Annotated in this window: 50 protein-coding genes and 1 pseudogene; 27 read left to right on the top strand and 24 right to left on the bottom strand. The window is 70.4% G+C overall.

Features of this window, described 5'->3' with window-relative positions; all coding sequences use genetic code 11:
• The 6 genes from D7X74_RS06490 to D7X74_RS06515 all read right to left on the bottom strand — a co-directional run.
• The coding region (locus D7X74_RS06490; RefSeq protein ID WP_233601999.1) for an ATP/GTP-binding protein at positions 1-605 on the bottom strand (605 nt) is incomplete at its 3' end.
• Positions 602-1,765 (bottom strand): anhydro-N-acetylmuramic acid kinase, encoded by a 1,164-nt coding sequence (locus D7X74_RS06495; protein WP_120532046.1) that lies wholly within the window; start codon positions 1,763-1,765, stop codon positions 602-604. The genes D7X74_RS06495 and D7X74_RS06490, both read right to left, overlap by 4 nt.
• 65 nt (positions 1,766-1,830) lie before the next feature.
• Positions 1,831-2,793 carry an N-acetylmuramic acid 6-phosphate etherase gene (gene murQ, locus D7X74_RS06500; protein WP_120532047.1) on the bottom strand — a complete coding sequence of 321 codons (963 nt, stop codon included), beginning with the start codon at positions 2,791-2,793 and terminating at the stop codon, positions 1,831-1,833.
• 17 nt (positions 2,794-2,810) lie between these two features.
• On the bottom strand, positions 2,811-3,002 hold the full coding sequence (gene rpmB / locus D7X74_RS06505; protein ID WP_120532048.1) for a 50S ribosomal protein L28: 192 nt from the start codon (positions 3,000-3,002) through the stop codon (positions 2,811-2,813).
• A gap of 105 nt (positions 3,003-3,107) precedes the next feature.
• On the bottom strand, positions 3,108-4,628 hold the full coding sequence (locus D7X74_RS06510; protein WP_120532049.1) for an NAD(P)-binding protein: 1,521 nt from the start codon (positions 4,626-4,628) through the stop codon (positions 3,108-3,110).
• An 86-nt stretch (positions 4,629-4,714) separates the two neighbouring features.
• Complete coding sequence (locus tag D7X74_RS06515; RefSeq protein WP_120532050.1) at positions 4,715-5,404, bottom strand: HAD family phosphatase; 690 nt, start codon at positions 5,402-5,404, stop codon at positions 4,715-4,717.
• 83 nt (positions 5,405-5,487) lie between these two features.
• On the opposite strand from D7X74_RS06515, the gene D7X74_RS06520 reads away from it, so the two are divergent.
• The gene (locus tag D7X74_RS06520; protein WP_120532051.1) at positions 5,488-6,561 is read left to right on the top strand and encodes an enoyl-CoA hydratase/isomerase family protein; all 1,074 of its coding nucleotides are present in this window, start codon (positions 5,488-5,490) and stop codon (positions 6,559-6,561) included.
• Positions 6,562-6,590: 29 nt separating this feature from the next.
• On the opposite strand, the gene D7X74_RS06525 is transcribed toward D7X74_RS06520, so the two are convergent.
• The 3 genes from D7X74_RS06525 to purM are packed head-to-tail and all read right to left on the bottom strand — an operon-like array spanning position 6,591 to position 8,817.
• The gene (locus tag D7X74_RS06525; RefSeq protein WP_233602000.1) at positions 6,591-7,121 is read right to left on the bottom strand and encodes a DUF523 domain-containing protein; all 531 of its coding nucleotides are present in this window, start codon (positions 7,119-7,121) and stop codon (positions 6,591-6,593) included.
• Entirely contained in the window at positions 7,118-7,783 is a 666-nt protein-coding gene (purN, locus tag D7X74_RS06530; RefSeq protein WP_120532052.1) for a phosphoribosylglycinamide formyltransferase, read from the bottom strand. The genes D7X74_RS06525 and purN overlap by 4 nt, the downstream gene beginning before the upstream one ends.
• A complete protein-coding gene (gene purM, locus D7X74_RS06535) occupies positions 7,780-8,817 on the bottom strand; it encodes a phosphoribosylformylglycinamidine cyclo-ligase (RefSeq protein WP_120532053.1) in 1,038 nt (345 codons plus the stop codon). Before purM ends, purN begins: the two co-directional genes overlap by 4 nt.
• A 174-nt stretch (positions 8,818-8,991) precedes the next feature.
• Between purM and D7X74_RS06540 the strand changes: the two genes are divergently transcribed.
• The 10 genes from D7X74_RS06540 (at position 8,992) to D7X74_RS06585 (ending at position 20,339) form a co-directional block, all read left to right on the top strand.
• Positions 8,992-9,642, top strand: coding sequence for a Crp/Fnr family transcriptional regulator (locus D7X74_RS06540; RefSeq protein WP_120532054.1), 651 nt, complete (start codon positions 8,992-8,994; stop codon positions 9,640-9,642).
• 1 nt (position 9,643) lies between these two features.
• Positions 9,644-10,399, top strand: coding sequence for an MBL fold metallo-hydrolase (locus tag D7X74_RS06545; RefSeq protein WP_120532055.1), 756 nt, complete (start codon positions 9,644-9,646; stop codon positions 10,397-10,399).
• A 68-nt stretch (positions 10,400-10,467) separates the two neighbouring features.
• Positions 10,468-11,319 (top strand): acetyl-CoA carboxylase, carboxyltransferase subunit beta, encoded by an 852-nt coding sequence (accD, locus tag D7X74_RS06550; protein ID WP_120532056.1) that lies wholly within the window; start codon positions 10,468-10,470, stop codon positions 11,317-11,319.
• 19 nt (positions 11,320-11,338) lie between these two features.
• Complete coding sequence (locus D7X74_RS06555) at positions 11,339-12,652, top strand: folylpolyglutamate synthase/dihydrofolate synthase family protein (protein WP_199741780.1); 1,314 nt, start codon at positions 11,339-11,341, stop codon at positions 12,650-12,652.
• Positions 12,653-12,661: 9 nt separating this feature from the next.
• Positions 12,662-13,933 (top strand): alpha/beta fold hydrolase, encoded by a 1,272-nt coding sequence (locus D7X74_RS06560; RefSeq protein WP_120532057.1) that lies wholly within the window; start codon positions 12,662-12,664, stop codon positions 13,931-13,933.
• A 92-nt stretch (positions 13,934-14,025) separates the two neighbouring features.
• Positions 14,026-15,522 carry an AMIN domain-containing protein gene (locus D7X74_RS06565; protein WP_120532058.1) on the top strand — a complete coding sequence of 499 codons (1,497 nt, stop codon included), beginning with the start codon at positions 14,026-14,028 and terminating at the stop codon, positions 15,520-15,522.
• 51 nt (positions 15,523-15,573) lie between these two features.
• Positions 15,574-18,264: an LPS-assembly protein LptD gene (locus D7X74_RS06570; RefSeq protein ID WP_120532059.1), complete on the top strand. Its 2,691-nt coding sequence runs from the start codon at positions 15,574-15,576 to the stop codon at positions 18,262-18,264.
• Positions 18,265-18,328: 64 nt separating this feature from the next.
• A complete protein-coding gene (locus tag D7X74_RS06575; RefSeq protein WP_014398120.1) occupies positions 18,329-18,679 on the top strand; it encodes a helix-turn-helix domain-containing protein in 351 nt (116 codons plus the stop codon).
• Positions 18,680-18,828: 149 nt separating this feature from the next.
• Complete coding sequence (locus D7X74_RS06580) at positions 18,829-19,608, top strand: TetR/AcrR family transcriptional regulator (RefSeq protein ID WP_120532060.1); 780 nt, start codon at positions 18,829-18,831, stop codon at positions 19,606-19,608.
• Entirely contained in the window at positions 19,557-20,339 is a 783-nt protein-coding gene (locus tag D7X74_RS06585; RefSeq protein WP_120532061.1) for an enoyl-CoA hydratase/isomerase family protein, read from the top strand. The genes D7X74_RS06580 and D7X74_RS06585 overlap by 52 nt, the downstream gene beginning before the upstream one ends.
• Positions 20,340-20,346: 7 nt before the next feature.
• Here D7X74_RS06585 and D7X74_RS06590 read toward each other — a convergent pair whose 3' ends face one another.
• Positions 20,347-21,435: a peptidoglycan DD-metalloendopeptidase family protein gene (locus D7X74_RS06590; protein WP_370450719.1), complete on the bottom strand. Its 1,089-nt coding sequence runs from the start codon at positions 21,433-21,435 to the stop codon at positions 20,347-20,349.
• A gap of 314 nt (positions 21,436-21,749) precedes the next feature.
• Here D7X74_RS06590 and D7X74_RS06595 point away from each other — a divergent pair, with 314 nt between their 5' ends.
• The 8 genes from D7X74_RS06595 (at position 21,750) to D7X74_RS06630 (ending at position 26,157) form a co-directional block, all read left to right on the top strand.
• Positions 21,750-22,250, top strand: a complete 501-nt coding sequence (locus tag D7X74_RS06595) for a hypothetical protein (RefSeq protein ID WP_120532062.1) — start codon at positions 21,750-21,752, stop codon at positions 22,248-22,250.
• Positions 22,251-22,275: 25 nt separating this feature from the next.
• A complete protein-coding gene (locus D7X74_RS06600; RefSeq protein WP_120532063.1) occupies positions 22,276-23,040 on the top strand; it encodes an endonuclease/exonuclease/phosphatase family protein in 765 nt (254 codons plus the stop codon).
• Between the two features lie 175 nt (positions 23,041-23,215).
• A complete protein-coding gene (locus D7X74_RS06605; RefSeq protein WP_120532064.1) occupies positions 23,216-23,689 on the top strand; it encodes a phage holin family protein in 474 nt (157 codons plus the stop codon).
• On the top strand, positions 23,679-23,888 hold the full coding sequence (locus tag D7X74_RS06610; protein ID WP_120532065.1) for a DUF3618 domain-containing protein: 210 nt from the start codon (positions 23,679-23,681) through the stop codon (positions 23,886-23,888). The genes D7X74_RS06605 and D7X74_RS06610 overlap by 11 nt, the downstream gene beginning before the upstream one ends.
• A gap of 72 nt (positions 23,889-23,960) precedes the next feature.
• Positions 23,961-24,158 carry a hypothetical protein gene (locus D7X74_RS06615; RefSeq protein ID WP_120532066.1) on the top strand — a complete coding sequence of 66 codons (198 nt, stop codon included), beginning with the start codon at positions 23,961-23,963 and terminating at the stop codon, positions 24,156-24,158.
• A 35-nt stretch (positions 24,159-24,193) separates the two neighbouring features.
• Positions 24,194-24,577 carry a hypothetical protein gene (locus D7X74_RS06620; RefSeq protein ID WP_120532067.1) on the top strand — a complete coding sequence of 128 codons (384 nt, stop codon included), beginning with the start codon at positions 24,194-24,196 and terminating at the stop codon, positions 24,575-24,577.
• Between the two features lie 60 nt (positions 24,578-24,637).
• Positions 24,638-24,946, top strand: coding sequence for a YtxH domain-containing protein (locus D7X74_RS06625; protein ID WP_120532068.1), 309 nt, complete (start codon positions 24,638-24,640; stop codon positions 24,944-24,946).
• Positions 24,947-25,248: 302 nt separating this feature from the next.
• Positions 25,249-26,157, top strand: coding sequence for a hypothetical protein (locus D7X74_RS06630; RefSeq protein ID WP_120532089.1), 909 nt, complete (start codon positions 25,249-25,251; stop codon positions 26,155-26,157).
• A gap of 8 nt (positions 26,158-26,165) precedes the next feature.
• Here D7X74_RS06630 and D7X74_RS06635 read toward each other — a convergent pair whose 3' ends face one another.
• Entirely contained in the window at positions 26,166-27,032 is an 867-nt protein-coding gene (locus D7X74_RS06635; protein WP_199732719.1) for a hypothetical protein, read from the bottom strand.
• A 107-nt stretch (positions 27,033-27,139) separates the two neighbouring features.
• Between D7X74_RS06635 and D7X74_RS06640 the strand changes: the two genes are divergently transcribed.
• Positions 27,140-29,746 carry an adenylate/guanylate cyclase domain-containing protein gene (locus D7X74_RS06640; protein WP_233595408.1) on the top strand — a complete coding sequence of 869 codons (2,607 nt, stop codon included), beginning with the start codon at positions 27,140-27,142 and terminating at the stop codon, positions 29,744-29,746.
• Here D7X74_RS06640 and D7X74_RS06645 read toward each other — a convergent pair.
• From D7X74_RS06645 to D7X74_RS06675, 7 genes are all read right to left on the bottom strand, one after another.
• Positions 29,743-30,105, bottom strand: coding sequence for a ferredoxin (locus tag D7X74_RS06645; protein WP_120532069.1), 363 nt, complete (start codon positions 30,103-30,105; stop codon positions 29,743-29,745). The genes D7X74_RS06640 and D7X74_RS06645 overlap by 4 nt on opposite strands.
• Positions 30,106-30,279: 174 nt before the next feature.
• Positions 30,280-31,056 carry an NADH-quinone oxidoreductase subunit I gene (locus D7X74_RS06650; RefSeq protein ID WP_120532070.1) on the bottom strand — a complete coding sequence of 259 codons (777 nt, stop codon included), beginning with the start codon at positions 31,054-31,056 and terminating at the stop codon, positions 30,280-30,282.
• Between the two features lie 48 nt (positions 31,057-31,104).
• Positions 31,105-32,550: a complex I subunit 1 family protein gene (locus tag D7X74_RS06655; RefSeq protein ID WP_120532071.1), complete on the bottom strand. Its 1,446-nt coding sequence runs from the start codon at positions 32,548-32,550 to the stop codon at positions 31,105-31,107.
• Positions 32,551-32,552: 2 nt separating this feature from the next.
• Positions 32,553-34,445: a 2Fe-2S iron-sulfur cluster-binding protein gene (locus D7X74_RS06660; RefSeq protein WP_120532072.1), complete on the bottom strand. Its 1,893-nt coding sequence runs from the start codon at positions 34,443-34,445 to the stop codon at positions 32,553-32,555.
• Positions 34,442-35,701, bottom strand: a complete 1,260-nt coding sequence (gene nuoD / locus D7X74_RS06665) for an NADH dehydrogenase (quinone) subunit D (RefSeq protein ID WP_120532073.1) — start codon at positions 35,699-35,701, stop codon at positions 34,442-34,444. Before nuoD ends, D7X74_RS06660 begins: the two co-directional genes overlap by 4 nt.
• An 11-nt stretch (positions 35,702-35,712) precedes the next feature.
• Positions 35,713-36,231: an NADH-quinone oxidoreductase subunit C gene (locus D7X74_RS06670; RefSeq protein WP_120532092.1), complete on the bottom strand. Its 519-nt coding sequence runs from the start codon at positions 36,229-36,231 to the stop codon at positions 35,713-35,715.
• A 170-nt stretch (positions 36,232-36,401) separates the two neighbouring features.
• Complete coding sequence (locus D7X74_RS06675; RefSeq protein WP_233595407.1) at positions 36,402-37,715, bottom strand: adenylate/guanylate cyclase domain-containing protein; 1,314 nt, start codon at positions 37,713-37,715, stop codon at positions 36,402-36,404.
• Between the two features lie 113 nt (positions 37,716-37,828).
• Between D7X74_RS06675 and D7X74_RS06680 the strand changes: the two genes are divergently transcribed.
• Together D7X74_RS06680 and D7X74_RS06685 are read left to right on the top strand one after the other, a co-directional pair.
• Entirely contained in the window at positions 37,829-40,072 is a 2,244-nt protein-coding gene (locus D7X74_RS06680) for a sulfatase-like hydrolase/transferase (RefSeq protein ID WP_120532074.1), read from the top strand.
• Positions 40,062-40,430, top strand: a complete 369-nt coding sequence (locus D7X74_RS06685; protein WP_233595406.1) for a PaaI family thioesterase — start codon at positions 40,062-40,064, stop codon at positions 40,428-40,430. Before D7X74_RS06680 ends, D7X74_RS06685 begins: the two co-directional genes overlap by 11 nt.
• 83 nt (positions 40,431-40,513) lie before the next feature.
• Here D7X74_RS06685 and D7X74_RS06690 read toward each other — a convergent pair whose 3' ends face one another.
• A complete protein-coding gene (locus D7X74_RS06690) occupies positions 40,514-41,077 on the bottom strand; it encodes an NADH-quinone oxidoreductase subunit B (RefSeq protein ID WP_120532076.1) in 564 nt (187 codons plus the stop codon).
• 6 nt (positions 41,078-41,083) lie between these two features.
• Complete coding sequence (locus D7X74_RS06695) at positions 41,084-41,452, bottom strand: NADH-quinone oxidoreductase subunit A (RefSeq protein WP_120532077.1); 369 nt, start codon at positions 41,450-41,452, stop codon at positions 41,084-41,086.
• A gap of 242 nt (positions 41,453-41,694) precedes the next feature.
• Here D7X74_RS06695 and D7X74_RS06700 point away from each other — a divergent pair, with 242 nt between their 5' ends.
• Positions 41,695-43,242 carry a methyl-accepting chemotaxis protein gene (locus D7X74_RS06700; protein WP_120532078.1) on the top strand — a complete coding sequence of 516 codons (1,548 nt, stop codon included), beginning with the start codon at positions 41,695-41,697 and terminating at the stop codon, positions 43,240-43,242.
• Between the two features lie 14 nt (positions 43,243-43,256).
• Here the strand turns inward: D7X74_RS06700 and D7X74_RS06705 are convergent, their stop codons facing one another.
• Positions 43,257-44,084: a PHP domain-containing protein gene (locus tag D7X74_RS06705; protein ID WP_120532079.1), complete on the bottom strand. Its 828-nt coding sequence runs from the start codon at positions 44,082-44,084 to the stop codon at positions 43,257-43,259.
• A gap of 197 nt (positions 44,085-44,281) precedes the next feature.
• Between D7X74_RS06705 and D7X74_RS06710 the strand changes: the two genes are divergently transcribed.
• The 3 genes from D7X74_RS06710 to D7X74_RS06720 all read left to right on the top strand — a co-directional run bounded on the left by D7X74_RS06710 (position 44,282) and on the right by D7X74_RS06720 (position 46,652).
• Positions 44,282-45,505 carry a deoxyhypusine synthase family protein gene (locus D7X74_RS06710; protein ID WP_120532080.1) on the top strand — a complete coding sequence of 408 codons (1,224 nt, stop codon included), beginning with the start codon at positions 44,282-44,284 and terminating at the stop codon, positions 45,503-45,505.
• Between the two features lie 47 nt (positions 45,506-45,552).
• Positions 45,553-45,990: an OsmC family protein gene (locus tag D7X74_RS06715; RefSeq protein ID WP_120532081.1), complete on the top strand. Its 438-nt coding sequence runs from the start codon at positions 45,553-45,555 to the stop codon at positions 45,988-45,990.
• Positions 45,991-46,124: 134 nt separating this feature from the next.
• On the top strand, positions 46,125-46,652 hold the full coding sequence (locus D7X74_RS06720) for a hypothetical protein (RefSeq protein WP_120532082.1): 528 nt from the start codon (positions 46,125-46,127) through the stop codon (positions 46,650-46,652).
• 12 nt (positions 46,653-46,664) lie between these two features.
• Here the strand turns inward: D7X74_RS06720 and speA are convergent, their stop codons facing one another.
• The gene (speA, locus tag D7X74_RS06725) at positions 46,665-48,674 is read right to left on the bottom strand and encodes a biosynthetic arginine decarboxylase (protein WP_120532083.1); all 2,010 of its coding nucleotides are present in this window, start codon (positions 48,672-48,674) and stop codon (positions 46,665-46,667) included.
• A 236-nt stretch (positions 48,675-48,910) separates the two neighbouring features.
• Between speA and clpX the strand changes: the two genes are divergently transcribed.
• A complete protein-coding gene (gene clpX / locus D7X74_RS06730; RefSeq protein WP_120532084.1) occupies positions 48,911-49,984 on the top strand; it encodes an ATP-dependent Clp protease ATP-binding subunit ClpX in 1,074 nt (357 codons plus the stop codon).
• On the opposite strand, the gene D7X74_RS06735 is transcribed toward clpX, so the two are convergent.
• Complete coding sequence (locus tag D7X74_RS06735) at positions 49,974-50,735, bottom strand: CvpA family protein (protein ID WP_120532085.1); 762 nt, start codon at positions 50,733-50,735, stop codon at positions 49,974-49,976. The two genes, clpX and D7X74_RS06735, sit on opposite strands and share 11 nt — an antisense overlap.
• Positions 50,736-50,762: 27 nt before the next feature.
• Positions 50,763-51,054 (bottom strand): annotated as a pseudogene (locus D7X74_RS06740) (molecular chaperone DnaJ); the annotation flags it as partial.

Here is a 51,054-nt window from a genome sequence, read left to right on the forward strand (position 1 = left end):
GGGCGGGGCGGCGGGACGATGCGCTTGGCGCGCAGGTCCTTGATGACCAGGCGGGTGATGGTCTTCAGCGTGTCCAGCACGCCGCGGCCGTTGGTGGCGGCCGTCTCGAAGTCGGGGACGCCGCGCGGGTTGAGCTCCCGGCGCAGCTCCTCCACGGAGAGGGTGCCCTCCAGGTCGCGCTTGTTCCACTGCATCACCAGCGGGAAGCGCTCCAGGCGGATGCCGTTCTCCAGGAGGTTCTCCTCCAGGTTGGCCAGCGACTCGCGGTTGGCGTCCATGGCCTCCGCCTGCGAGTCCGCCACGAACACCACGCCGTCGGCGCCCTGGAGCACCAGCTTGCGGGTGGCGTTGTAGAAGACCTGGCCGGGCACGGTGTAGAGGGCGAGCCGCACGGAGCAGTCGCCCACGCGCTCCACCTTCACCGGCAGGAAGTCGAAGAAGAGCGTCCGGTCGCCTTCGGTGGCGATGGACATCATCTCGCCACGGTGCGCCGGGCGGACGGTCTCGTAGATCTTCCGCAGGGTCGTCGTCTTCCCGGACAGGCCCGGGCCGTAGAAGACGATCTTCGCCGCCACTTCGCGGGCCATCAGGTTCACGCTGCTCACGGTGTCAGCTTACCTAGAACGACTCGGCGCCTCGCGCCAGTTGCGGGGCAAACATTCGCGGGCGTCCCCGCCCGGTGCTCGGCCGCGAGCAGGGCGAAGAGGGCCGCTTCCTTGGCTTCCTCGGGGAAGCCGAGCACGTCCAGCCGCTCCAGGGGCACCGGGGCCAGCCGCGCCCGCAGGTCCTCCATCAGCGCCGGATTCCGCGTCCCTCCACCGGAGACGTACACCGCTTCCAGGCGCGGAAAGCGGGGGAACACCCAGGTCTCGAAGGCCCTCGCGGTGGCCTCCACGGTGAAGGCCCTCGCGGTGGCCATCAGGTCGTGGGGGCGCTCCGGTGCCGCCGCCCAGAGGCGCTCCACCAGGGGCTCCCCGAAGCCCTCGCGGCCGGCGCTGCGGGGCGGAGGCCGCGCGAGGAACGGATGGGCGAGCAATTCCTCCAGGAGCGCGGGGAGCACCTGTCCGCGCGATGACAGGCTCCCGTCGCGGTCGCACCCGAGCCGTCCGTCCGTCATCCGGCGCGCCAGGCCGTCCAGCACCATGTTGGCGGGCCCGGTGTCGAACGCGAGGGTGTCCTCCATGCGTGCTCCCACCACGCTCAGGTTGCCGATGCCGCCCAGGTTGAGGAACGCGCGCGTGGCGTCCGGCCGCTCACGGTTGCGGAAGACGGCCCAGTCCAGGTAGGGCACGAGCGGCGCGCCCTGGCCGCCCACGGCCATGTCCCGGGTGCGGAAGTCGCTGACGACGGGCAGGCCGGTTCTCTCGGCGATGACGTCCGCCTCGCCAATCTGGAGCGTGGAGGGCGTGGGGGACAGGTCCGACGGCAGGTGGGCCATCGTCTGGCCATGCGAGCCGACGACGTGCACGTCCCCGGGGGCCACGCCCGCGCGCGCGATGGCGGCGAGCACGGCTTCGGCGAACTGTTCGCCCAATTCGAAGTTGAGCGCGCACAGGCTCCGGGCGTCCTGGGGGCCCAGCACCCGCGCGATGAGGTCCGGCGCGAAGGGGCGTGAGACGTGGGCCAGCAACTGGAGCTTCACGTCCGCGCCGGTGCCCTCCACCCGGCACAGCGCGGCCTCCGCCGCGTCCACGCTGGTGCCGGACAGCACGCCCACGCACAGCCGGGGCGGCAGGAACGCGGAGGTCGGTGGGGCGGGGCGCATGCCCTGAAGTCTAAAGCCCTGCTCCCACGCTCGCCGGACCCCAGCCCCCCGGGTCCCCCCGGTGTTCAGGACCGACGGCGCCGGAGGCCTTTTCCGTTCGCCTTGGACACGGCCGTCCGTCCGGGCACGGGAGGGGCAAGCGCTCGCAGGCCTCCGTCCTCCAACCTGCGCCGCGCCTGGGCGGGCGGGAGCCCGGTGAAGTGCATGGCCAGCGCCAGCTTCACGCTGTCCCCCGCCGCCGCGAGCAGGGCCTGGGCCCGCGCCGGAGGCAGGTCCGTCAGCTCCGCCACCATGCGCGCCGCGCGGGCCTTGAGCTTCACGTTCGTGGGGCGCACGTCCACCATGCGCCCCCGGTACACCTTGCCCAGCGCCACGAAGGCCGCCGTGGTGAGCGCGTTCAGCACCAGCTTCGTCGCCGTGCCCGCCTTGAGCCGCGTGGAGCCCGCCACCACCTCCGGCCCCGTGCGCGCCAGCACCACCGTGTCCGCCCGCATGGGCCTGCCGGGTGGGTTGCAGCACACCAGCACCGTGTGCGCCCCCCGGCGGCGGGCCTCGTCCAGCGCGCCCCGGACGTAGGGCGTGGACGCGCTCGCGGAGATGCCGCACACCACGTCGCGCGCCGTCGCCCGGAAGGTGCGCACCGCCCGGGCTCCCGCCTCGACGTCGTCCTCGGCGCCCTCCACGGCGCGCGTCAGGGCCCGCTTCCCACCGGCGATGGCCGCCTGGACGCAGGTGGCCGGCACGCCGAAGGTGGGGGGACACTCGCTGGCATCGAGCACGCCAAGCCGTCCGCTGGTGCCGGCGCCCACGTAGAGCAGCCTGCCACCGACGCGCAACGCTTCCGCCACGGTCCGGGCCGCCGCCGAGATGGCCGGCAGGGCCTCGCGCACCGAGCGAAGGGCGATCAGGTCTTCTTGATGCAACCGTCGGACGACCGCCTCGACAGGGAGGAGGTCCAGATCATCCGCGCGGGGGTGGAGCCGTTCGGTGGGCGGAAGCGCTGCTTTTGGGGCGCGCGTCGTGCCCACCGGAAGGACCCCGGACTTCAGGCGGCCTTGGTCACCTTGCCCGCCTTGATGCAGCGGGTGCAGGCCAGAACGCGTTCGATGCGGCCCTCGACGTTCGCCCGCAGCTTCTGCAGGTTCGGCAGGGTCCGCTTCTTGGTCTTGTTGTTCGCGTGGCTGACGTTGTTACCCACCAGCGGACGCTTCCCACAGAGGTCGCACTTCCACGCCATGACTGCTAACTCCTTGAAAACTGGGGCGTTCTACAGCAGCCCATAAAAGAGCGGCGGACCCTACCAGAAACAGTCCGAAAATCCAGCCGGATCCGTGAGGGAAACCTATCCCTTGAGGGGATCCTTCTTCTTCAGCATCTCCTGCACCAGCTTCGCGGCCCGCATTCCGGCCAGGAGTTCACCCTCCAGGCCCAGGCCGGGCAGCACCTCGCGGCCCGCCAGAATCACGTTCTTCGCGGGCGTGCGCTGCTTCAACCCCGTGACGCCCAGGAAGGCTTCCGCTTCGAAGCTGTAGAGGGGGTGGGGCATGAGGCGGCTGCCGCGCACTCCCCCGGCGTCCAGGTAGGGGGCCGACCGCAGCGCGCGGTGCTGCTTCGTGAAGGGCATCAGCCGGTCCAGGTGGTCGTCGATCTTCGACGCCAGGGCCTGGAGGTGCTCCTCGCCCAGCTCGCGCGCGGAGGCCGGGACGAAGGCGCCCGCGCACACCACGCGCACGCCCTCCACGTCCCGGGTGTTGCCCGCGGTGGTGGTGCGCGCCGGGTGCTGCTGCACGAGCATGGGGCCCAGCTCCGGGTCCTGGGTGTCCACCAGCACCAGTTCGCCCATGCCGCGCGGGAGCGCCGACTCCGGCACCACCCAGTTCACGCTGAAGAGCAGGGACTTGGTGTTGGACTGGTCCAGGTGCTCCAGCAGGCCCCGGTGGTGCTTCTTGTCCGTCACCAGTCGGCGGAGGGCCCCGGAGTCCGTGGCCGTCACCAGGCAGGAGGCCCGGTAGAGCGTGTCCGAGCGCACCAGCTTCACGCCCGCGAACTTGCTGCCGTCGAACGCCAGCTCCTCGACGATGAAGCCCGCCGGGTTGTCGCGGCCCAGCACGTCCCCGCCCAGCTCCGCGAGCCGCCGGGTGAGGACGTCGCGCAGGGCGTCCATGCCGCCGGGGTAGGTGGAGGGCGCGGCGAGCACCTGGGACAGGGCCCGGGTGAGCGTCAGGGGCGCGGAGGGCTTCTCCAGGTGCACCACGAAGGGCAGCAGGCCGCGCACCAGGGACAGCGCGGGGTCCTCGCTCGCGAGCCGGGGCGTGGCCTCCAGGCCCGGGTGCTCCTTGATGAGCCCCTTGAGCTTCCAGCCGTCGAAGAAGCCGTCGGGGGGCAGCTGGGGGCCCGTCTTGAAGAAGGCGTCGGTGGCCTCGTGCTGGGCGGCGCTGCCGGCCAGCGCGCCCTGGATGCCTTCGCCGGCCTCGCCGAACTCGCGCGTCAGCTCCGAGCGGCGGCGCGCGGCGTCCGTGGTCAGGTCCACCCGGTTCTTCGGCAGCACCAGCTGGAGCTCGGGCGTGTGGGGGCGCATCGCCCGGCCGATGACGGTGGACAGCCCCAGCTCGGTGAGGGCCTCCTCCACCGCGGGCATCGCCTTGAGGGGCGGCGCGACGAAGGGGGCGTAGGGCAGCACGAAGCCGTCGTGCTCGTAGCCGGGGCCCATGCCGTCGTGCTCCACCAGCAACACGCGGTGGTTGCGCTTCGCCAGGAGCGCGGCGGCGAGCGCGCCTCCGACCTGGCTGCCCAGCACGATGACGTCGTACACGTGCCGGGACGGGCCCGAGGGGAGCTTGAGTTTGGCGGCGGACGTCGACATGGCTGTCGAACACTACACAACGTCACCGCGTCTGGCGCCCTTTTGGCGCGTTGGTTTCGGTCCGGGGGGCGGGTCCGGACGGCCCGTCAGGGACGCGCGGAGAACAGCCGCGCCAGCAGCTCCGGGGGCAGCGTGTCGAAGTCCGTGGCGGTGTAGTGGGCGCCGGCCTTCTTCAGGAGCTCGGCGGTGGTGGTGGTGGTGATGCCCACGGTGACCATGCCGGCGGCGCGCGCGGACAGCACGCCATTGATGGCGTCCTCGAAGGCCACGCACGCTTCCGGGGGCACCTTCAGCGCCTGGGCCGCCGCCAGGAAGATGTCCGGCGCGGGCTTGCCCCGGGTCACCTGTTCCGCGCCCACGACGGTCGCGAAGAGCGACCGCACGCCGAGCCCGTCCAGCACCAGCTCGCGGTTGCCCTGCGGCGCGGCGGTGGCCACGGCCATGGGCAGGCGCGCGTCGCGCAGCCGGTGGAGGAAGCCTTCGGCGCCCCGGTGCAGCGCGAGGTAGGGCCGGTAGATGGCGCGGTAATGGGACTCCTTCTCCTCCGCGAGCGCATCCAGCTCCGCGACGGACAGCGTGCGCCCCAGGAGCTCCGGGAAGATCTCCTCGTTCTTCTTCCCCGCGAACTCGTTCTGGAACCGTTCGGCGGTCAGGTTCTCCAGCCCGAGCTTCCGGGCAAGCGTCACCCACGCCCGGTTGTGGAAGTCCATGTTGTCGACAAGCGTGCCGTCCATGTCGAAGACGGCGGCGCGCAGGGGGGCGGCTGCGGAAGTCATTTGCTTCCCATACCGTTTTCCGTCGGCTTGTCACCCCTGAATCTCCCCATGTGTGCATGGCCGGGCCTGATATCCCCGGAGGCATGAGCGAGGACGTGCTGCTGGAGACCCGGGGGGCCGTGGGCCTTGTCACCCTCAACCGCCCGAAGGCGCTCAATGCGCTCTCGCTGGAGATGTGCCGGGCGCTGCACCCCCGACTGGATGCCTGGGCGGCGGATCCGGCCGTGAAGGCGGTGGTCATTCGCGGCGCGGGAGGCAAGGCGTTCTGCGCGGGAGGGGACGTGCGCGCGGTGGCCGGGTCGGTTGGCCGCACGGAGGGGGGCGGGTCCCTGTCGAGCGAGTTCTTCCTCGCGGAGTACGCGCTCAACCACCGCATCCACCATTTCCCGAAGCCCTTCATCGCGCTGGTGGACGGCATCTGCATGGGCGGGGGGCTGGGGCTGTCGGTGCACGGCGGGTTCCGGGTGGTCACGGAGAAGCTGGTGCTCGCGATGCCGGAGACGGGCATCGGCATCTTCCCGGACGTGGGCGGTGGCTGGTTCCTGCCGCGCTTCCCGGGCGAGGCGGGCACGTACCTGGGGCTGACGGGCGCGCGGTGTGACGCGGCGGACGCGGTGTGGCTGGGGTACGCGACGCACCGGGTGGAGGCTTCGCGCCTGGAGGAGATCCTGGGCGCGCTGGTGGCCGCGGACTGGAGCGGACTGGCGCACCATGTGGCGGCGCACGTGCTCGCGGGCTTCATCGCGGAGCCGGGGACGTCGTCGCTGGAGGCCCGGGCGGAGGCCATCCACCGGTGCTTCCAGGGGAACCGGGTGGAGGACATCCTCGCGGCGCTGGAGCGGGAGGGGTCGACGTGGGCGGAGGAGACGCGGGCCACGCTGCTGCGCATGTCGCCCACGAGCTTGAAGGTGACGCTGCGGCAGCTTCGTGAAGGACGCGGTCGGGACTACGACACGATGGCGCGCGTGGAGTACCGGCTGAGCCAGGCGCTGACCGCGCGGCCGGACTTCCGGGAGGGGATTCGCGCCGTGCTGGTGGACAAGGATCAGAAGCCGCGCTGGAGCCCGGCCACGCTCGCGGAGGTGACGGACGCGGAGGTGGAGGCGTGCTTCGCGCCGCGACCCGGGGACGAGCTGGTGCTGCCGTCGTTGGACTGAGCCGTGAAGCGGAGTTGCACGAGGGAGGGCTACAGGTCCTCGTCGCTCACGACGGTGCGTCCGTCCGCGCGCAGCAGCGCGGTCGTGATGCCTTCACCCGGACGCAGCACGCCGGTGTCGTAGACGCGCTGGCTGCCGCATGAAGGGCTCTTCTCCTTCAGCAGCGCCACCGGGACCTCGAACCGCCGCGCGGCATCCAGCGCGAGTCGTGCGCCGTCCTGGAATGCCTCGGTACGGTCCTCACGGGTCTCCCGCGTGAGGGCCCGTGCACGGCCTGCCCAGACGTCCACGCCGGTGCCTCCGGACAGGTCCACGGGAGGGCGGGGGATGCCCATGCCCGCGGCGGCTTCCGGACAGATGGGCACCACGGACTTTCCATCCAGCGCCGCGAGCACGCGCTCCGAGCGCTGCGAGCGCCCGTCATACCGACACGCCTCACCCAGCAGGCACGCGCTCACCAGGACCACGGGCGCATCGCGCAGGGCCTGCCGTCGCGCATCTCGGGCGGAAGCTTCGGAGGAAGGACTCCGCGCCCCGTCCGGCTCCGTCACCACCGTCACTTCGGGGCACCCGGACTGCGCAGGGCCATCCCATCTCCCGTGACGATCGCGTCCACGCGCGTGCGCATCCCATCCAGGGTCACCGCGCCCGTCACCGCCAGCCGCACGGCGAGCGGATACAGCCGGTGCTCCTCCGCGAGGATGCGCGCGCTCAGGCTGGCTTCGTCATCCTGCGGGAGCACCGGCACCGCCGCCTGCGCGATGATGGGCCCGGTGTCCGTGCCCGCGTCCACGTAGTGCACCGTGCACCCGGCCACCTTCACCCCTCGCTCCAGCGCCTGGCGCTGCGCATGCAACCCCGGGAACGCGGGCAGCAGGGAAGGGTGGATGTTCAGCACGTGCCCCGGGAAGTGCTTCAGGAAGTCCGCGCTCACCAGCCGCATGAACCCCGCGAGGCACACCCACTCCACGCCCGCGTCGGCCAGCACGCCGAGCACCGCCGCCTCGAAGTCCGCCTTGGACGCGAAGCCCTTGTGGTCCACCACCTCCGCGCGCACGCCCACCTTGCGCGCGCGCTCCAACCCGTAGGCGGTGGGCATGTTGGACACCACGCACGCCACCTCGGCCGGGAAGTCCGCCTGCCCGGCCGCGTCGAGCAGCGCCTGCAGGTTGCTCCCGCCACCGCTGATGAGCACCCCCAGCCGCGCCCGCTTCGCGCTCATGGGTCGATGACCGCCGTGGCCTCGCCCTGGCCCGCTTCCACCCGGCCCACCTCGGACGCTTCCACGCCCCGGCCGCGCAGCACCTCCAGCGCCTGGGCCACGTCCTCCTTCGCCACCACGACGATGAGGCCCAGGCCCATGTTGAACGTGCTGAACATCTCATCGCGCGCGACGTTGCCCGTCTTCGCGATGAGGTCGAAGATGGCCGGCTTCTTCCACGCCGACTCGTTCAGCACCGCGCGCGTCCCGTCCGGCAGGCACCGGGGCAGGTTGCCCGGGATGCCGCTGCCGGTGATGTGCGCCATGCCCTTCACCTTCACCGCCTGGCACAGCGCGAGCGCGTCCTTCACGTAGATGCGCGTGGGCTCCAGCAGCGCGTCGCCCAGCGGGCGGTCCAACCCCTGCGGTGTCACGTCCAGCGGCAGCTTCGCGTCGTCCAGCAGCACCTTGCGCGCCAGCGAGTAGCCGTTGCTGTGCAGCCCCGACGACGTCAGGCCGATGAGCGCATCCCCCGGCTTCACCGTCTTGCCGTCGATGATGGCCGAGCGCTCCACCACGCCCACGCAGAAGCCCGCGACGTCGTACTCGCCGCGCGCGTAGAAGCCCGGCATCTCCGCCGTCTCTCCGCCCAGCAGCGCGCACCCCGCCTGCTCGCAGCCAAGCGCGATGCCCTTCACCACCTCCGCCGCCGCGTCCACCTCCAGCTTGCCGGTGGCGAAGTAGTCCAGGAAGAAGAGCGGCTCCGCGCCGCAGGTGAGGATGTCGTTCACCGACATGGCGACCAGGTCGATGCCCACCGTGTCATGGCGCCCCGCGAGGAAGGCCACCTTGAGCTTGGTGCCCACGCCGTCGGTGCCCGCCACCAGCACCGGCGCCTGGTACTTGCCGGGCGGCAGGGCGAACAGTCCGCCGAACCCACCCACCCCGGCCAACACCTCGGGGCGCGTGGTGCGCGCGGCATGGGGCTTGATTCGTTCGACGAACGCGTCGCCGGCCTCGATGTCTACGCCGCTCTGCTTATAGGTCGTTCCCACGGGCCGGCCTTGTACCCCTCCCAGGGGGTCCTGTCTCGGGCCTCGGCGTCCCCGTGTCGGGTTTGCGGCGGCGACCGCGCCCCCCGGCATGAAGACCGTCCTGCCTCGCCACCGCGCGATATCGCTCTGGGATATTTGACCGGTGGGGTGGGGGCTGATTGACTCGCGGGCCAGATGGGCGCCGAGGAAACCCTCTTTCAAAGATTTGGCAAGGAGTTCCCCAAGGGCACCGAGCTCTTCCGTGAGGGAGAGATCGGCAAGGAGATGTTCGTCATCCAGTCGGGGAAGATCGCCATCTCCAAGCGCGTGCGCGACGTGGAGAAGGTCCTGGCCGTCCTGGGACCGGGCGAATTCTTCGGTGAGATGGCCATCATCTCCAACAAGCCCCGGAACGCCTCCGCCATCGTCCATGACGACGCGAAGCTGCTCGTCATCGATCCGAAAACCTTCGAGGCGATGATCCGCGGCAACGCGGAGATCGCCGTCAGGATGATCAAGAAGCTGGCCGAGCGCCTGTCGGAGGCGGACGCCCAGATTGAAAACCTGCTCCACGGGGACCCCGCCAGCCGCGTGGTCCATCAGATCCTCCAGGCCTGCCAGGCGCGGGGCCGGCAGCAGGAGGAGGGCGTGGAGATCGACTTCGCGGTGCGGGAGATGCCCCGGCAGATCGGCGTGGGCGAGCCCGCCGTTCGCAGCATGTTGGATCGCATGGAGCGCGCGGGGCTCATCGAGCGCAGCGGTGACAGACTGACCGTGTATGACACGGCCCGGCTGCATGACTTCCTCAACTACCTCGAGATGAAGTGGAAGTTCGGAGACCTCTAGCGTGAAGCTGCAAGTCCTCGGGTGCCACGGCGGCGAGCTTCCCACGTGCAGGAGCACCTGCTTCCTCGTGGACGACGTGCTCGCGCTCGACGCGGGAGCACTCACCGGGACGCTGTCGCTGGAGCAGCTCTGCAAGGTCGACGACATCCTCGTCGGCCACAGCCACTTCGACCACGTGAAGGACCTGCCGCTGCTCGCCGACCTGGTCATCGGCCGGCGCGACAAGCCCGTCACCATCCATGCCTCCCGCGAGTGCGCCAGGGCGCTGCGCGAGAACATGTTCAACAACGCCCTGTGGCCGGACTTCACCCGCATCCCCACGCGCCACAAGCCCGTGCTGGCCATCAAGACCTTCCGCGCCGGCAGCACCTTCCAGGTGGGCCCCTACACCGTGAGGAGCGTGCCGGTGAGCCACCCGGTGGAGTCCTGCGCCTTCATCATCTCCGACGGGAAGTCCTCCCTCGCGATGAGCGGCGACACCGGCCCCACCGACAAGCTGTGGAAGGCGCTCAACGCCACGAAGAACTTGAAGGCGCTGCTGCTGGAAGCCAGCTTCCCCAACAGCCTCCAGGCCCTGGCGGACATCTCCGGCCACCTGACGCCGGCCACCGTGGGCTCGGAGCTGCGCAAGTTCGACCGCAACGGCGCCCAGGTGATGCTCTACCACCTGAAGCCCGCCTTCATCCCCCAGCTCAAGAAGGAGCTGGCCCCACTGCCGGTGAACGTCCTGGAGCTGGGGGAGACCTTCCAGTTCTAGCCGTGCCGCGGCGCGCCGTACGGGGGTATTGACGGCTGTCGGCGGGCGGACTAACCCCTGGCGCCCACATGGCCTGGTTCTCCAAGAAGCCCCGCATCGCCGTCGACCCCGAGCCTGTCGCCGAGCCCCAGCCCTCCCGCATGCAGGGCCTGTGGGCCAAGTGCGAGAGCTGCGACGAGATCATCTACCGTCAGGAGCTGGAGAAGAACTGGATGGTGTGTCCGCACTGCGACCACCACCACGCCTGGACGGCGCGCTCGCGGCTGGCGGCCACGTTGGATCCGGACTCCTTCGAGGAGTTCGACAAGGAGCTGGAGCCGTTGGATCCGCTCGGGTTCAGCGACACCAAGAAGTACAAGGACCGGCTGAAGTCCACGCGCAAGAACCTGGATGAGAACGACGCGTTCATCTCCGGCGTGGGCCGCATCGAGGGCCATCAGGTCTCCGTGGGCTGCTTCCTCTTCGAATTCATGGGCGGCTCCATGGGCTCGGTGGTGGGGGAGAAGGTGACGCGCGTGTTCGAGCGCGCGTACGAGCTCAAGTGCCCCGCGCTGGTGTTCTCCGCGTCCGGCGGCGCGCGCATGCAGGAGGGCATCTTCTCCCTGATGCAGATGGCGAAGACGTCCGCGGCCATCGCGCGCTTCCGCAACAGCGGCAAGCCGTACGTGTCGGTGATGCTCAACCCCACCACCGGCGGCGTGGCCGCGTCCTTCTCCTGGCTGGGCGACGTCATCCTCGCGGAGCCGCACGCCCTCATCGGCTTCGCGGGCCCGCGCGTCATCGAGCAGACCATCCGCCAGAAGCTCCCGGAGGGCTTCCAGCGCTCGGAGTTCCTGCTGGACCACGGGATGATCGACGCCATCATCCACCGCAAGGACCTGCGCATGAAGCTGGGCCAGCTCCTGGGCCTGCTGGGGTAGGGCCGTCCCGCCCTCCGCCATGGACGCGCCCCGCACCCCCGAGGAGGCCCTGCGCTTCTTCCAGGCGCTCAACCCCTCCGGCATCAAGCTGGGCCTGGAGCGGGTGAAGGACGCGCTCGCGGCGCTGGACCACCCGGAGCGCGACTACCCGGCGCTGCACGTCGCCGGCACCAACGGCAAGGGCAGCACCTGCGCCTTCGTGGCGCGCGCGCTCGAAGCCTCAGGCCACCGGGTGGGGCTCTACACGTCGCCGCACCTCGTGCGCGTCAACGAGCGCATCCGCGTGGCGGGCGAGGACATCCCGGACGACGTCTTCGGGCAGCGCATCCTGGAGGTGCTGGAGCGCTACCCCTCCGCGCTTGCGGACCCGATGACGTACTTCGAGTTCGGCACCGTGGTCGCCCTCTGGCACTTCTCGCGGGAGCGCGTGGACGTGGCCGTGCTGGAGACCGGCCTCGGTGGACGGCTTGACGCCACCAGCGCCGCGAACCCCGTCGTCACCTGCGTCACCCCCGTGTCCTTCGACCACATGGAGTACCTGGGCCACACGCTCCGGGACATCGCTGGGGAGAAAGCGGGCATCTTCAAGCCCGGCGTGCCGGTGGTGCTCTCCCGGCAGGACCCGGAGGCGATGGACGCGCTCCTGCGCCGGGCGGAACAGCTGGGGGTGCCGGTCCGTGTGGAGGGCCGCGACTTCGGCCTGGAGGTCCACGATGACGGCAGGCTGGCGTACCGGGGGCTCGGCTGGTCGCTGGGTGACCTGACGCTCGCCCTGCGCGGGCCCTACCAGCGGCAGAACGCGGCGGTGGCCCTGGCCTGCCTGGAGACCCTCCAGGCGCGGGGCGTGGCCGTGACGCCCCAGGCCGCCCGGGTGGGGCTGGCCACCGCGCGCTGGCCCGGACGTCTGGAGGAGGTGGCCTCCCATCCCCCGGTGGTGGTGGACGGCGCCCACAACCCGGCGGGGGTGGCGGTGCTGCTGGAGGCCCTGGATGCCCTCTACGCGGGGCGTCCCCTGCACCTGGTGTTCGGGGTGGTGGCGGACAAGGACCGGGGCCCGATGATGCGGGCCCTGTTGCCGCGGGCGACCTCCGTGCACCTCACCCCGCTGGACACGCCGCGCTCGCTGGCGCCGGAGCGATACACCGACGAAGCGCGCGCCTTGTGTTCACGCGTCGTCGCCCATGCCTCCCTGGAGGATGCCCTCGCGGGGGCCCGGGTCGATGCGGACGGCAGCCCGGAAGGATGGGTCCTTTGTACAGGTTCATTGTTCCTGGTCGGCGCCGTGAAGCGATTGGTCGCAGGAAACCTTGGCGCGATGCAGCAGCGGCAGTAACTTTGAGACATGCGCCTGCCGGACTGGAGATCGGCCCTACCGGGTCCTCCGATGCCCACCGTCGATGAAGTCGACTTCCGGGCGCTGTACTCAAAGACGAACTACGTGGTGGAGACGGCGGACGGATGGTCGCTTGTCATCACGCGATACCGGCCGGTGAAACAGGCGTTCGCGCAGCCGCTGTTCGGTGAGCCGCTGTTGCTCGTGCACGGCTTCTCCCAGAACCGGCACACGTGGACGAGCGGCCAGTTCGTCAAGAACCTGCTCTTCTTCGGCGTGGACATCCACATCCTGGAGCTGCGCGGGCACGGCAAGAGCTCCATCGCCTTCCAGAAGGAGCGCGCCGAGCGCTTCAAGCGCCCGCTTCCCCCGGACCTGGACTACGGCTGGGACCTGGACAGCTACTTCCTCTACGACCTGCCCGCGGCCGTCTCCGGCGTGAAGCGCATCACCCGCCGCGAGCGCGTCTTCTACTGCGGCCACTCCATGGGCGGCATGCTGGGCTACGGCTACGCCGGCATCCACGACGACTTCGAGGGGCTCATCACCATTGGCGCCCCCGCGGACCTGGGGCGTGGGTTCATGCTGCTGCGCATGCTGGCGCACGGCTCACCGCTCCTGGCGAGCGCGGTGGACATGGCGCTGGGGGGCGTGAACCTGAACCGCCGCGCGAGCTCGTTCGGACGCTCGCTCTTGTCCAAGGGGGCAGGGGCCTTCAGCCCGTCGCTCCAGAAGCGCCTGACGCCGGACACCCCGAAGTCGCTCGTGTTCAACGCGGTGCCGGTGGACGTCGTCCTGAAGTTCGTGGAGCGGCAGCTGGCGCAGGCGGATGACTCGAAGTTGTATCAACGTTTCACGCGCAAGCTGAACCGGCTGGTCAACACCGAACGCGTCAGCCGCGACGACATCCGCTGGCTGCTGCGCGAGGGCGGCGAGCGCGAGCCGCGCAAGGTGATTGAACAGTTCGCCCGGTGGATCCGCCGGGGCGAGATGGTCTGCTATCGCACGGACTACGACTTCAAGCGCGGCTTCGGGAAGATTGAAATCCCCATGGCCATCATCTTCGGGGACATGGATCCGCTGGCGTCCGTGGAGTCCACCCGCAGCGTGTATCGCGCGGCGAAGAGCGAATACCTGCTGTGGCGGCCGGTGAAGGGCAACAGCCACGTCGAGCTGACCATGGGGCACGACATCCGGCAGATCTGCTACGACATCAAGAACCTCATTGAATACACACGCACGCACCGCACGCGCTCGCCCACGCTGCCGCGCTTGCGTTGAAGCGCGGACGTTCCCGCGGGCCTGAAAAGTTGGAGCCTCCCGGCTGCGTGCTAATTTCGCGCGCCTCTGTCGTACGTCAACGGGAGTGGTCGATGAAGGCCTTGGCGGTGTCGCTGCTCGGATGGATGCTCGTGCCCCTGGTGGCGCTGGCGCAGCAGCCGGCTGCGGACCTCAACACCATCACCAGCATCACCGTGAATGGTGGGACGGTTGAAATCACCGGCAGCAAGAAGCCGGACTTCAACAGCTTCACCATGACGGATCCGCCCCGGCTGGTGCTGGACGTGTCCGGCGCCGTCTTCCAGGGCGTGGACGAAGAGCAGCCGGTGGGCAACGGCACCGTCACCGGCATCCGCACCGCCACGTACGGCACCGAGTCCGCCTCCATCGCGCGCATCCTCATCGGCTACGAGCGCGAGGTGGAGACCGACATCCAGTCCGCCGGCAACAAGCTGGTGGTGAAGGTCCTGGGGGGTGGGGGCAACACGGCCGTCGCCGCGAACACGCCCGCGCAGCCGCAGGGCACGGCGGAGATCGCCTCCGCGACCAACACCCCGACGGGGGCCAACGCCCAGGACGCCGCGAAGGCCGCCGCGTCGGACCGCGACGCCCAGGACAAGGCCGCGAAGGCCGCCGCCGACGCCGCCCGGGCGGACCGGGAGGCCCAGGAGAAGGCCGCCGCCGAGGCCTCTGCCCGCGCCAAGGCGGACGCGGACGCCGAGCGCCAGAAGCAGGAGGAGGCCCGGCTCGCGTCGCAGCGCCAGGACGAGGAGCGCCGCACCTCCGAGGCCGCCGCCATCGCCGAGCGCAAGCGCCAGGAGGAGGACGCCCGCGTGGCCGCCCAGCGCGCGGAGGAGGAGCGCCGCACCGCCGCCCAGGCCGCCGCCGAGGCCCAGCGCCAGCAGCAGGCCCAGGCCCAGGCCTCCGCGAAGAGCTCGGCGGAGGAGAAGCGCGCCGCCGCCCAGGCCGCCGCCGAGGAGAAGCGCGCCGCCGCCCAGGCCGCCGCCGAGGAGAAGCGCGCCACCGCGCAGGCCGCCGCGGACGCGAAGCGCCAGAGGGCCGAGGAGGCCCAGGCCGCCACCCAGGCCCGCCGCGAGGAGCAGCAGCAGGCCCGCGCCTCCGCCGCCGAGACGCGGCGCCAGAAGGCCGAGGAGGCCCGCGAGAGCCGCCAGCAGCGGACGGTGGCGTCCCGCGAGACGCCCTCGCGCGCCGCCAGCCAGGGCAGCTCGGCGCGGGAGAGCGGTGGGGGCCAGACGTCGTCGCGCCGCAAGACGATGACGCTGGTGGGCTTCCAGCAGCAGCCGGACAGCTCGCGCGTGTTCGTGCGCACCAACGAGCCGGTCCGCTATACGGTGAGCGAGTCGGGCAACCAGGTGGTGCTGGAGCTGGAGAACACGCGCGTGGTGGAGTCCAACAACACGCTGCCCCTGGACACGCACTTCTTCCCGTCGGCGGTGTCGCGCGTGGAGGCGTTCGCCGGCGCGGGCCACACCGTTCGCGTCGTCATCCAGTTGAAGCAGGGGGTTCGCTACCAGACACGCCAGGACGGCGGGCTCATCACCCTCGACTTCCCGCGTCCGGGCCGCTAGGACGGGGCGGGCGCCGTTGCCGGCACGGCGCCCCCTGCCAACGCCCCCTGCATGACCTTCCTTGTTCCGGTCGCATTGACGCTCCTGGTGTCGGCCCAGATTCCGCTGGCCACCCAGGTGGAACTGCCCACCGGCGAGGTGGTGGAGCTGGCGGCCGACTACGTCGTCTACGAGTCGGACATCCTCACCGCCCGGGGCCACTGCGAGCTGAGAAGCGGCCCCAACGTGCTGCGCGCGGACGAGGTGACGTACAGCGAGGCCACCCAGGTGGCCACCGCCACCGGCAACGTGATGTTCGTCAGCGGCATGATGGCCGCCATCGCGGACGACGTGCGCGTGGACCTGCGCTCCAACGAGGCCAATGTGAAGGGCGGCCTCTTCATGCAGAAGAAGGGCGTCACCCCCGAAGCCCTCCAGGCCGCGAAGACGCCGGATGAGTTGCGCAAGCTGGGGGAGACGCCCGTCCTCCTGAGCGGCACGCGCATCCGCCGCACCGGGGAGGCGGCCTTCTCCGTGGACGGCCTCGCCTTCACCCCGTGCCAGTGCGGCCCCGGGGAGCCCAGCTGGCGCGTGGAGGCCAAGGAGGCCAGCGTCGTCATGGGCGAGCGGGCCATCCTCACCTGGCCCGTGGTGTACGTGCGCTCGGTGCCGGTGTTCGCGCTGCCGTGGCTGTACCTGCCCCTGGCCGAGCGCCGCTCCGGTCTGCTGATTCCCCGCCCGTCCAACTCCGGCCTCAACGGCTTCGGGCTGGACGTGCCCGTCTTCCTCACGCTGGGGGAGAGCTACGACATGACCTTCACGCCCGGCTACTACACGGGCGGAGGCGACATCGATGGGCCGTTCCAGGACCCGGTGACGAAAAAGCCCATCCGCGAGCCCCGCCCCAACGGCGTGAAGGGGCCCCGGCTGCTCACCGAGTTCCGCTACGTCCCCAGCGACCGGACGCGGGGCCGGGCCACGGTGGGCTTCCTCTACGATTTGCGGCCCCGGTTGGATCCCGTCTCCGGCGGGTTCATGCGCGTCCACGACCACAGCCAGGTGCCGGGCATCCAGACGTCGCAGATCTTCGATGAGAAGCGCGGGCTGCGGGGCGAGGCGTCCTGGCAGCACACGCAGGAGCTGGGGGACGGCTGGCGTGACCGGGTGGACGCGTACTTCGTGTCGGACGGCTTCTACACGCGCGACCTCACCGCCGACCTGCTGGTGCAGAACAACAACTACCTGCGCAGCACCGCCGTCGTGTACCAGCGCAAGGACGACCGCTACCTGGGCCTGGACGTGTCGCTGCGCCAGGACCTGCGCTACCCGTTCCGGTTCTTCCGCTCGAACGTCATCCCCGCGATCGCCACCCCGGGCAACGTCGCCGTGGATCCCCACGGCCCCACCACGTTCCAGCGACTGCCGGGCCTCACCCTGGCCCTGCCCGAGCGGCCCCTGTTCGGCGGCGGCGTGATGGGCGGGGTGCAGGTGGAGTACAGCCGCCTTTCGCCCCTGCGCAGCCCCTTCGCGGACGACGGCCGGGACGCGCTCTACGCGCCGTTCACCCGCTGGCGCCCGGCGTCCGCGCCGCTGAACATCGACTACTTCGGCCTGCCCATCGACGACCTGGAGGGCAATGGCCGCTTCGACGCCACGGAGCGCGAGGGCCGCGACCGCGTGACGCTGCTGCCGCGCGTGTCCACGTCCTACGGGCTGGGCTCCTGGGCGCGGCTGACACCGTCGCTGGCGGTGCGCCAGGACGTCTCCGTGGGAGAGTTCTCCGGCCGCACCTCCCAGCGCGGCTACCCCATGGCGGACCTGGTGCTGGACTCCCAGCTGGCCCGCACGTTCACGGACAAGGACACGCTCTATCGCCACACGCTGTCCCCGTCGGTGACGCTGCGCTACGTGCCCGGAGGCTGGGGCCACGTCCTCACCGCCGCTCGCGCGGAGGGCTCCGGCACCGTGCCGCTCGTCTACGACGAAGGGGACGCCGCAGTGCCGCTCCAGTCCGACGGCCGCGTGCGCGGCTTCCTCCAGGCCGTGGTCGCCGTGGATCAGTCGCTGCGCGTGCGCAAGGGCCCCACCACCCGGGAGCCCCTGCGCCTGCGGATTGGCCAGGGCTTCGACTTGTCCCGCCACGCCCCCGTCGCCGGACGGGACACGGTGCGGGGCGGCGTGCTGCGCGACACCTTCGCGCGCCTGTCCGCCAGCGCCGGGGTCCTCTCCGCGGGCGCCGTCGTGCGCATGGACCCGACGACGGCGACCATCACCCAGCTGGGCGCCGACTTCACCATCGACAACGGCAAGGGCAACGCGCTCTACGGCCGCTATGACGACCTGCTCGCGGTGAAGCAGTTCTCCATCGACCGGGGGTTGGATCCGCTCGCACAAGGTCCGGATTTCGTGCGCCGGGGCATCGACATGCTCGTCGGAGACGCACCCCGCCCCCTGCCGTCACACACCGATCAGGTCGACCCCTCTCCGACCGAACGGGCACAGGCACTCACTGCTGGTACGCGAATCAAACTCGGATTCGGGCTCGGGTTGCGATACGAAGCACTTGTGCAGCCCCTCTATAAGGATCCGGTTTCCCAGGAAAGTCAGCCCCTCGCCCAGCAGACCTTTGGCGTGTCCTACGGGCCCGCCTGTGACTGCTGGCGAATCGAGGGGGTGATGATCCTGCGGCGCAACCAGTCGCCGGAATTCGCCGGCGTGAATTTCAGCGTCGCCGGCTTCGGATCCTTTGGTTCGGGGGGTTAGGAATCACCCGCCGTACGCGAGGGTTGCACTCACCTCGAAACATCCCCCCCAGGAGAAGTCTTTCGTGTCGGATCTCGGAAAAAGAATTGGCCAGCGCATTCGCGAGCTTCGCACGCAGCGCCCGGAGCGATGGACGCAGGAAGAGCTCGCCGAGCGGGCACAGATCAGCGTGTCCTTCCTGTCGATGATCGAGCGTGGCGAGCGTGTCCCCCATGTCGAGACGCTCGCGGCGCTCTCCAACGCCCTCAGTGTCAGCCTTGGTGAGCTCTTCACGGGCACGGAGCAGACGCCCGCCCAGACGGAGGACCTGCTGCGTCCCTTGTCGGACTTCGCCCGCGCCCGGGGCCTCAACGCCCGCGACGTGGACCGCCTCCTGGGCGTCGCCCGGGTGATGTTCAACGGCTCGGCCGCCTGAAGCCTTCCAGGCAGGCTGTCGCCTTCCAGCGCCTTCCGCCCGCCTCCCCCTCGGCGTGGCGGAAGGCCCCACGTAAGGATTGACCCCGGGGCCCCGCGTCCGTAGCGTGGTTGGCTGATTTTCGAATCAACCAGCCGTAGGGAGGACGCGTGGGCCAGCAGAAGTCGGCACCGGAAGGCGGGACGCGGGAGAGCGAGCGTCGCCGGACCATCCTGCGTGCCGCCATCGACGTGTTCGCCCGCAAGGGCTACCACGGCTGCCGCATCGCGGACGTCGCCAAGGAGGCGGGCGTCGCGTACGGGCTCGTCTACCACTACTTCAAGAACAAGGACGAGCTGCTCGAGACCGTCTTCGAGACGGGCTGGAGCGGCTTCATCTCCCGTGCGCGGCTGGTCGCGGAGAGCGAAGGCCCGCTGGAGGAGAAGGTGCGCCGCATCGCGGACGTGGCCTTCGAGGCCTACCGCGTGGACCCGCGCGCGGTGAAGGTCCTCATCCTTGAAATCGCCCGCAGCCCCGCGGGGGCCCGCATCAACCGGCAGACGGCCTTCGTGGACGTCATCCGCCTGAGCGCGCAGATGTTCACCCGCGCGAAGGAGTCCGGGGAGCTGCGCCCGGACGTGGATCCGCTGCTTGCCTCCGCGCTCCTGTTCGGCTCCATCGAGATGGGCCTCACGGCCTTCGTCGTGGGCCTCGCGGACGCGCGCGACACGGTGATGCTGGAGCGCGCCAAGGCGCAGATCGCCGACTCCTTCCTCCACGGCGTCCTCGTCCCCGGCGGTGCGCCGTCCCGGACCGAGCCTCCCCGGAGCGAGCTTTCCACGGCCGAGCCTGTCAGGGCCGAGGAACCGAAGCACGAGGCCCCTGCGGAGGTGTCGACATGGAAGCGGGAGAAGTCCGGTACGAAGTCCAAGGCCCCCAAGCGCAGCTGACCATCGACCGGCCCCGGGCGCGCAACGCGCTGTCGCCGGGCGTGATTCAAGGACTGCTCGACGCGCTCGAGCGCGCGGACGCGGACCCCGCCGTGCGCGTGCTCGTGCTCACCGGCGCGGGGGAGAAGGTGTTCTGCGCGGGGGGAGACCTGGGAGCGATGGCCGGAGACGGCGGCTTCCTGGCCACCCACGAGGGCCGGCGCGCCTACGGGCGGCTGCTCACGCGCTTCCAGGAGGTGCGCAAGCCCACCGTGGCCCGCGTCAACGGCCACGCGCTGGCGGGCGGACTGGGCCTGGTGCTCGCGTGCGACCTGGCCGTCGCCGTGGAGGGCGCGGACCTGGGCACGCCTGAAATCGACGTGGGGCTCTTCCCCATGATGATGATGGCGCTGCTGCAGCGGCACCTGGGCCGCAAGCGCGCGCTGGAGCTGGTGCTCACCGGGGACCGGCTGCCCGCGCGCGACGCCCTGGCGCTGGGACTGCTCAACCGCGTGGTGCCGGCCGCGGAGCTGGACACCACGGTGGCCGCGCTCGCGGGGAAGCTCGCGGGCAAGAGCCAGGCGGTGCTGGCCCTGGGCCGGCGCGCCTTCTTCACCGCGGAGGACCTGACGTTGCCCGCCGCGCTGGAGTTCCTGTCGTCGCAGCTGTCGCTGAACGTGCTCGCGGACGACGCGGCGGAGGGCGTGACGGCCTTCCTGGAGAAGCGCCCCCCGCGGTGGAAGGACCAGTAGGCGGCCGCTAGGGGTTGGCCAGCTCGGGGGAGCTGACCGCCACGCCCGGCGTCTCCTGCGCGCCGAAGAAGTCCAGCTTGAGCAGCGTCTGGCCATCCACCCACCGGTCATCCGCCTTCACACCCCAGTGGAGGTGGGGGCCGGTGACGCGGCCGGTGCTGCCCACGAGCCCCAGCCCGTCGCCCTGCTTCACCTGCGCGCCGTCCTTCACGTCGATGCGCGACAGGTGGAAGTACGCGGTGAAGAGCCCCGCGCCGTGGTGCACGAGCACGGTGTTGCCGGAGGCGTAGTTGTCGCGCGCCATCACCACCGTGCCGTCGTTGGCGGCGACCACCGGCGCGCCCGGGTCCCCGTCCAGGTCCACGCCGAAGTGCTGGCTCTGCAGCTTGCCGTTGAACGAGCGGCGGTCGCCGAAGGGCGCCGTCACCACGTCCTGGCGCGGCCACGCGAAGTTCTGTCCGAACAGCGGCTCGCGGAACGGCTGCGCGAACGCCGCGGCGAACGCCTTGCGGTCCGCCTCCATGCGCGCCTTCACCGCCTTGGGCGGCGACACGTACTTGCTGGCCACGCGCAGCTCGCGCTCGCGGTAGCCCGGGGCGAGCACCTCCAGCGCGCCGGATAGCGCCACCGGCAGCCCCTTGCCGGGGGCCATCACGTCCACGACCTGCGTGCCGGGGGGCAGCTCCACCGGGAGGCTGGTGAGGGCGAGGTGCCCTTCGCGCCACGCGAAGAAGCGCAGCGGCCGGCCCCCGAGCGTCCCCGTGGGAAGCCCGGCCGCGCCGCGCACCGTCACCACCACCGGGTCTCCCGGCTTCGCGCTCGACGGCTGGAGCGACAGCAGGGGCCTGTCCAGCACGGGCCCGAGGCTGTCGGGCTTCACCCGCAGGGGCGCCATTTCGCCCTGGACGACGGCGCCCGGCGTGGGCGCGCCCGGAGCGCGGGTGCCCGGGGGGGAGGGCGTGGGCGCGGCGCCCGTCACGGTCCCCGCCACCCCGGCGGGAGAAGAGGCGGGCGAGGCGGCGGCGAGCGCCGAGGGCCCGGAAGCGAGCAGGGTGAGGACGAGGAGACGGGACGCGGAATGATTCCGGGCGGGCATGGGCCGTTCTTTACACCACGCGCGCGCGGAACCTTCCCGGACCGGCGTCGGAGGTGTTGGTTGCCCGCCGCGTCGGCCAGAAGGGCCCGCCTGGAGGTCTGCTGGTTGACGCCCGGTCGGACGCCCCGGAAGCAGGCGAAGAATGCGTGCCATTGTCGGTACTTGCGTGCCCTGGGAGGCGAATCCGTGTTCTCGGCCGGACGAGCGGCAGGCAGCCGTGTCCGATCCGCGATGTCAAGCCGTTACGGACGACGGTGGGCTCCCTAGCTTCTCTCCATCAACGCAGCGCATCGATTTCGAAAAGGAGAGCGCACATGCCTCGCTCCTACAGCTTCGACCACTTCCAGGTTCCCAAGACGCTGCCCGTGCAGAAGCGCGGCCTGCGTCAGCGTGACAAGGAGCAGCTTGCCCAGTCCTCGCACGTGATGGTGGACGACGCGGAAGGCCTCCACTACGGCAAGAGCCACGCCCAGACGGAAGAGATCCTCATGGCGCGCAAGATGGCGCTCCAGTTGGAGGAACTGGCCCGTCCGGAGGCCGATGCCAAGTTCAGCCACGCCCAGCCGGCGCGCGCGAAGAGGGCCAAGGCGGCCGCGGCGCCCGTCATCGGGACGACGGCGCCCATCGGGGCCCTGCCGACCACGAAGGAGCAGTTGTCTTCGCAGGGCCAGCTGACGGACCTTGTCGACGAGGCGCGCCGTCAACTGAAGGCCATCCAGACTGGCGTGAGCGACGTGGCGTCGGCGGCGCAGCGGCTGGCGACGCTGCCCCTGGAAGCGGTGCGACTGGCGGCCCGCCGGATCATCCCGGCCTGAACCCGAAGGGGAGGGTGAGCGACGCGTGGAGCTGACACTCGTCTCGTACAACATCCACAGCGGCATCGGGGTGGACGGGCACTTCGACCTGTCCCGCGTGGGCGCGGTGTTGCGTGAAGTGAACGCGGACATCATCGCCCTCCAGGAGGTGGGGGACTTCCGGGGCAAGACGTCCCGGGAGGACCAGCCCGAACACCTGGCGGAGATGCTGGGCCTGCACATGGCCTTCGGGCCCAACGTGGTCCGCAACGGGCGCCGCTACGGCAACGCCATCCTCAGCCGGCTGCCGGTGCTCAAGTCGAAGAACTACGACCTCAGCGTGACGGGGCGCGAGCCCCGGGGGGCGCTGCGGTGCGACCTGGACCTGGGCGGAGGCAAGCAGCTCCACGTCTTCTGCCTCCACCTGGGCCTGTCGGTGAGCGAGCGGCGGCGGCAGGAGTCGCTGCTCCTGTCCGCCGACCTGCTCCGGGACGCGGCGCGCAAGGACCCGATGGTGGTGTGCGGGGACTTCAATTCGTGGGGCAACGGGCCGGTGTCGTCGCTGGTGCGGGAGGCCATCCACGACGCCGCGTTCGAGCTGGGCGCCGCCGCGCGCACCTACCCCACGCGGCTGCCGCTGTTCCGGTTGGACCGCATCTACGTGGACTCGGGGGTGCGGCCGGTGTCGGTGACGCCGCACCGCTCGCCGCTCAGCCGGGTGGCCTCCGACCACCTGCCCCTCGTCATGCGCTTCGAGGCGCCCATCGCGGTGCAGCCGCCCGTGGCGCCGCCGGTGCAGCTCATCGGGTAGGCCAGCGCCGGGACGGCGCTATCGGCTAGGGTGTTGGGGTCCGGAGGTTTCTCGCGTTGAGTGGCCGACGCTTGCGAACGCCGGACAGTTTCGCCGGGATGTGGTTGTCGCGGCGGAGAGGGGTGCCTAGGTTGGCGCCCACGCGCACAGGACGTGAGCGTCGGCCGGAGAGCGCATGCACGTGGGCAGTGAACAGACGGATCGCGGCGTGGCCGCGCTCGTCGGGCGCATGGCGGACGGCTTCAGTCGGCTGGTGACGCAGCACCTGCAGTTGGCGCGGCTGGAGATCGCGGAGGACGCGAAGGCGGTGGGCCTGGACGTGGCGAGCATCGCCGTGTTCGTGCCCTTCCTCCTCGTGGGCTACGCGTTCGTCTGCGGCGCGCTGGCGGCCTTCCTGGCCACCTGGCTGGGGTGGGCGGGAGCGCTGGCGCTGGTGGGCGGGGTGAACCTCGTCGGAGGCTGCTTCGGCATCTTCCGCGCGGTGAGCCGCATGAAGTCCCGGCAGATGATGGATGACAGCGCGAGCGAGCTGTCGCGCAGCATGGCGGCGCTCACCACGGCACGTCCGCGGGATGCGGCGACGCCTGGGGTGAACACGCTCAAGGACACGACGGACAAGGTCTTCAAGGAGTCGCGGGATGGCCGCTAGCAATGGACAACTGCCGCGCACGAGCGCGGCGCTGCGCGAGGAGATCGAGCGCACCCGGGCCGACCTGGCCACGTCGGTGAGCGCGCTGCGCGAGGAGGTGGCCGTGGCCACCGACTGGCGCCAGTGGGTGCGGCGTCATCCCTACGCGTGCGTGGGGACCGCCTTCCTCGTGGGCTACCTGGTGGGCTCGCGGCGCTGAAGCAAGCGCGGGCGGCCGGTGATGAACAGCTTTGGGTCGTATCGAGAACGAACGCACACGCAGAGGGCTTCCATGGAAATCAATCCGCAGCAGATGTCGGACCGGGCTCGGCAGCTTCAGGATCAGGTGATGCCTCAGGTGGATGAGGCGCGGCAGAACCTGGTGGACCTGAACCGTCAGGTGGTGGGCTTCATCCGGGCGAACCCCGGCACGTGCCTGCTGGGCGCCATCGCGGTGGGTTTCCTCGTGGGCCGGATCGCCTCGCGCTGACCGTCCCTCCGGGGGCGCAGGAAGGGAGCACGACCATGACGACGTATTCGGGCACGACGGGCAATGGCAGCGCGGCGGAACACACGGACGACGCGGGCTTCGGCCAGCGGGTGGACCAGCTGGGTTCGGACGCGCAGCAGTTCATCGACAACGCGCGCAGCGCGGTGGCGGACCTGGGACAGTCGCTGGACCTGAAGGGGCGCGTGGAGCGCAACCCCTACGGCACCCTGGCCATCGCCGCGGGCGTGGGCTACGTGCTGGGCGGCGGGCTCTTCACGCCGCTGACGGCGCGCATCCTGAAGCTGGGCGTGCGGCTGGCCGCGCTGCCCTTCGTGAAGGATGAGCTGGTCGGGATGGCCGAGTCGGCCTTCCAGGGCTATCAGACGGGCCGCGGCTCGCCGCCGTCGGGCAGCGTCTAGGTTTCATCCGCGCCGCACGCCTTTGTTTTCCCACTGAAGTCTCCCTCCCCGGAGTCGGACATGCTGAGCCTGAAGGACTTGAAGAAGCTGGACCGCGACGACCTGCTGGACCTCGTGGGTCTGGAGACCCGCCGCACCACCGCGGAGACGACGCTGCCCGCGCTGGGCATCTTCGCCGCCGGCCTGCTGGTGGGCGTGGGCGTGGGCCTGCTGCTGGCGGACAAGCCGGGCACGCAGCTGCGCGGCGACCTGCGCACCAAGCTGCAGGGTGGCCAGGACAAGCTCGCGGGCGCCATCAACAGCGCGCGCGGCACGGACACGCAGCAGGGCGCGGGCTCCACGGTGCCGCCGGGTTCGCGGACGACCTGATTCCAGGTCGGCGGTGGATTCCACACGAAGCCTCTTCCCGTGCGAACGGGGAGGGGCTTTCGTGTTTCCGGCGGGTGGGGAAGCGGATGGCCTAGGATGCGCGGTCATGTCCCGTTTCGACGGGGCAGGCCTTCGCACCAGGAGCACGCACCGTGAGCGCGGCGAAGAATCGACGGACGAAGCAGACCCCGCCATCGGGTACGGCGGCCTCCCCGGTCGCGCCGGGCCGCAGCCTGCGCCATGACACGCCCGTGGATGTGCCCATCGTGCGGGAGCCTCCCTCCGAGGCGGAAGGCGCGACGCTGCCCGCCCGCAGCGCGGAGGCTCCGTGGAACGGGACGGCCTCCGGTCCGGAGTCCGCGCTGGGCCAGCTCCGTGCGCTGGAGACGCTGGAGTCCACCTACGAAGCCTGGGCGGAGCTGAAGCGCGACCACGCGGCGGCGGTGGTCCACTTCCGCGAGGAGCAGGCGCGGCTCGCGCAGCAGGGCACCTTCCTCCTGGGCGCGGTGCGCGCGGCCGGCATGGACGCAGGTGGCAATGCCGTCCCGGGCCTCCAGCCGCAGGGCGCCGCCGGTGACTTCCTCCGCGACGCGGAATCCAAGCTCGCGAAGGCGCGCGACGCCGTGCTCCAGCGCGAGGCGGAGAGCGAGGCCCGCTACCAGGCCGCCTTCACGGAGGTGCGCGCCACGCTCCTGGACCGGGTCCGCCGCTCGCTCGGAAGCCTCCAGCCGCACCTCACGCTGCTCCTGCGCCGCGTGGGGGCGGAGCGCTCCATCCTCCACGTCGCGCGCGTGCCGCCGGATGAAGCCGTCCTGCTCTGCTACCTGCTCACGCAGCGGGTGCCCTCCCGCTACGGCTTCCTCTTCGACGACTCCACCGAGGACCTGTCACTGGCGCCCGCGCCGCTCTACCCGGAGGAGTCCATCCCCGAGGACGGCGTGCGCCCGGATGCCCAGGGGCTGCTGCGCGTCATCGACGCCAGCACGGAGGTCCTGCCCCTCAAGGGCTTCGTGCCCCTGCGGGTGTCGCGTCCCGGAGGAGGGGAGGACTTCTTCCGCCTCCTCCAGCGCGGCGCCGTGATGGAGGTTGAAATCGCGGAGGGCCCGGACTTCCGCAGCATCCTCACCCGCGAGGAGGCGGAGCGCTTCGCGGGCCACCTGCTGCGCCTCAAGCTGGAGGGGCGCATCGGCCTGGACATCGAGGCCGGGTAGCGGACGCTTCAGTTCGTCCGGGCGATGCCCACTTCCGCGGTGCCCGCCAGCAGCACGCTGCCCAGGAAGAGGTTGTCGGACTCCGCGCCGCCCATGCGCACGGCCTGGAAGATGACCAGGTACGTCTGCTTGGGGTTCGGGAACGCGGTGCCCGGAATCGTCACCCGCGCCTCCCGGAAGGTGGCCGGCACCGCCGCCAGCTGGAGGAACTCCACCGGCGACGTGGGCACGTTGGAGTACGTGGCCGTGCCCTTCTCTCCGTTGGCGCTCAACGGCACCACCGTGACGAAGCCCAGCGTGCGGTCGGTGTTCGCGGGCGGCGCCGGGCGGTCGAAGCCGAACGCCGTGTTCGCGTTGAGCCGCACGAAGCCCTCCGGCGGGTGCAGCGCCGCGATGGCCTCCTTCGGGGGCGAGTTCTCGACCTGCCCCACGTACCGCACGTTGTCCTTGTCGGCCGTGAAGGCATACGTGGCCCCCGACGCGTACGTCAGCGCGTCGGTGGAGTCGCTCGTCACGCCGTAGCTGCCACCCCCCTGGCCGTTGAGCGTGACGGGCGTCGTCGTGCCCACGGGCTGGAGCACCACGGTGGCCCCGCTGACGCCCTCGGGCTGCGCGTTCGCCCCGGACTTCGTCCCGAAGAACATGAAGGCCGCCGTCTGCGCGGGGAAGGACACCACGTCCATGCCCCCGTCCCCGAAGGTCCCCGCGTCGTAGCCCGCCATCGCGGTGGCGGACACGTCCACCTGCGGCGTGGCCAGCAGCGTGCCCACCATCACGTGGTCCGCGGAGAGCTGGTTGCCCGTCTTCTCCAAGTCACAGGCGAGGGGGGACAGCAGGGACACGACGGCGGCGGCGGACAGAAGCAGGCGTTTCATGGGCGGCTCTTTCGGACGGGGCTCGGGCGAGGTGATGCGGCAGCCAACCATACCGCGCGTATGTCCCATAGGCGCTCGGCCCCAACGCGCTATCCTGTGCACCGCCCGTGCAACGCCTCCGCATCCACTCCTCCGGCCGCCGCTTCCTCCACCGACTCGGCTTCTCGCTCGTCCAGGCGGCCGTGTTCGGCTGCCTGCTGGGCCTGCTCGTGTCCCAACGCGTCTCGCGCCCGGTGCGCCCGGACGACACGCCCGCGCCCCTGCTGTCGCCCTCGGGCTTCGTGGAGATGCTGTCCGGGTGGATCGACAGCGGCGAGCGCGTCTTCTACGACTGGCGCATCCGCCAACTGGGCGAGCGCTCCGAGCGCTCCGACCGCGTGGTGCTCGTCTCCATCGACGATGACACCCTCGCGGAGGCCCAGCAGGGCCCCCGCGCCGACATCGCCGCGTACCCGTGGCCGCGCCAGGTGATGGGCGGCATGGTGCACCGGCTGGTGGAGGAGGGCGCCTCCGTGGTGATGCTGGACTTCGCCTATCCGGAGCTCAGCCCTCGCGCCTGCGTCACCCCCACCCGCACCGGCCGGGGCGCGCTGTCCCAGGACGACGACGCGCTCCGGGCCCTCCTGGACCAGGACCCGGGCCACTCCGTGCTCGCCTTCCGCTGGGGCGCGGAGGGCACCCGCAGCCTGCCGCCCACCGGCCGCCTGTGGCCCTACCGCGTCCGCCTGGGCAGCTACCCCGGCCCCACCGAGGCCCGGGTGCGGGCCCAGTCCGTGCTGGCCCTGCAGCGTCCCGCCTTCCTCATCCCCGCCGGCAAGGGCCTGGAGGTGTGGGCCGGCGTCGCCGACGAGGGCGAGGGCCGCAGCCTGGGCGAGCAGCTGGGCTCCGGCGCCGCGTCCATCCAGGAGCGCCGCGCCGCGGACGACGCCTTCCGCGTGGCGCCGTCGGACCTGTTCCTCGCCCTGGCCTCCGTGCAGGTGGCGGGGTTGGATCCGGAGAAGCTCCTGGAGGTGCGTCAGCTCCAGCACCCGGTGACGCCGCTGCTGGGCACCTCCAGCGGCTACGGCGCCACCACGCTGCCCGCGGACCCCGACGGCGTGGTGCGCGGCGTGCCCCACCTGGTCGCGTACAGCCCGCGCGGCGGCGAGCGCTACGTGCTGCCGTCCCTGCCGCTGGCCGCCGCCATGCGCCTCGCGGGCACGCAGAAGCTGCGGTACGCCGACGGGCGCCTGTTCATCGGGGACACGTACTCCGTGCCCATGGACGCGTCCGGCTACAGCCTGCTGCGCTGGGAGGCCCCGTCCGCCACCCGGGGCGCCCGGGGGCCGCTGGCCCGCTCCATCCGCGCGTGGAACGTGCTGCTGAACCTCTTCGACATCCAGGCGGAGCGCCCCGCCCGGTTCGACCACGACCTGGACGGCCGCGCCGTCATCCTCACCAACACCAGCAGCTACGCGCCGGAGCGGCGGGTGACGCCCATTGGCCCCGGCATCGCCAACGGCGCCATCCTGGGGCAGGCGCTCGCCAACATCCTCGCGTCGGACGGCATCGTCCGCGCACCGCCCCGCGTGGACATGGTGGCCACGATGGGGCTCGCGTTCATCGGCGCGTTCCTGGCGCTGTCGTTCAGCTGGCTCTTGCGCTCGGTGTGGGGGGCCTTCCTCTTCGTCAGCGTGGTGCTGGCCGCGGGCGCGGGCTACGTCGCGGGCGCGGGCTGGTTCTTCGTCAACGAGCGGCTGTGGATCGCCGTGGCGGGTCCGCTGGGGTCCATGGGGCTCGCGTTCCTGGTGACGACCGTCTACGCCTTCCGGACCGAGCAGGACGTGCGCGACTTCGTGCACAGCGCGCTGGGCCGCTACGTGAGCCCGGACGTGGCGCGGCTCGTCGCGCGCGACGTGAGCCTGATGCGGCCGGAGCGCCGCAAGATGACGGTGTACCTCTGCGACATCGAGGGCTTCACCCGTCTGTCGGAGGTCCTCCCGCCCGAACAACTGGTGCCCCTGCTCAACACCTTCCTCACGGAGATGACCTCCGTGGTGCGCGCCACGGCGGGGCAGGTGGACAAGTACATTGGCGACTCGGTGATGGCCTTCTGGGGCGCGCCCGTGCGCACGGACCGCCACGCGCACCTGGCCTGTGAAGCGGCGCTCAAGCTCCAGGCCGTGCTCGCGCAGCGCCAGCCCGTCTGGGAGAAGCAGTTCGGTCACCGGCTGTGGGTGCGCGCCGGCATCGACACGGGCGACCTGCTGGTGGGCGACATGGGCAGCGAGCTCAAGTCCCACTACACCGTCATGGGGGACGCGGTGGGCATGGCCGGCCGGCTGGAGGGCGCGAACAAGCAGTACGGCACCCAGGTACTGGTGGGAGAAGCCACCGCGCAGCTCGCCAGCGACGCGTACGTCTTCCGCGAGGTGGACCGCGTGCTCGTGCGCAACCGCGAGCAGCCCGTGCGCGTGCACGAGCTGCTGGGGCGCAAGGGCGAGTTCTCCCCGGAGAAGCAGGCCGGCATGGCCCTGTACGAGAAGGCCCTCACCGCCTACTACGCACGCGACTTCCTGGTGGCCCAGGAGCTGTTCCGCCGCTGCACGGTGGAGCACGGCGACGCGGTGGCCCGCGTCTACATCCAGCGCTGCCAGGGCTACATCCTGACGCCGCCGCCCGCGGACTGGGACGGCGTCATCCGCTGGCGCCGGCGCAGCTCCGACGGCGGCTAGTCGTCGTCGCCGGAGTCCGGCTGGCCGAACAGCTCCTTCACCGGAGCGTCGTCCTGGATGTGCTCGCCCACCACGCGGATCATCTTCTCCGCCGTCATGCCGGAGTAGTACACCTCACCGGGCCACCCCATGAGCTGGTAGTCCTCCGGCGACAGCGGGTCGCGTTTGCGGCCCGTGTCCTCGCGCACCACCACGTTGGGCCCCATGTGGCAGAAGCCGTAGCAGCCGCCCCGGTACAGCTCGCAGCGCGTCTGGAGTCCCCGCGCCGCAAGCGCCTCGCGCGCCGCCACGTGCACCGCGTCCGAGCCGGCCTCGCGGCAGCTGGAACCCTTGCACACGGACATCCGGTAGCGCTTCATCGGAGGACCCGACGCGCCTGGTTGGCACCACGTGCATTGAAGAGCTTCAGCGTCACCACATGCCCCCTGAAACGGCGGCGGCCCGCCCTTCCATGAACAAGAGGAAGGAGGCGGGCCGGGATGCGTGCGAAGGGGCGGAAGAGGACAACCCGCCCCGTAGGGTGCTGCCAGACGCTACTTGAGGAACTTCGTCACCTGGATGGGACCCTGCTGCGTCACCACCGCCTGCCCACCCGAAGGCAGCGCCTTACCGTGGCCGTGACCACCGCCGTGGCCGTGGCCACCGCCCAGCGAGTGCGGCGTCTTCAGCTCCACCAGGCCCTCGCCGATGCGCGTGTGCGCTTCCTTGTGGACGTGGTGCGGCTCCGAGGAGCTGTCGCGCTTGTTCCACGGATCCGACGGGTGCGAGACGGCCGGCCCCTTGAGCAGCTTGGGGATGTCGTAGACGAAGTTCTGCCGGTTGTACTCGGACGGCGTGTGCATGTACGTGTCCATGCGGATGGCGTCCTTCGGGCACGCCTCCACGCACAGGCCACACACGATGCAGCGCAGCTCGTCGATGACGAACTGGGTCGGGTACTTCTCGATGACGGCCGACTCCGAGTCGGCGTCCGTCGTCTCGTACTCACCCGCCTCGATGTAGATGCACTGCGCCGGGCAGATGGTCGCGCACATGTAGCAGGCCACGCAGCGCGGCTTGCCGTCGTCGCGCGGAACCAGCCGGTGCAGGCCGCGGTAGCCCTCCGGGTAGATGGGCTTCTCTTCCGGGTACTCCACCGTCGTCATCAGGTTCATGCCCGTGCGGTCCTGAACCTGGGGGTTCGGGTCGCGCGTGCCGAACATGTTGCGGAAGAAGTGCTTGGTCGTGATGGCCAGACCGCGCAGCAGCTCCGGGATGTACATCCGCTCGCGGATGTCCGTGCGCGGGTCCTGGGAAGCATTGAACGCCATGGTGTCTTGTCTCGCTTCCGGCGAAGGGCTGTGCCGGACGGAACGCCGCTAGTGCGCGCCCGCCGGGGAATGGGAGTGGGGGTCCGCGTGCGCCGGCAGGCCGTGCCCGCCAGCCGACGGCAGCCCGTGGGCGTCGTGCCCATGGCCGTGCGCCGTGTCGTGCGCGCCCGCCGCCTTGGTCCCCTTGGACATCGTCAGGGCCACGACGAAGCCGATCTCCAGCAGGCCCACGATGCCCAGCATGCGCAGGGACGGATCCCACAGCACCAGCGCGCCGCTGATGAACACGTTCGCGAGGCCCGCGGGCAGGAGGATCTTCCAGCCCAGGTTCTGGATCTGGTCGTAGCGGAAGCGCGGGAAGGTCCAGCGGATGACCAGCTGCACCCAGATGAGCAGCACGACCTTGATCCAGAACACCGTGCCCAGGATGGTGCCGTACAGCCAGCCGTGCTCCTGCATCAGGGGCTGCGCCGCCAGCCACTCGCCGCCGAAGGGCAGGTGGTGACCGCCGAAGAACAGCGCCGTCGTCACACCGGCCAGCACCACGACCTCCATGAACTCGGAGATCATGAACATGCCGAACTTCATGCCGGAGTACTCCACGAAGTAGCCGATGATCTCCGACTCGCCTTCGGGCGCGTCGAACGGCGCACGCTTGGTCTCCGCGAAGGACGCCACGAAGAAGGCGATGAAGCCCAGCGGCTGGATGAAGATGCCCCACGCGGGCAGCCCCAGGTCGAACGCGCCGTCGGAGCGCCACAGGTAGCGCGCCTGCCCGGTGCCGGCGACCAGCGCGTTGCCCACGTCACCCACCAGCGCGGGCATCTGCACGGAGGAGAACGCCAGGAACAGGCCCACCAGCGCCAGGCCCAGCGCCACTTCGTAGGAGATCATCTGCGCGGAGGCGCGCACGCCGCCCAGCAGGGCGAACTTGTTGTTGGAGGACCAGCCGGCCAGCGACGTGCCGTAGACCGCGAGCGACGCGATGGCGAGCACGTACAGCATGCCGAAGTCCGGCGTGGCGACGACCATGTCCACGTGCTTGCCGAACACCGTCACGGACGGGCCGGCGGGCACCACCGCGAACAGCGCGAACACCGGCGCGAACGCGAGGACGGGGCCCAGGTTGAAGAGGAACTTGTTCGCCGTGCCGGGGACGAAGTCCTCCTTGGTCAGCATCTTCAGCACGTCGGTGATGATGTGCGGGATGCCGCCCAGGGAGCGGTTGCCCAGGCCCGGGATGGCCAGACGCGCGCGGTTGGGGCCCACGCGGTCCTGCATGAACGCGCTCCACTTGCGCTCGGCGAGCGTGAGGAGCGTGGCGATGATCATCACGAAGGTGAGCATCAGGAAGAGGATGTTCGTCAGGCGGCTGGCGCCCGTGAACAGGTGCTCTTCCACCAGCCCGCCCACGAGGTACGCCGTGGCCACCCCGCCCGCGAGGGCGAAGATGCAGAAGGCCATGGCGAACAACATTGTGAAGATGCGGTTCATGGTCAGATGCCCCTCACGCGCGGCGCGCCGAATTCACGGTAGCCCGGCGGACGGCCGTCGGCCCCCGACGGCAACGGATTGATGCCCGGCTTCTCCCGGTCCGGCGGAGAGGCCTTGTCCCAGTTGAACTCGGCGAACTCGGACACCTGCCCGGAGAGCGCCCGCCACACGTCGCGCGCGGAAGCGTGGGCAGCCTCGCCCCCCAGCTCGCGCGTCAGCTCCGTGGCCCACTTCCAGTGCGGCGAAGCGTCGCCCTTGGAGGGGTACGCCTTGCGGAAGCGCTGGGTGATGCCGTCCTGCTGGGTGAACGTGCCCTCGTCCTCGATGTGCGCGCTCGCCGGCAGCAGCACCGTCGCCTGCGCCGTCACGGGGGACTCGTTCTGCGCCTGCGCGACGAACACCTCCAGCTTCGCCGCGACCTCGGCGAAGGCGGCCGCGTCCGTGGGGACCTCGGTGCCCACCGCGTACAGCGCCTTGACCTTGCCGGCGTTGATGGCGGAGGTGAGCTCCTCGAAGGACTTCACGGACAGCCCCAGGCCCTTGGCGACGAGCGCCAGGCCCTGGCGGTTGGGGTTCTTGTCCGCCGTCATCAGGTAGTGGTCGGCCTTGCCCTGCGGCCGGCCGCCCACGAACACCGTCGTCACGCCCAGGCTCGCCTTGGCGAACGTCAGGCCCGCGAGCAGGTCCTCGTTGGACGCCAGCGGCGAGGCCAGCACCGCGAGCTGCGAGGAGCCCACGAGCGGCTTGAGCGCCTTGGCCGCAGCCACGGCGGCATCCTTGCGCGTGAGCGCCGGCTGCACCGTGTCCCGCGCGGCCACGCGGCGGCCCACCTGGGCGGCCAGCACGCGGCCCACGTTCAGGTCGCGGTAGGACAGGCGACCCTGGTCGCACATCCAGCTCTTGTTGATGGCCTCGTTCTCACGCGGGCGGTAGCGGTAGGTGTCCTGGGACATCCAGTCCGCGGAGATGCTGCAGCCGCGCGAGCAGCCCGTGCACACCGACGGCGTGGCGGACAGGAACCAGGAGCGCGCCTTGAAGCGGAAGTCGCGGCTGAGCAGCGCGCCCACCGGGCACACGTCCACGGTGTTGAGCGAGTAGTTGCTGTCCAGCTCGTTGCCCGGGAACACGTCGATGCGCTCGTGGCTGCCACGGCCGAAGACGCCCAGCTGCGGCTCCTTCGGGATCTCATTCATGAAGCGGACGCAGCGCGTGCAGATGATGCAGCGCTCCTGATCCAGCACGACGCGGGGCCCCAGCACCTTGCGCTTGTGCTTGAGGGCCTTGGTGCCCTCCAGGCGCGACGGCCGGTAGTCGTACTTCATGTAGTAGTCCTGCAGCTTGCACTCACCGGCCTGGTCGCAGATGGAGCAGTCGACCGGGTGGTTCAGCAGCAGGAACTCCATCACCGAGCGCTGCTGCTCCTTGACCTTGGGGGTCGTGGTCTTGATGACCTGACCCTCGGCCATGGGCGTCTGGCAGGCGGGGACGAGCTTGGGCGCGTTGGACGCCTCGATGAGGCAGATGCGGCAGTTGGCCGCGATGGAGAGGCGCGGGTGGTAGCAGTAGTAGGGGATCTCCGAGCCGACCGTCTTGGCCGCCTCGATCATGTTCGTCCCCGGCTTGACCACGACCTCCCTGCCGTCGATGACCGCCGTCACGAAGCCCGGGTTCTTGGGCTGCGGCTTGGGCGGAGGACCGCCGGCCGGCGCTCCCGCCGGCTTGGGCGGAGGCGTGCCGGTGGGGCCGCTGGCGGCCGCCGGAGGGTTGTCCATCTTCGGCCCGGCGGGCGGGTTGGACGGCTCCGAGCCAACCTTGGCCGCGGGCGAGTCGGTGGGGGCGCCCTTGGGGGGCGTCTGCGCGTCACCGGTGGGCTTCTTCGTGTCGTTGTCGCTCACTGCTCGACCTCGCCGCCGATCATGTTGATGGTGTCAAAGGTGGGAACGAGGTCCGCCAGCATCTTGCCCTGGATGATGTGCGGCAGCGCCGCGAGCACCGGGAAGCCCGGGGCCCGGACGTGGACCTTGTACGGCCGGCCGCGACCGTCGCTCACCAGGTACCAGCCCAGCTCGCCGTTGGAGGCCTCGGTGGCGTCGTAGACTTCACCGGGGGGCACCTGGATGCCCTCCATCACCAGCTTGAAGTGCGCCATCACGCCTTCGATGGTGCCGTACACCTCCGGCTTGGGCGGCAGCGCGATGCGCCAGTCGTCCACGATGATGGGGCCGGCCGGGATGGTGTCGATGGCCTGGCGCAGGATGCTGATGGACTGACGCATCTCCTCCAGGCGCACCAGGTAGCGGTCGTAGTTGTCGCCGTGCTCGCCGACCACCGACTCGAAGTTGAAGCGCTCGTAGACCCAGTACGGGTGCGTCTTGCGCAGGTCGTGGTCGATGCCGCACGCGCGCAGGGCGGGGCCCGTCCAGCCGTAGTCGATGGCGTCCGCGGCGGAGATGACGCCGGTGCCCTTGGTGCGGTCCACGAAGATGCGGTTGCGCGTGAGCAGCCCGTCCATCTCCTGGAGCAGCTCTTCGGTGCGGGTGAGGGTCTTGTGGACCTTCTGGATCCAGCCTTCCGGCAGGTCGCGGTTGATGCCACCCACGCGGCCGAAGCTGGTGGTGAGGCGCGCGCCGGTCAGCTCCGTGACGCGGTCCTGGATGAGCTCGCGCGCTTCCATGCCGTAGAGGAACGGCGCGAAGCCGCCCATCTCCAGGCCGGTGGCGCCCACGCACGTCAGGTGGTCGGTGAGCCGGTGCAGCTCACTGCCGATGACGCGGATGTACTGGGCGCGCTCGGGGATCTCCAGGCCGATGAGCTTCTCCACGGCGTTGAGGAACCCGAAGTTGTTCATCATCGCGGACAGGTAGTTGAGCCGGTCCGTGTACGGCAGGCACTGCGTCCAGGTGACGTTCTCGCAGCTCTTCTGGAAGCCGCGGTGGAGGAAGCCGATCTCCGGATCGATCTTGACGATCGTCTCGCCTTCCAGCTCCACCTTCAGCCGCACGGTGCCGTGCGTGGCCGGGTGGGACGGGCCCATGTTGATGACCATGTGCTTCGACTGGAGATGGGCTTCGAGCTCCGACTCCTCGTGGGCGAACCCATCCGTGTCGGGGTTGAAGGGCTTCGTCGCGTCGGTGTTGTGGCTGTCGGCCATGGGAGGTCTCGTCAGGCGACGCCGCTGGTGCCGGGGCCGCGGAAGATGTCCTTGATGGGGCGCTCGGGGATCAGCGGCTGCCGGTCACGCAGCGCGTAGTCCTTGCGCAAAGGGTGGCCCTGGAACTCCTCGTACAGGAGGATGCGGCGCAGGTCCGGGTGGTCCACGAAGCGGATGCCGTAGAAGTCGAACGCCAGGCGCTCCCACCAGTTCGCGCCGCGGTACACCGCCGCGAGGGAGGGCACCTCGGGCCGGGTCTCGGTGACGCGCACCTTCAGGCGCACGTGCTCCTTCCGGCTGAGCGAGTACAGGAAGTAGACGATCTCGAAGCGCGGATCGTTCTCCGCCAGGTGCAGGCGGTCCACGGCGTCCGCGGAGCCGAACAGCTTGAAGTCCAGCTCGGGATCCATCTTCAGGAACGTGGCGACCTTCGGCAGCCACTCCGCATGGATGACGGCCCAGGCTCCGCCAGCGCGGTCCACATAGCGCTCCGCGACCGCCTCGGGAAACTGGGCGGCGACCCGGTCCAACGCGAAAATGCTCAAGGGGGGCCTCGAATAACGACAGAGGAAACCGCGGCTTTATAAGGACCGTTCGCGGGAGGCGTCAACGTAAACCCTCAACCATGTAGGCCACTTAGGTGGCCCAGTAGCCCGCGTCGCGATCAACCCCCTGCCTGGTGACAGGCAGGCGGCGACGCTCAGGCCGCGGCGCCTGCTCCCAGGGCCGGCGCTTCCTCGTCGGTGGAGGGGACGAAGGTCACCACCGGCTGGCTCTTGCCGGGGACGATGGCGACCGGGGCGGGCTCCCAGCGGAAGGCGTCACCCGCCCGGTCGCGGGTCGCCTGGGAGACGAGCACGGCCACCCCGAAGCCCTTGGTCAGCCGCTCGATGCGGTTGGCCAGGTTCACCGTGTCGCCAATGGCGGTGTACTCCAGGCGCCGGAAGGGCGAACCGATGTTGCCCAGCACCACGGGACCGGAGTGCACGCCCACGCCCATGCGCAGGCCTGGCTCGCCCCTGGCGGCGCGCTCGGCGTTGACGGCTTCCAGCTCGCGCACCATCTCCAGCGCGCACCGGGTGGCGCTCCGGGCATGGTGGGCGTCCGGCAGCGGGGCGCCGAAGTACACCATGAGTGCGTCCCCGATGAACTTGTCGAGCGTGCCGCCGTGGCGGAACACCACCTCCACCATGCGGCCGTAGTACTCGTTGAGGATGGTGACCACCTGCTCGGGGGGCAGCCGTTCGCTCATCGAGGTGAAGTCGCGCACGTCCGCGAACAGCACGGACACCTCGCGCAGCTCCGGGGTGGGGGAGTCGCGGTCCTGGAGGCGCTCGGCGACGGCGGGGGAGAAGTAGCGGCCCAGGCGCGCGCGCTGGAGTTCCTCGTTCGTGACCGCGGCGGACAGCGAGCGGATCCGCTGGAGCAGCCGGGCCGCGCCCGCCGCCGTCATGGCCAGCATCACCGCGCCGGCCACCTGGGCCCCCCCCCCGATGGCGGCCTCTCGCTGGAGCGCCACTTCCGCGACGACGGCGATCGCCGTGACGAGCAGCATCACGGGCCGGCGCAGGCTCAGCGCGGACAACAGCACCAGCGCCGCGAAGATGCCCAGCGTGAAGCCGGCCACTCCGCCCGGAGAGGGGGACACCGGCAGCGCCAGGTGCTGGAGCCAGTACACGGCGGGTACGTCCACGAACGCGACGGACAGCGATGCCCAGCGGGCGATGCGCGCGGAGGCGGTCACCGCCACGGCGACGACGGATGTGCAGACCAGGTACAGCGCGAACGGCCCCAGGTAGACGTCCCAGTCATGCAGGTCGCGCCCGCGACCCAGGTAGACCGCCATCCCGAACAGGACGCTCACCGCGCCCAGGCGGACCCAGGCCAGATGGCGGCCATTGGATTGACGCTCCACGTCGAGCGCGCGGCGTACGGACTGCTGGAGGCTGTCGCTGGGCGTGGTGGTGGATGGCAAGCGGTCCCCCCGACCGACGGACGCGTCGGCCTGGAACATCCCAGGGCCATCTTGCAACGAGTGGGATGCCGACGCACGTCGGGGAGTCCCGGAAAGCCCGGTGGAACACAGACGTGGCCAGGGAATGCCCGGACAGAGTAGACGCAGGGGTCATGTCCGTGCGGTCCGTCGCCTCCTTCCTCCGCGCCGGTTCGGGGCGCCTGGCCCTGGGCTCCCTGCTGGGGCTCCTGTTGTTCGCCGCCGAGACGGCGTGGTTGCTCAAGGCCGGGGTGGTGGGCGTGGACATCCCGCTCGACGGCCCGTACGCGGCGCTCGCGGCGGCCGTGCGTCCGTTGCTGCCGGGCGTCGTCCTTCGCGTGGCCACTGTCTATCTGGTGGCGGGTGGACTGCTGGGGCTGGCCGCCGCGGTGCTGGCGCGGGCGTGGATCCGGCGCGGTGGGTGGGCGGCGCTGGGCGTGACGATCCTGCACTGGGTGGGACTGCTGCTGTTCTGGGCCTGGGACCGGGCGCTTGCGCGTCCCGCGCTCTTCGATGATCTGCCGGCGGTGCGGCCGGTGCTGGCGTGGTTGGTGGATCACGGCGAGCCATGGCAGGCGCGCGCGGCGGCGGGTGCGTGGGTGGCCGTGCATCTGACGGTGCTGGGCGCGCGGGCGTGGTTGGCGTTGCGCCGTGGGGCGGGGCAGGTGGCTTCGGTGCCGACCCCGGGTTCGGCTTCCGTGCCTGCTTCGGCAGCCACTCCTGCGTCGGATGCATCCGTCGGGCAGGGAGGGGGCTTCGGCTGGTGGATGGTCGGCGCGGGAGTGGCGCTGGCGCTGGGCGCGGGAGTCGTGGTCCGCCCCTCCACGAAGCCGGACCGCAAGCCGCTGGTGGTGGTCATCGGCATCGATGCGTTCCGTCCGGACCGACTGGGCCGCACGGGTCGCGGGGTGGCTCCGCACGTGGAGCGCTTCCTCCAGGATGCGACGCTGTTCACCCGGGCCTACACGCCGGTGGCGCAGACGGAGCCCGCGTGGCGTTCGCTGCTCACCGCGCGCTGGCCGTACCGCACCGGCGTGCGCTACCCGCTGACGTCCGATGCGCGCGTGGTGCTGGCGCCCACCTTCGCGGACCGGTTCTCGGAGGCCGGCTGGCGCACGGTGTTCGCCACTGACTGCTCGCGCTTCCACTTCGAGGGCCCTGCCTCCGGCTTCACCCGTCGCTGGCAGCCCCCACGCGGCGCGCTCAACTTCGCGCTGGAGAAGCTGCGCTACCGGGCCCTGGGCCTCTTCGCGGACAACTCCGTGGGCGCCGCCTGGGTGCCGGAGTTCATCGACAACCGCGCGCTGGCCGGCATCCATGATCCGATGGGCTACGCCGAGCGCCTGTCCCACGGACTCGTGTCGGAGGCCTCCGAGGGCCCGCTGCTCTTCGCCTTCCACGCCACGGCGGCGCACTTCCCCGGCGACCCGGTGTACCCGTTCTACCGCCGCTACGTGCCCCCCACCGAACCGCTGGACCGCCGGCTGCGCATGCACTTCGCCCCGGTGACGCCGGGTGCGAAGGGCGCCTGGAACCGCGAGGGCTCCGAGGGCCTCTACGACGAACTCCTCGCGCAGGCGGACGCGCAGGTGGGTACGCTGCTGGACGCGCTCCGAAGCTCCGGCCGCTACGACGACGCCCTCATCGTGCTGCTGTCGGATCACGGCGAGAGCTTCCACGCGGACCGACCGGACCTGGCGGGCGCGACGTCCGTGCACGGAGCGCGTCTGGGCGAAGAGGAGAACCGCATCCTGCTCGCGGTGAAGCTGCCCGGAGGCCGGGGCCTGGGGCCCGCGCAGGTGGATGCGCTGGCGCGCCTGGTGGACGTGGGCCCCACGCTGCTGGAGCTGTCCGGCCTGCCCTCGCTGCCGGAAGTCGACGGCCTGTCGCTCACGCCGCTCCTGCGCGGAGAGGAGCGCCCGTTCGCGCCGCTGTACGCGGAGACGGGCTACACGCACGTGAGCCCGGAGGTCTTCGACCCCGGCCACTGGCCCGGCGCGCCGCGCACCTTCGACGCGTACCGCCTGCGCCCGGATGGCGTGGTGGAGATGGGCGAGGTGGCCGACGCGGCGGTGCTGCGCGAGAAGGACTCGGGCGCCTTCGACGGCGAGCGCTGGTGGGTGGACCGGCCGCAGGCGGACGGCTCCCTGCGGCGGACCTGTTCGGGCGACTGTGAAGGGGCGGACGCGGAGGCGCTCGCGGCCTGGCTGGACGACGTGCGCGAGCGCACCGCCGGGGCCGCTTCACGTAGAGTCGCCGGCCATGTCGACGACCGAAACCCCCGGCCTCCAGGAAACGTACGCCCCCCACAACGCCTGCTTCGGGTGTGGCCCGGCCAACCCGAAGGGACTGCGCATCCGCAGCCGCGTGGAGGGTGACCTCGTCGTCGCGGACTGGACGCCGGAGGACCACCACCAGGCGTTCCCCGGCGTGCTCAACGGCGGCATCATCGGCGCGCTGCTGGACTGTCACAGCAACTGGACGGCCGCCTACCACCTGATGAAGGCGCAGGGCGCGGACTCCCCGCCGTGCACCGTCACCGCGGATTACGCCATCGTCCTCAAGCGGCCCACGCCCATGGCCGGGCCGGTGCACCTGTCCGCGAAGCCCGTGGACATCCAGGGCGACCGCGCCGTCATCGAGGCCACGCTCACCGCGGGCGGCAAGGTGACGGCCACCTGCCGGGGCACCTTCGTCGCGGTGAAGGAAGGGCACCCCGCGTACCACCGCTGGTAGCCCCTGGAACGCCGCGGGCCCCGACACCGGCCTCGTTCAAGAGGCGGCGCGGGGCCCGTTCGGATCAGCGTGAGGGTGAAGGACTACTTGCCGCTGGAGAGCAGGCGGGCGTGGTCGGCCGCCGTCTGGTTGGGCTGACCGGTGTCGCGCAGGCGGTGCACCTGGTTGCCGATCTTCTCCTGCAGCAGCATCAGGCCGTCCAGCACCTGCTCTGGGCGCGGCGGGCAGCCGGGGATGTAGACGTCCACCGGGATGATGCGGTCGATGCCCTGGAGCACCGCGTAGTTGTCGTAGAAGCCGCCCGAGGACGCGCACACGCCGAAGGACACGACCCACTTGGGTTCGGTCATCTGCTCGTAGACGCGCTTGAGGATGGGGGCCTGCTTCAGGTTGATGGTGCCCACCACCATCAGCAGGTCCGCCTGACGCGGCGAGAAGCGCGGGAACTCCGCGCCGAAGCGCGAGATGTCGTGCCGGCTGGCGGCCACGGACATGTACTCCATGCCGCAGCAGGCGGTGGCGTACGGGTACGTGAAGAGGGAGTACTTGCGGGCCCAACCCAGGCCCTTGGACACCAGCTTCTGGAAGAAGCCCGTGGCCTCGTCCCGGCGGGTGGCGATGATCGGAGCAATGTCGGTGTCAGCCATGATGTCTCAGCTCTCCCAGTCCAGGGCGCCCTTCTTCCAGACGTAGATAAGGCCCACGACCAGGGTCGACGCGAAAACCAGCATCTCCGTGTAGCCGAACCAGCCGAGCGCCTGGAAGTTCACCGCCCAGGGGTACAGGAACACCGCTTCCACGTCGAACACGATGAACAACAGCGCGATCACGTAGAACTTCACGGCGAAGCGCTGACGGGCCGGACCGCTCGACTCGGAGCCTGCTTCGAAGGGGGCCGACTTGGTCGTGCTCGGGCGCTTGGGGCCCAGGCGGCTGGTGACCTGCGGGATGATCATCGCGAGGACGCCGGCCAGCAGGAGCACCACCAGCAGCGGCAGGTACGGTGCGAGGGGTGTAGTCATCGGGCGCGGAACCTAATGACACCGCTGGCGCCGTGTCAAAGGGAAACGCCCCCGCCCCGGAAGCGCCAACCCCTTGAGAAGACGGCCGAAATGCCGCGCCCATCAGGCCCGCTCATCCGCCTGCCGCTCCGCTCCGACCGCGCCCGCACGCCCCGGGCGCGACATCTCCAGGCGGCGTTTGACGCTGGGGGGGGCCACGCCTAGCGTCACGGGCTTCCGATCATCGCCTGGGAGCACCCGACATGTGGGGCCGTCTGAGTTTACGGATGCAGGTGGCGATCGCGGTGCTGCTTCCGTGCCTCGCGGTGGTGTTCTTCAGCAGCGTGTACTTCCCGGCCCGGCAGCACGCCGCCGCCCTGGAGGTGCTGTCGCGGCGGGCCCTGACGGTGGGGACGCTGGTGTCCCGCCACCCGGCCATGACGCTCGCGGACACGTCGCCGGAGGCCCGCGCGCGGCGCGATGACGTCTTCGCCCAGGTGGAGTCCGGCGGCTTCACGCTCCTGTTCCAGGAGCTGTCCCGCGAGGACGGGACGGTCATCGAGTCCCGGGGCCGGGTCCCGGCAAGCCTGGCGCTGCCGGCGGCTTCCCCGTCCGGCGGGTGCACGGTGGCGCGGCCTCCGGAGTCGGTGGTGGTGCGCTGTGAGCATGGCGGCCTCGTGTACCGCGCGGGCTTCGGCACCCAGGAGGTGCAGGCCGCGATGTCCGCGACGGAGGGCTATTCGCTGCTGGGCTACCTGGGCGCCGCGGTGCTGGGCCTGGGGCTGGCGGTGATCATCAGCCGCGCCATCGCGGACCCCGTGTCGCGCGTCACGCAGGTGGCGCGCGAGGTGGCCCGGGGCGACGTGTCCCGGGGCGAGCTGGACGTGTCCGCCGCCGGCGAGGTGCGGCTGATGGCGACCTCCTTCAACGAGATGCTGGGCACGCTGCGCTCCACGGTGATGGAGCTGGTGTCGCGCACCGAGCAGCTGTCCAGCGCGTCGCGCGGCCTGATGGGCGCCTCCGCGGATCAGGAGCACGTCATCAGCCAGCAGGCGGCGTACGCGCAGCAGATCGCCGCGACCTTCGAGGAGCTGAGCCGCACCGCCGAGCAGATCTCCTCCTCCACGGAGGTGGTGGAGACGAGCGCCCGGCGCACCCACGACGCGGTGGCGGAGGCGATGGCGGTGGTGGCCCAGGTGGTGGGCGGCATCAACGACATCCGCATCGAGTCCAAGGGCGTGGCGGACGCCATCGTCGGGTTGAACAAGGACCTGCAGCAGGTCTCGAAAATCGCCCAGGTCATCAACCAGGTGGCGGAGCGAAGCGACCTCCTGGCGCTCAACGCGGCGCTGGAGGGCACCAAGGCGGGCGACGTGGGCCGGGGCTTCTCACTGGTGGCCGCGGAGATGCGCAAGCTCGCGGAGAACGTGTCCGCGTCCGCGCGCGACATCGCCCGCATCGTGGAGAAGGTGCAGGACTCCGGAGAAGAGGCCGCGTCCAAGGCCCGGGTGGGCATGGCGACGAGCGACCGGGGCGTGGAGGTGGCCGAGCAGGCGTCCGCCGTCTTCCTGCGCATCGTGGACCTGGCGCGCGGCACCAGCGAGGCGGCGCGGCAGATCACCATCGCCACGCGGCAGCAGCGTCAGTCCAGCGAGCAGGCGGTGCAGGGGGCCCGCAACGTGGCGGACCTGGTGAAGCAGGGCGTGGACGCCACCGGGCGCACCACCCGCATCGCCCAGGACCTCCAGTCCGTCGCGGAAGGGCTCACCGCCGTGACGAGCCGCTTCAAGACCCAGTCACCGCGCTCCTGAGCGCGGCGGGCGCTTCAGGCCGAGGCGGACGGCGCGCGGGCGCGCAGCTTCTGGAACAGCTCCGGGGGCATGGCCGCGACGCCCAGGCGGTGGTCCGGCGACACCTCCTCGCCGTGGAAGTCGCTGCCGAAGGTGGGCACCAGGTCGAACTCCGCCGCCAGCGCCAGGTACTTCTGCCGCAGGCCCGGGTTGTGGTCCGCGCTCAGCACCTCCAGGCCGGACAGGCCCGCCAGCGCCAGCGCCTTGATCTCCACGCGCTCCATCTTCGACGAGCCGGGGTGGGCGAGCGTCGCGGTGCCGCCCGCGTTGCGGATGAGGCGGATGGCCTCCGCGCCCTCCAGCTTGAAGCGCTCCACCCACGCCGCGCGGCCGGTGCCCAGGAAGCGGTCGAAGGCGGCCTTCATGTCGATGCACCAGCCCTGGTTCACCAGCACCCGCGCCAGGTGCGGCCGCCCCAACTGCGCGTCCCCGGCCACCTTGAGCACCTGCTCCATGCGCACCGGGAAGCCCAGCTCGCGCAGGCGCGCGACCATGGCCTCCATGCGCTGCGTGCGCTCGTCGCGCAGCCGGTCCGCGAAGCGCGCCAGCTCCGGGTCCTCCGGGTGCAGGAAGTGACCCAGGATGTGGGCCTCCTTGCCGTGGACGAAGGCGGACAGCTCGATTCCGGGCACCAGCTCCACGCCATGGGCGCGGGCGGCCTCCCGGGCCTCGGCGAGTCCCGCCACCGTGTCGTGGTCCGTCACCGCCAGGACCGTGACCCCGGCGGCGGCGGCGCGCGCCACCAGCGTCGCGGGCGGGTACTGGCCGTCACTGGCGGTGGTGTGCGAATGCAGGTCGATCATGGCGGGCCCTCCAGGGGGCCGTGCGGGAAGGCAGGCACTCTTATGCCATGTCCATGCGACAGGGGGCCGGAAGAGCGGGCCCTGTGTGAATCAGCACGGACAGCGGTTTGTTCCTGTCGCCTGCCTGCCTCTTGGGGAGGGGCTGGGTTGAAGCCGGGCCTCCCCTTGTCTGGCCGGCGGTGTTAGATCGCCGCGCCATGGCCAAGACCCCGACCCCGAAGAAGTCCACCCTTCGCGCCGCCTACGCGAACGCGCGCAAGGCCGACCCTCGCCCCATCACCGGCAAGGAGAAGCCGGCGGAGCTGCTCGCGCACGCGTTCAGCGCCTATGTGGGCCGGCAGGAGCGCACCGCGTTCGAACTGATGCAGCAGTCGGTGCAGCAGGACGCGTCCATCTTCCTGACGCTGTCGGGCGCGATGACGCCCGCGGGCCTCCACCAGTCCTGCCTCATCCCGCTGGTGGAGAAGGGCATCATCTCCGCCATCACCACCACCGGCGCGAACCTCTACCACGACGCCCACCGCATCATCGGCCACGGCATCCGCGAGGTGAACCCCAACGCGGGCGACCTCCAGTACCGCCTGGCGCGCATCATCCGCATCTACGACCTGGGCTTCTGGGAGGAGGCGCTGCTCGACACCGACCGCCTCTTCTCCGCCATCCTCCGGCAGCCCCAGTTCCAGAAGAAGATGACCACGCCGGAGTTCCATTACCTCCTGGGCAAGGCCATCCACGGCATCGAGAAGGAGCTGGGCGTCAAGCAGCCGTCGCTCCTGTCCACCTGCTACAAGCACGGCGTCCCCATCTGGGTGGGCGCGGTGCAGGACGGCTCCATCTTCCTCAACGTCGTGAAGCTGAAGCGCCTCCTGGGCGACGAATTCAAGTTCGAGCTCGACATCAACGAAGACGTCTTCTCCATGGCCGCGATGCAGCACTACTGCCGCCACAACGGCAGCGGGAAGTTGGCCATCTGGATCCTGGGCGGCGGCGTGCCCAAGAACTACACGCTCCAGGGCGAGCCCCTGCTGGATCAAATCCTCAACGTCCCCACGTCGGGCTTCGACATCGACGTGCAGTTCTGCGTGGACCCGGTGGACAACGGCGCGCTGTCCAGCTGCCCGGCCGGTGAGGGCCACACGTGGGGCAAGGTGTCCGTGGAGGCCGTGGAGACGGGCTCCATGTACGTGCACTGCGACGTGACGGCGGTGTTCCCCTGGCTCACGCACGCGCTGTTCAGCGAGCCGAAGAACAAGCGCAAGCCCATGCGGCTGATGGACAAGATGGACGACGCCGTGAAGTTCCTGGACGCGGACGTCAAGAAGCGCAGCAAGGCGCTGATGAAGACCCTGGACTGGAGCGTCGAGGAGGCCGAGCCTTCCACCAAGAAGGACGCGAAGGCCCACGACGCCTACGTCCGTTAGAGAAGGTCCCCCTTCCTCGCAGTCCGCGAAGTCCCAAGGAGCCGGTGATGAGTGTTCAGCCTGCAGCGCCCGCGACGGGCGTGGTGATGACCCTGGTGAGCGCCCCGCAGTTCAAGACCCAGGTGACGCACGGCCCGTCCGGCGCGACGTTGCCCACGGAGGCGCCGAAGGACAACGGCGGCACCGGGGGCAGCTTCTCCCCCACGGACCTCGTGGCCACGGCGCTCGCCTCCTGCGTCGTGACGACCATGCACCTGACGGCGGCCCGGGAGGGCATCACCCTGGGCGAGGTGAGCGCGAAGGTGGAGAAGCGGATGAGCCCGCCGCCGCGCCGCATCGCGGAGCTGGTGCTGTCCATCCTCATGCCCTCCGGCCTTGCTCCGCCCCAGCGGGCCCTGCTGGAGAAGATTGCCCATGAGTGTCCGGTGTCGCGCAGCCTGCACCCGGACACGAAGGTGACGGCGTCGTTCGGCTACCCGGACTGAACCGCTGTGCCGGGGCGGAGGGCGGGGGCCTGTCTGGCCGGCTGCCCTCCCGCCCCCGGATTCAAGATGCCGCCGCGCGGCCGAGTGCCCACCCTGGGCTGAAGCTTTTTGAAGCTCTGGGGAGGACACGCCGCATGAACCTGAAGCGACTGGGCATCTACCTGAACGACCACCTCCTGGGCTCCACGGTGGGTGTGGACCTGGCGTGCAGGACGGAGCACGAGAACCGCAGCAACCCCGTGGGCGCCTCTCTGTCCTCGCTGATTCCGCTGCTGGAGCAGGACCGCGCCACGCTCCTGGCGGTGATGTCCGCGCTGGAGGTGAAGCCGGATCCGCTGAAGGTGGGCGGCGCGTGGGTGGTGGAGAAGCTGTCGCGGCTGAAGCTCAATGGCTCCTGGCTGCGCTACTCCCCGCTGAGCCGGCTGGTGGAGCTGGAGGGCCTGTGCGTGGGCTCCCACGGCCGGGTGTCCCTGTGGAAGAGCCTGGAGAAGGTGGCCGCGAAGGATCCGCGCCTGGCGCGGTTCGACTTCGCCTTCCTGGCCGAGCGCGCGGACGGACAGCTGCTCACGCTCCAGAACCTGCGCCTGCGCGCGACGGAGGCCGCGTTCATGGACACGTCCGTCGAGACCGGCGAACAGGTGCCGGCCCCGACGGAGGCCTGAGCCTTCAGGGCATCAGGTGCCCGAGGGTGACACCGGAGGACGGACACCGCCGTTTTCGGGTCCGGGCAGCAGGCGCAGCTGGCTGGCGGAGGTGAACGTCGCGTCCACCTCCCGCTCCAGGTACGTGTAGCCCGACAGGCCGTCCTCATAGACGCGCAGCAGGTTGCGCGACTCGTCCAGGGTGATGCGCCCCTGGCGCAGCGCCAGCTCCGTGAACTTGCGCAGCTTCGCGACGAGGTCGTCCTTGTTGTAGCTGACGTAGTTGAGCACCTCGGTGACCGTGTCGCCCGCGACGACATGGTCGATGAGGTAGCCGCCGCCCGGCGCCAGCGACACCTGCACCGTGTGCGTGTCCCCGAAGAGGTTGTGCAGGTCGCCCAGGATCTCCTGGTACGCGCCCACCAGGAAGATGCCCAGGTAGTAGTCGTCGCTGTTGAGCGCGTGCAGCTCCAGCGCGTCCTTCACTTCCCGCTTGTCGATGAAGTGCTCGATCTTCCCGTCCGAGTCGCAGGTGATGTCCGCCAGCGTCGCGCGCCGGGTCGGCTTCTCCGCGAGGCGGTGGATGGGCATCATCGGGAAGAGCTGATCAATGGCCCACGAGTCCGGCAGGGACTGGAACACGGAGAAGTTGCAGAAGTAGGTGTCGCTGAGCTGCTTCTCCAGCGCCTCCAGCTCCTCCGGAATCTCCCCGGACTCACGCGCCACGCGAAGAATCTTGTGGCAGATGGCCCAGTAGAGGTTCTCCGCCGCCACGCGCTGCTCCAGCGACAGGTGGCCCAGGCTGAAGAGCTGGAGGCTCTCCTCCTTGGCGTCCTGCGCGTCGTGGAAGGCCTCGATGACGTTCTTGTTCGTCACCTCGCGGAAGGTGGACCAGAGGTTGCGCACCACGGAGGGCGCCTTCTCATCCACCTTGTCGGGCGTCTGCGTCGGGTCGAACTCGCTCGTGCCCAGCACGTCCACCACCAGCACGGCGTGGTGCGCGACGACGGCGCGGCCGGACTCGGAGACGAGCGTGGGGTGCGGCACGCCCGCGCGGTCGCAGGCCTCCATCACGCCGAAGACGACGTCGTTGGCGTACTCCTCCGTCGTGTAGTTCATGGAGGAGGCGAAGTTCGTCTGGGAGCCGTCGTAGTCCACGCCCAGGCCGCCGCCCACGTCCAGGTACTTCAGCGGGGCGCCCTGGCGGGCCACCTCCACGTAGAAGCAGCCCACCTCGCGCAGCGCGTTCTTCACGTTGCGGATGTTGGAGATCTGGCTGCCCAGGTGGAAGTGCAAGAGTTCGAAGGAGGCCAGCAGGCCCGCGTCCTTCATGAAGCCGATGCAGGACATCAGCTCCGACGAGGACAGGCCGAACTTGGAGCGGTCGCCTCCGCTCGCCTCCCACTTGCCGGCGCCGCGCGTGGACAGCTTCACGCGCATGCCCAGCCGGGGCGCGATGCCGGTGCGGCGGGCGACCTCCGCGATGAGGGGCAGCTCGCTGGGCTTCTCCACCACGAGGATGACGTTGCGGCCCAGGCGCGAATAGAAGAGCGCCGTCTCGATGTACTCCTCGTCCTTGTAGCCGTTGCAGATGACGAGCGCGTCCTCGTTGTCCAGGAGCGCCATCACCGCGAGCAGCTCCGGCTTGCTGCCGGCCTCCAGCCCGTAGGTGAACTCCTTGCCCGCCTCGATGATGGTCTCCACCACGTAGCGGTGCTGGTTCACCTTGATGGGGTACACGCCCCGGTACAGGCCCTTGTAGCCCTGGTCCGCGATGGCCTTCTTGAACGCGTTGTTCAGGTGGACGACGCGGTGGCGCAGCACGTCCGTGAAGCGCAGGAGCAGCGGCAGGCCGATGCCCCGGCGGCGGACCTCGTCCACCAGCTCCTTGAGGTCCATGCTCGGAGCGGTGGGCCCGTCCGGGTGGACGCACACGTGGCCCTTGTCGTTGATGCCGAAGTAGGGCGAGCCCCAGTTCCGGATTCCGTAGAGCTCATGGGCATCGGCCAGGGTCCAGCGGTGCTGAGGGGCGGTAGCGGCCATCGTTGTTTCGTTGCCTCCGGGTAGGGGCCTGCGGCGGATGGAAACTCCCATGAACAAGGGAGGGGGGCCGGACTATCGGAAACGTCCCGGGCATTCAATAGCCGCCTGTTCGTGGAGCAGGCAGGCGGGCAGGGGCCCCCGTTCCAGTGCTGGCCCTGCTGGGCCGGTCAGCATCCAATTCCTACCCTTCCACCTGGGAAGCCCAGGGAGGCCGAGTGGAGAGAAGGGGAGGGTACATGGAGTCGTCCGCACGCAGGGAAGAAGCACCTTTGACCCCGCGGGAGATCTTCGAGCGGTTGGATCGCTTCGTCATCGGACAGGACGCCGCGAAGCGCGCGGTGGCGATCGCGGCGCACAACCACCTCAAGCGCATCCAGGCACGCCGGATGCGCCGTCAGTCCCTCATCAAGAAGTCCAACATCCTGCTCATCGGACCCACGGGCAGCGGCAAGACGCACATCGCACGCAACCTGGCGGACATCCTCAACGTGCCCTTCACCACCGTGGACGCCACCGAGTACACGGAGGCGGGCTACTACGGGAAGGACGTGGAGGTGATGGTGTCCGACCTGCTCTTCAAGTCGAACCACTCCGTGGAGGACACCCAGCGGGGCATCATCTTCATCGACGAGGTGGACAAGATCGCCCGCCGCACGCAGGGCGCCCGCAACGGCGCTGGCAGCCGCGACATCGGCGGTGAAGGTGTCCAGCAGTCGCTCCTGAAACTGCTGGAAGGGCGCGAGGTGCACGTGCCCATGAACGTCACCCAGGCGTGGAACAAGAGCGACTTCGTGCAGGTGGACACGCGCGACATCCTCTTCATCTGCGCGGGCACGTTCAGCGACCTGCACGACTTTGGCGACGACGGCGGCCGGGCCATGGGCTTCGGCGCGGACGCGACGGGCGCGAAGCGCAAGGAGAAGCGCATCTCCACGAAGCAGCTGGTGGACTTCGGGATGATGGCGGAGTTCCTGGGCCGCATGCCGGTGATGGTGCAACTGGAGCGGCTGGGAGAGCCGGAGCTGTTGCGCGTGCTCACCGAGCCGCCCGATGCCATCACCCGGGAGTTCAAGGAGCTCTTGTCCCTGGACGACATCGAGCTGGAGTTCCCGGAGGCCGGCCTGCGCGAGGTGGTGCGCTACTCCGTGGCGCGAGGGCTGGGCGCGCGAGGCCTGCGCTCCATCCTGGAACACGTGATGTCGGACGTCATGTTCGAGGCGCCCGAGCGCCGGCACCGTCAGGTGGCGGTGGACGCGGAGTTCGTGAAGGCGCGCCTGTCCAGCCTGGACGACGTCGAGCTCAACGCTTGACGGACGTCTTCTCCGAGGCCCGAGCGGCGGCGCCCAACCGCGCCGCCGTCTGCGGGTCCTGGATGAGCTGAAGGATGGCGTCGTTGCGCAGCAGGGCCTGGGAGTCGCCGCGCTGGAGGGCGCCCTTGAGGTCCTGCTGCTTGAGGGCGGCCTGGAAGCGCGGATCCTTGAGCAGCGCCTTGAAGGCCGGGTCGTCCTGGAGCTTGCGCGCGCGCTCCGGGTCCTGGGTGGCCTGGGCCACGCGGACCAGGTCCTTCAGGGGCGCGAACTGGGTGAGTTCGAAGAGGTTGTAGCGGCGGGCCATCTCGAAGGAGACGGAGCCCATGGGGGACACGCCCACGCGCTTGCCGGCGACGACGACGTGCTGCTCCAGGAAGGTGAGCGCGCTCAGGCTGACCCAGAAGATGGCGGCCATCTTCCCACTGCCCAGGACGAAGCCCAGGGTGCGGTCCAGGCCGCGCTCGTCCGGGTTGCTCCCGGAGAGGAAGCGCACGAGCAGCGCGCTCAGGGCGTAGCGCACGGTGAGCCACGTCACGACGAAGAGGAGCACCGTTCCGGCCAGGGTGCCCACGAGCAGCGGGGCGCCCATGGCGACGGCGAGCTTGGGGCCCACGATGGGCGCGAGCTTGCGTGAGACGAAGTAGCCCACCGCGAGGCCCGCGGTGTTGGCCACCTGCCGGGACGCGCCGGACATGGCGCCCAGGATGCCGAAGAAGAGCACCAGGCCCAGGAGGATGAGGTCGATGACCATGGATGGGACTCCCGGTGCCGCGCGCGCTCAGCGGATCTTGAACGATGAATCGCCCTTGGATTTCTCCGCGGCCTGCTTCTGCGCTTCCGCGAGGGTTTCCTTGTAACGGGCGTTGGAGGGCTCGTAGGTGAGCGCCATCTTCAGGTTGCGTTCAGCGGCGGAAGGGTTGCCGGCGTCCAGGTCCTTCTGGGCCTGCGTGTAGAACTGACGGCCCTTGGGGTGGGTGCCGATCTGCTCTTCCTGCTCCTTCTTCACCGCGGCCTTGGTCTCTGCTTCGGAGGCGTCGGTGAAGCGCAGCTTCTGCGCGCGGTCCGGACCG

Source organism: Corallococcus sp. CA047B, from assembly GCF_003612065.1.
GTDB lineage: Bacteria > Myxococcota > Myxococcia > Myxococcales > Myxococcaceae > Corallococcus > Corallococcus praedator.

Excerpts from the sequence above, each read along its gene's own strand:
- D7X74_RS06495 (WP_120532046.1), bottom strand. The coding sequence starts at position 1,765 with ATGCGCCCCGCCCCACCGACCTCCGCGTTCCTGCCGCCCCGGCTGTGC.
- rpmB (WP_120532048.1), bottom strand. The coding sequence starts at position 3,002 with ATGGCGTGGAAGTGCGACCTCTGTGGGAAGCGTCCGCTGGTGGGTAAC.
- D7X74_RS06510 (WP_120532049.1), bottom strand. The coding sequence starts at position 4,628 with ATGTCGACGTCCGCCGCCAAACTCAAGCTCCCCTCGGGCCCGTCCCGG.
- D7X74_RS06515 (WP_120532050.1), bottom strand. The coding sequence starts at position 5,404 with ATGACTTCCGCAGCCGCCCCCCTGCGCGCCGCCGTCTTCGACATGGAC.
- D7X74_RS06520 (WP_120532051.1), top strand. The coding sequence starts at position 5,488 with ATGAGCGAGGACGTGCTGCTGGAGACCCGGGGGGCCGTGGGCCTTGTC.
- purN (WP_120532052.1), bottom strand. The coding sequence starts at position 7,783 with ATGAGCGCGAAGCGGGCGCGGCTGGGGGTGCTCATCAGCGGTGGCGGG.
- D7X74_RS06540 (WP_120532054.1), top strand. The coding sequence starts at position 8,992 with ATGGGCGCCGAGGAAACCCTCTTTCAAAGATTTGGCAAGGAGTTCCCC.
- accD (WP_120532056.1), top strand. The coding sequence starts at position 10,468 with ATGGCCTGGTTCTCCAAGAAGCCCCGCATCGCCGTCGACCCCGAGCCT.
- D7X74_RS06555 (WP_199741780.1), top strand. The coding sequence starts at position 11,339 with ATGGACGCGCCCCGCACCCCCGAGGAGGCCCTGCGCTTCTTCCAGGCG.
- D7X74_RS06560 (WP_120532057.1), top strand. The coding sequence starts at position 12,662 with ATGCGCCTGCCGGACTGGAGATCGGCCCTACCGGGTCCTCCGATGCCC.
- D7X74_RS06565 (WP_120532058.1), top strand. The coding sequence starts at position 14,026 with ATGAAGGCCTTGGCGGTGTCGCTGCTCGGATGGATGCTCGTGCCCCTG.
- D7X74_RS06570 (WP_120532059.1), top strand. The coding sequence starts at position 15,574 with ATGACCTTCCTTGTTCCGGTCGCATTGACGCTCCTGGTGTCGGCCCAG.
- D7X74_RS06585 (WP_120532061.1), top strand. The coding sequence starts at position 19,557 with ATGGAAGCGGGAGAAGTCCGGTACGAAGTCCAAGGCCCCCAAGCGCAG.
- D7X74_RS06590 (WP_370450719.1), bottom strand. The coding sequence starts at position 21,435 with ATGCCCGCCCGGAATCATTCCGCGTCCCGTCTCCTCGTCCTCACCCTG.
- D7X74_RS06595 (WP_120532062.1), top strand. The coding sequence starts at position 21,750 with ATGCCTCGCTCCTACAGCTTCGACCACTTCCAGGTTCCCAAGACGCTG.
- D7X74_RS06605 (WP_120532064.1), top strand. The coding sequence starts at position 23,216 with ATGCACGTGGGCAGTGAACAGACGGATCGCGGCGTGGCCGCGCTCGTC.
- D7X74_RS06610 (WP_120532065.1), top strand. The coding sequence starts at position 23,679 with ATGGCCGCTAGCAATGGACAACTGCCGCGCACGAGCGCGGCGCTGCGC.
- D7X74_RS06615 (WP_120532066.1), top strand. The coding sequence starts at position 23,961 with ATGGAAATCAATCCGCAGCAGATGTCGGACCGGGCTCGGCAGCTTCAG.
- D7X74_RS06620 (WP_120532067.1), top strand. The coding sequence starts at position 24,194 with ATGACGACGTATTCGGGCACGACGGGCAATGGCAGCGCGGCGGAACAC.
- D7X74_RS06625 (WP_120532068.1), top strand. The coding sequence starts at position 24,638 with ATGCTGAGCCTGAAGGACTTGAAGAAGCTGGACCGCGACGACCTGCTG.
- D7X74_RS06635 (WP_199732719.1), bottom strand. The coding sequence starts at position 27,032 with ATGAAACGCCTGCTTCTGTCCGCCGCCGCCGTCGTGTCCCTGCTGTCC.
- D7X74_RS06645 (WP_120532069.1), bottom strand. The coding sequence starts at position 30,105 with ATGAAGCGCTACCGGATGTCCGTGTGCAAGGGTTCCAGCTGCCGCGAG.
- D7X74_RS06650 (WP_120532070.1), bottom strand. The coding sequence starts at position 31,056 with ATGGCGTTCAATGCTTCCCAGGACCCGCGCACGGACATCCGCGAGCGG.
- D7X74_RS06655 (WP_120532071.1), bottom strand. The coding sequence starts at position 32,550 with ATGAACCGCATCTTCACAATGTTGTTCGCCATGGCCTTCTGCATCTTC.
- nuoD (WP_120532073.1), bottom strand. The coding sequence starts at position 35,701 with ATGGCCGACAGCCACAACACCGACGCGACGAAGCCCTTCAACCCCGAC.
- D7X74_RS06675 (WP_233595407.1), bottom strand. The coding sequence starts at position 37,715 with ATGTTCCAGGCCGACGCGTCCGTCGGTCGGGGGGACCGCTTGCCATCC.
- D7X74_RS06680 (WP_120532074.1), top strand. The coding sequence starts at position 37,829 with ATGTCCGTGCGGTCCGTCGCCTCCTTCCTCCGCGCCGGTTCGGGGCGC.
- D7X74_RS06690 (WP_120532076.1), bottom strand. The coding sequence starts at position 41,077 with ATGGCTGACACCGACATTGCTCCGATCATCGCCACCCGCCGGGACGAG.
- D7X74_RS06695 (WP_120532077.1), bottom strand. The coding sequence starts at position 41,452 with ATGACTACACCCCTCGCACCGTACCTGCCGCTGCTGGTGGTGCTCCTG.
- D7X74_RS06700 (WP_120532078.1), top strand. The coding sequence starts at position 41,695 with ATGTGGGGCCGTCTGAGTTTACGGATGCAGGTGGCGATCGCGGTGCTG.
- D7X74_RS06705 (WP_120532079.1), bottom strand. The coding sequence starts at position 44,084 with ATGATCGACCTGCATTCGCACACCACCGCCAGTGACGGCCAGTACCCG.
- D7X74_RS06710 (WP_120532080.1), top strand. The coding sequence starts at position 44,282 with ATGGCCAAGACCCCGACCCCGAAGAAGTCCACCCTTCGCGCCGCCTAC.
- D7X74_RS06715 (WP_120532081.1), top strand. The coding sequence starts at position 45,553 with ATGAGTGTTCAGCCTGCAGCGCCCGCGACGGGCGTGGTGATGACCCTG.
- D7X74_RS06720 (WP_120532082.1), top strand. The coding sequence starts at position 46,125 with ATGAACCTGAAGCGACTGGGCATCTACCTGAACGACCACCTCCTGGGC.
- speA (WP_120532083.1), bottom strand. The coding sequence starts at position 48,674 with ATGGCCGCTACCGCCCCTCAGCACCGCTGGACCCTGGCCGATGCCCAT.
- clpX (WP_120532084.1), top strand. The coding sequence starts at position 48,911 with ATGGAGTCGTCCGCACGCAGGGAAGAAGCACCTTTGACCCCGCGGGAG.
- D7X74_RS06735 (WP_120532085.1), bottom strand. The coding sequence starts at position 50,735 with ATGGTCATCGACCTCATCCTCCTGGGCCTGGTGCTCTTCTTCGGCATC.